This is a genomic window from Paenibacillus etheri (genome assembly GCF_001012825.1).
Taxonomy (GTDB): Bacteria; Bacillota; Bacilli; order Paenibacillales; family Paenibacillaceae; genus Paenibacillus_AQ; species Paenibacillus_AQ etheri.
In genome coordinates this window covers 1-57,671 of the sequence record NZ_LCZJ02000013.1, presented here as the reverse complement: position 1 = coordinate 57,671, position 57,671 = coordinate 1, and the positions used below count along the sequence as shown (strand labels likewise).

The following is a 57,671-nucleotide window of genomic DNA, read 5'->3' as shown; positions in this document are numbered from 1 at the left end:
GGAAACAATTACATCATCCTTTGCAATCGGATCGCCCGGTGGAATTTTAGTCATCAGCATTCTATTTGTCTTTGGATTATAGCTCTCAATCATACCAAAAGACTTCCCCTCTTTATTTAAGGCAGTTGCCGCAATAGGCGGCTGGGAATTAGGATCATTGGTATCCATCATGGTCATAAGCTTCACAGTAGAAGTGAAATTGCTGACCTGGCTTATAACGCCCACCAAACCTTCAACAGAAATTACGGACATATTTGGTCTAACGCCATCTTTTGAACCTAAATCGATTACAATCGTACTATTGCTTGGTTCTGTAGTCTGGCTTATTACCTGCGCTATATGATAATCATATTTATACAATTTCTTCTGTTCTTCAGTAAACTTCCATTTTTCCTCCAACGAATCATTCCGTGCCTGAATGAAGTTATACTGGGCTTTATCACGTGCGTATTGGGCGGCTAGAATCTTCAGCTCCTCATTTTCCTTAGCAAGATCTTTCAGATTTCCGATATCTTCAAACAAGCCCGCTACATATCCAGCGGGCTTGTAGAACATTTTTTGCACGAAACCAGTCGTATCTCTAAGAAAATTCTCCGGCCAGGACAATTTGCTCCTTGATGCCAAACTGAAGCCCATCACCACAATGAACAGCACCAGTGTAATCAACAGAATAAACAAACGTTTATTGCTTAAGAGTTTAAACAGTTTCAACACCCTCTAACAACAGTATTTCTCCCATAACAGGGGTTGACTTACACAAGTGGCAATACATAGGCTTATCTCTTAGAGCGAAGACTGGAACTGCTGCGACTCTTGAACAAATGGATATTATCAAGCGCCTTTCCTGTTCCAATAGCTACACAATCCAGAGGGTTCTCAGCGACAATAACTGGCATTCCAGTTTCACGTGCAAGCAGCTTGTCCAAGTTACGAAGCAAGGCGCCTCCACCTGTCAAGACAATCCCGCGATCCATAATATCTGCTGCGAGCTCCGGTGGACATTTTTCCAAAGTTACTTTAACAGCTTCAATTATTGAACTCACAGTGTCGGACAACGCTTCACAGATCTCATCGGAAGTGATTGTAAGCGTCTTTGGCAAACCTGTTACGAGATCGCGTCCGCGAATTTCCATGGTCTCAGCCTTCTCAAGCGGAAGAGCAGAACCCACATCCATTTTAAGCTGTTCCGAAGTTCGTTCACCAATCATCAGATTGTATTGACGTTTGATGTATTGAATGATGGACTCATCCGCTTCATCACCCGCAACGCGTACGGAACGACTAGTAACAATACCGCCGAGTGAAATTACAGCAACTTCTGTTGTACCTCCGCCGATATCAACAACCATACTTCCTGTAGGCTCCCATACCGGTAGATCTGCACCAATCGCTGCAGCAAAAGGTTCCTCGATAATATAAGCTTCGCGAGCACCAGCTTGTCTAGTAGCATCTTCTACGGCACGTTGCTCTACAGCAGTAATGCCGGATGGTACGCAGACCATTACATTAGGGTGACGCTGGAACATGGAACGCTGTTTCTGTGCTTGACGAATAAAATATTTAATCATCGTAGCCGTTGTATCAAAATCAGCGATAACGCCATCCTTCATCGGACGGATCGCACGGATGTTTCCCGGTGTACGTCCGATCATTTTTTTAGCGGATTCACCCACGGCTTCAATCGTCTTAGTGTCAGTGTTAATGGCTACAACGGAAGGCTCTCTTACGACAATCCCCTTACCGCGTACATAGACAAGCGTATTCGCTGTCCCCAAGTCAATTCCTAAATCTTTCGTAAAACTACCCAACATGCTAATTCTCCTTTTCCTAAGTAAATCTTCACATTTATATTACATGTGTCCTTTTTCTTTCAAGCTAACAAAGCTGCTATCCCCAATAATCAGATGATCTAACACGTCAATCCCGACAATCTCGCCTGCCTGAAGCAGTCTTGAGGTCAAGGAGATATCCTCCGGACTAGGCGTTGGATCACCACTAGGATGATTATGTGCGCATATGATAGAGGCACTACTACATTTTATAGCTGCTCGGAATACCTCGCGAGGATGAACAATCGAAGCGTTTAGACTGCCCATAGACAACGTTTCTTGTCCAATCACGTGATTTTTCGTATTCAGAAACAGGCATACAAAATGCTCCTTCTGCAAATAACGCAATTGCTCGGTCAGAATCTCCGCAGCGTCCTCAGGACAACGGATAATGACCGGCATGTTAAACCTGGAGTTCGCGAGGCGTCTTCCAAGTTCGATGCCTGCTTTTAATTGCACGGCCTTGGCAGGGCCGATACCTTTGATTTCGGTCAGTTCTTCGATGCTAAGATCAACTAGCCCACGCAGGCCACCGATTTTCCCCAGCATCTGCTGTGCAATATGAATAGCCGATTCACGGCGTGTTCCCGTACGCAGCAGAATGGCTAACAACTCCGCTTGACTTAATGATTCCGCCCCATAATGCATCATGCGCTCTCTTGGTCGTTCTTCATGGGGGAGGTCCCGCAGCATAACTGATCGCGACTCCATCCCTATCCCTCTTTCCCAAGCTTCCTACCGGTTCAATACAGTTATACCGAACTCGGACAGCATTTCGCCAAGAAGCGACAGCGGCAATCCGACAACATTGAAATAACAGCCTTCAATTCGTTCCACCAAAGTGGAGCCAAGCCCTTGTATCGCATAAGAGCCAGCCTTATCAGCGGGCTCTCCCGTAGCTATATAAGCAACAATTTCATCCTCAGTCATTGCTCTCATCGTTACGGAAGTAACACGGTGCTCCACTATAGTCTTTCCATGCGGAAGTCCGATACAGGCTATACCCGTGTATACCTTATGATTTCGGCCCTGAAGTCTGGTAAGCATCGATTTGCTGTCCAGCTCATCCACCGGTTTGCCTAGCACAGTGTTATCTAGCACAACAATCGTATCACTACCAACGATTACTGCGTTACGCTCTCCTGCTGCAGCCACTACGGCCTCTGCTTTACGCAAAGCCAAACTGCGCACGATTTGCTCCGGCGTAAAGTCCGGTGGTGTGCTTTCGTCAGCTTCGCTGGTAATGACCTCAAAAGGCAAGCCCAGTAAAGACAAAAGCTCTCGTCGACGCGGTGAACCTGAGGCTAAAATAATGAGTTGTGAGTTGTCCACGTTGTAAACGTCCCTTCTTGATCAGTAACGAGAGTTACAGTCTTCGGTACAGCCATACAGCTGTAATAATACCGATGAGACTTAGCATGCACAATTTCAAATGAATAGTGATGTCATAGGTTATGATGTCCAAATCGGCTCGCGGAGACCACTTAAGCACAGTCGATGTTGTTAGAAAAGAAAGAGCCTTTACCGGCTGCAGTAGCTTGGCGATCCAGGCTCCAGCCAGCCAGCCTAGAATTAGAAATAACAGCAGTGTTCCTACATTTTTCTTCTTCATCTCAGTCTTCCCTCGCCATTTTTTGACACCCTAATTATTATACGGTGAAATTGTGATCAATACAAACGTAAAATCCCCTACGGTAATGTTTACCACCATTTGCACTAAAAGTTGCGGAGTGATACCATCCTCTGTATCCATTATAGTTTATGTTATTTAGGTATATTTTCCTCCATCGCACCAAAACAGCAAGCCCCCAACATCCGGAGGCTTGCTGTCTAAAGAGTCACCAATCTATCGGTTAATTCATTGCAGATAGTAGCTGTTTCTGGCTAGTCAAAAAGCTCAGCATTGATTCTTGCACTTCCCAAAGGAGGCCTTGAGCCTTGTTCTTGTTATATTCACTCCATGCTGATATCCCTTGGCTCATAGATTTCTCTAGCGCTGCGCAAATGCTTTTGGCTTCAGGAGTTACACCTTGCTCCAGCACTTTGACGGCTTCACTCCATTGCAGGTGAAGATCAACCACAGCGGGAGTATTTGCTGTCGTACTTGTTTGGCCAGCGCTAAGTAGAGAAGCTGATTGACTGCTAAGTTCACTGAGCAGCTGTCCACTCACAGAGAAGTAGTTCTTCACTTCCTCTGCATTACCGGTATAGACAAGCTGTTCTGCCCCAGGAAGTGCTACTTCTCTCACATACAGCTCTATGCCCTGATTCTTTAGACCGCTGCTTAGTAGCTTGGCTTGTTCACGATCAGATGATATTCCAGCGTACACACGATTGCCGTCAGCAGGGTCCATCCCAGCGGCCAAACCTGCGGTTAACAGCTCCTGGCGAGCCTCTTCAGCGCCTGTGGGCGTACTGAATACTCCGTACTGCAGCAGATAATAGCTTTGTGCAGCTACTTGAACCGGAATACTATTCTTCCCGGCATTTTCAGTCCCTGTAACCGGCAATCCAGATGTACCTGCACCAGCCGGATCTTTAGCTCCACTAGACTGAGTAGCCGCCATATCTGCTATTCCGTTTCCAGAGCTACTGTCCATATTCCCTCCGTAAAAAAAAGAAAGTGCAGCATAGCCAAGCAGCACCCCTGTGCCGATGGCTCCCGTAACAGAAAGAGCTAACTTCCACCAATACGAAGGACGCCGAGTATGATAGGAGCCTTCATAATTGCCAGTGGATACATTTTCTAATTTATCTCTGTTATCCGATACCATATCTGACAGAAGATACGATTGCTGTGTATATCTAAAATCCTTATCCTGTTCGTCCCATTCTTCCTGACGTGGATCTACAGTACCCGAGTAATAGTCATAGGAATCTTCCGGTGGTGCCTCACGTGTAGAACGAACATCGGGCTCATAAAGCCATGTTTGCTGTGCTGGACCTGCCTCTTGACGCAGTCCCTCAGCGTACTCTTCAGCTGTGCCCAATCCGCCATTTGACCAGCGCTCAACCACTTTAGGCTTTGGTTTAGGCTCGTCCTTGTTCACGTCAAATCGGAATGTCATTCTTCCGTTATTCAACAGTTACACCTCACCTCATCTAATCTATAAGAAAATATATGATAGACAATAGAGAGATATGCTACTTTTAAGCCATTGAAATTATGAAAGATTATGCAGATTCAGTTTACATTACATGTACCTTTTATATACTATATAAAAAGAGCTAAAAGTGTACACTATACTAGGTAAGCTAGAAATGATGCTTTAGTTCACTACTGATTAGGAGGGCTTCTTCTGAAACAAAAAATTCAAGCAGCTATTGTAGGCTACGGAAATTTAGGAAAAGGTGTGCGTAAGGCTATCAACCAAAGTGAAGATATCGAGCTAGTTGCGATCTTTACGCGCAGAGAACCTGGACAACTGGAAGCCGGAGAAGCCGGTGTGAAGTTCGAACACATCTCTGCCGTCGAACAATATAAGGGTAAAGTGGATGTTATGATTCTATGTGGAGGATCGGCTACCGATCTGCCAGAACAAACGCCAGCCATTGCCCGGATGTTTAATACCGTGGACAGCTTTGATACTCATGCCAAAATCCCCGAGTTCTACGAGACCGTTGACGCCGCAGCTAAACAAGGTGGAACACTCAGCGTAATTTCTACTGGCTGGGATCCAGGCTTATTCTCAATGAATCGTCTGCTCGCTGAAGCGATTCTTCCCCAAGGTAAAGAATACACTTTCTGGGGCAAAGGCGTGAGCCAAGGCCACTCCGATGCGATCCGCAGAGTAGATGGAGTTAAAGCTGGTGTACAATATACCGTTCCAGTACAAGAGGTGATTGAGGCCATTCGCGCTGGCGAAACACCAGAACTTACCACTCGCCAAAAGCACCTCAGAGAGTGTTTTGTAGTGGCTGAGGTAGGGGCAGATCAAGAACGCATTCGCGAAGAAATCGTGAATATGCCGAACTATTTTGCAGATTATGATACTACGGTTACTTTCATCACTGAAGAAGAATTGGCAGCTCAGCATAGCGGAATTCCGCACGGCGGGTTTGTTATTCGCAGTGGTGTAACAGGGGAAGGTACGAAGCAGATTGTTGAATTCGGCCTGAAGCTGGAGAGCAATCCAGAATTTACAGCTAGTGTTCTCGTGGCGTATGCCAGAGCCGCTCAGCGTATGAGTCAAGAAGGACAGAGCGGAGCGCGTACAGTATTCGATATTCCACTTGGAATGTTGTCTCCGAAATCTCCGGAAGAATTGCGCCGCAACCTGCTGTAAAATCATACAAGAATAAAAAAACCCGCGTAGGACCCTAAAACGTCCTCGCGGGTTTTTTATATACAGCTGGCACAGCCTTCTCGGGCGTACCTTTTATACAAGACTAAGAATCTTATTCTTCACATAATTCACTTCGTAATCCTTCAACAGTGTGCGATGCGCCCGATCAGCGATAATAGTGGCCATCTCGGGATTCTTTAATAGCGTTATTACACTAGCAACGACATCAACTGAGGTGTTAGCAAGCAAAATATTACGGTTATGCTCACAATTCAATCGCTCACATATCGTAGAACTAGTAACCACCGGCGTTTTGAGTGCCCATGATTCCAGAATGTTTCTGGAGACTTCACAGCCTTCAAGGATAGGCACAAGAACCGCTTTAGCACGACGTATATAATCAGCAGACGGTTTCAAAGGTCCAGTGATAATGACCGATACATCATCTTTTACAAGCGTCAACACTTCCCTATGAACCTCATGACTGGTGATGTAACACTTGATATCAGGCACTTGTTCTTTAATCAAAGGGTAGCTCTTCTTAAAGAAGCTTTGAGTAGCCTTAATTCCCTGTCTGGTGTTCATATTCCAGTGCAGAACCATTGAATTTTCTTTTGCAACAGGCTCGGTAAAAGCGTCGTATTCATTCATTTTTATGAAATGAGGAACGACATGGACCTTACGAGCATCCGCAAAGGATAAAGATTTGAATGAAAGGGCATCCCATTCCGAGGTTGCTAAGAGTACACCCGTTTTATTCATTAGTCTTCGCTTATTCCGCCGAACCAAAGCCTCATTTAGTTTATAATAAGGATTACTGCTGCTTGGTTTCCCAATTTCTTTTCCAACGGCAAGCCCGCTCTCAAAACGATACGTATCTGTAATAACACTGGCCTCAGGAAGTAGATTACGAACCATATCAATGCAATTTCCCAGCAAGCTATGCGATATAAATACATGTCTGTAATTATTCGATCTACAAAGTTCCATGATGGTACTCTTCATGTCTTTATCCGCATGACTCCGATTAGTGAAATTCCGTAATATATGTAAGGGACGCAGCATGGATCTCCATGAGGTAATGCACCCGTTAATGTAATGAACCGTTAGTGCAGCTCCTTCATCTGTAGACATATCCTTGTGCGTACTGGCATAAGTCAGCAAATCAATATCAAATTTCCCAAGCAAAATCTCGAGAATACTCCCTGTTCTCATTTCTCCTTCTAGATCCTCTGCGCTTTGATTCTGGGCTGATAGGAACAGCATTCTTTCTCGCATGACTCTGGCTCCTTGCATTCTTGTATTAATCCTCTCCGCTTATCACTGCAACTTTAGATGCAGTTCAATAGTAACTCATTTCATATGAAAATTTTGTCGATTTATAGGGAGAATATTAAATTTATTATACATTTTCATTCCTTATTCGAAATTCATTGCGATAAAGCTTTATAAATCGCCATTTTTTTGATAATTGAATCCAAAAAACTCTTTTTCCAGTTATACATGAACATGAAGTTTTTATACAAAAAACCTTTGTCTCGTTAGGTATTATGAACTATTCCTTATGCAAGCAAAAAAGTGTCTTCCCCATCTAATGACGAAAGGAAGACACTTTTATATTTTCGTAGCTTCTGACGACACAGTTCCGACCCTTTTTCTTAGCTTGATACAATGCATTATCACAAAGTTTGTAGAGATTATTTAAAGAAAAACGTTCGCCTGATTCTATCGTGATGACTCCTATACTTATCGTGTAATGCAGCGGTACACCATGAATCACTGAACCTATAACGGCTGTGCGCATTCCTTCAGCAATAACATCACTGCTTTTTTCATCGGCTTTGTGCAGGAGCACTGCGAACTCTTCTCCCCCAAATCTTCCGATCAAATCACCATGGCCAAGCTGTTGCTCTATTTTTGACGCCAGATCAGTTAGTACTTGGTCTCCTATATTATGACCGTAAGTATCATTTATGCTCTTAAAGTGATCCACATCCAGCAGTATAAAAGAATAAGGCAGCTTCTTCATCGCTGAAGCAGCTATTAAAGGCTGAGCACGCAGAACGAACGACCTACGGTTCAAAATACCTGTCAACTCATCATAAGTTGCAACCCGCTCCATTTCTGCAAAGGAATCCTCTCTATAAAGCAGCATAATCCCAGCGGTTCCTAAAAATACATACAAATAAATCCCGAGATAAACAATCAAATAAAGGAATTGTGACACTTGTGTATTGATTTCTAACACGGAATACAGCGGTTCCAAAGCTCTCCCCGCCAACGATAAGATAACAATAATATATAGCAATCCCATTATTATTTGTAGCGAAGTCTCCATAACCTTCAAGCATAAAATATAAGCAGGGTAGGCTATAATCAAGGCTCCAGCCATGCAAGCGACGGCTATAACGGATGAATCCTCTTGCCTTAACAAATACATCAGCGCCACAACGATAATTGATACTCCGAATAATAAAAAATAATATTTCTCAACTTTACTTCCGAATACTCTGAGAAGCATCAGAAGCGCCAAGCTTTCGAACGTACCTCCAGCCAAGGCAAGAAGCACTATGATCGGTAGACTAAGTGGCGAATTTATAAAATCCTTCAGCAATAAAAGGATCAAGACTGCTAATTGTAAATATTTCGCTGTGATAAACAATGAATACGTCTGTTCCTGCGCGTAACGTAAACGATATACCACGATAAGCAGCACCGTGAACGATTGCCATAAAAAGAGACATACCAGCAGTGTCTGGAGATCCAGATGCATATGAGTGAAGTTCACCTCCCAAGTATTCCTGACTCTCAGTATATATATCGGTATCTGATGACTCTATTTCTTCCCTCTTGTTTGGCCTGATATAACGCCTTGTCGCTTAGCTTGTACAACTTATTTATCGAGATGTCCTGATCTGGCATGATCGTAATTACACCTATACTAACTGTGTATCCCTGTGGGATCTTAGGAGTGGGAGCATTCATTATCGCCTCGCGAAGCGCTTCAGCTTTCTGGTCGCAGCTTAGTTCATCTAGCCCACAGAGTATGACTGCGAATTCCTCGCCCCCTAGTCTGCCAAACAAATCACCATTTCCGAGATGATCTTTAATCGTTGATGCGAATTCTTCCAGAACATTGTCACCAGTATCATGACCATATGTATCGTTGACCTCTTTAAAATGATCCAAATCCAATAGCAGAAATGAGAAGTACTCCTGCCCTCGAACTGCCTTTTCAAGCTTTATCTCCGCTTCCTGAAGAAATGCCCCACGGTTTAGGATCCCCGTCAAATCATCATAACTGGCTATTCTTTTTAGTTTGACATAGGAATGCTCATTAGAGAGTAGAATAAAACCGGCAGCCCCCACAATAAATAATAAATACATCCCCAGATAATACAAATATTGCGTAAGACTTGTTGAGAACACATTCATCTCGGGCTCCCAAATCAATGCGACAAGTGCCCGCATCAGCATAATCGCTGCAAATACATAAAATAATACGCCCAATATTTTTTGAAGAGGGGTAGCCCTTTTATTCACAGTTAGATGATAAGCTGGATAAACTATAAATAGTATAGACCAAAGTGAATTACAAGCGATGCGCAAGTTGGAATGATTAAAAAATAATGCGATGATACTAAAACTAATGGTGCTCAATACCGAAAGGATGATGTAATATCGCTTTATTCTTGGTCCCAGTACTCCCATCATAAGCAGTAACGCTGTAATTTCCAGACAGCATCCCCCAAGGATCAGAGCATTGCTAAGCGGAATGGACAGTGCGTGAGGAAGATAATCCCACATTAATATCGAACACCAAAAGAGGAGCTGTACCTGCTTCGATCGGATGAATAATGTAGAGGCTATATCTTTAACAGCGGTACTTCGATAATTGGTTATCAACAGCAGCATAAATAAATTGCCAAAAATAAATAGATATATTAGCGTCCTAATGTCAAGCAGGGAGCTCATATGTCACCACCTATGCGAAAATATCCCCACAAAGTGCGGCTTTGCTTCGATGCGTAATCAGGTACTTTGTGGGGACCCCAAATATACGTTGAAAAATCAATCCTCTACTGACAGCACTATAGCACTTTATAACTATATCAGTAAATACGTTAGCAATACCAAAAAACACTTCCCCCTAAGCTCCCTTCAGATAAACAAATAGATGATCTGAACGAAATTAGGGGGAAGTGCTATTGAATAGAGAATATAAATATCCTCGAATTAGCCTCAACTTGTAAACTTAATGCTTCTTCTTTAAACCGTCTGCCAGTGCGTATCCGACCTTCCAGATATCGCCTGCGCCCATCGTAATCACCAGATCACCTGGAGCAATACGAGGTGTAAGATCAGCTAGAACATCTTCTTTGGTTGGCAGATGTCTCGCGCCCGCATTACTGTTCTTAACGATAAGCTCAACCAGCTTCGCAGAAGTAACTCCTTCGATCTGTTTCTCTCCAGCCGGAGAGTAAATATCGGTGATGATGACTTCGTCGGCTTCGCTAAAGGCACGGCTGAAAGCATCTAACAGGAAGAAAGTACGTGTATAGCGCTGAGGCTGGAATACCGCAATAATCCGTTTTCCCGTAGCCTTCGCAGCACTGATCGTTGCCTGAATCTCGGTAGGGTGATGTGCATAATCATCAATGACCAGAATGTCATTGACTTCTCCGAGCACTTGAAAACGGCGCTTCGCACCATGGAATTTCACAATCGCTTCAGCGATTTTCTCGAAAGAAATCCCTGATTTCAAACAAGCGATTACCGCTGCCATTGAATTATAAAGATTGTACTGTCCAGGAACTGAAAGTTCAATATGTCCAAGCACTTCTCCATTATGATTCATCGTGTACGATACCTGACGATCGCCTAGAACAATATCAGTGGCAATATAATCTGCAGTGTTCGACTTGATGCCATAAGTAATCACCTTACCTGTTACTTCAGGTAAAAGAGAAATCACATTCTCATCATCAGCACATACTATAGCAGTTCCATCTTCGCGCGTTTGGTTCATGAACTGCACGTATGCAGCCTTAAGACGGTTAAAATCTCCGTCGTAATTTTCCAAGTGATCCGCTTCAACATTTGTAACGATCCCAAGCCAAGGGTGATAGTGCAGGAAAGAGCCATCACTCTCATCCGCTTCCGCTACTACAAACTCACCTTGTCCCGCCTTTGCATTCGTACCCACATTCATAATCTCTCCACCGATAATATACGTTGGATCAACCTCGCACTCTTCCATCACAAGTGCAATCATGGAGGAGGTGGTAGTTTTTCCGTGTGCTCCAGCAACGGCTACCCCTTTACGTTCATTCAATAAACGGGCTAACATTTGTGAACGATGCAGAATTGGAATCTTAAGACGCTCAGCTTCCACCCATTCCACATTATCACTAGACAAAGCCGTAGAGTATACGACTAGATCCGCGCCTTTTACTTGTTCTGCTGTATGCCCGATATAAATCTTGGCACCTTTAGCAATCAATTTATCCGTTAATTCTTGGGCAGCCACATCGGAGCCCGTAACTGTATATCCCATTTCTAGCATTACCCGGGCAATCGCGCTCATTCCGTAGCCGCCGATCCCTATAAAATGCACACGTTCAGTAGTATCCAACAGTCGTCACCAGCCTTTTTCAGTATCGGGTTGCTGCAAAAGTGTACCGCGTACGTCAGAGATTAAATACAGCGTACCAGATACGACGGCAAGGTCATCCTCCGCTGTAATCGACTTCAGTAGCTGCAGCGCTTTTCCCCAATTATGTTCTACTATGATTGCCAAGTTTTCCTTGGCATATTTCTCCCGCAGACTTTCTGCGATAACTTGCAAATTCTCCGCATCCATTTTGTTCTGGAAATCCGGTTCGGTCAGGATGAGCGTATCCACTATAGGCAGTATATGCTTAAAGTAGGATTCATGATGCTTATTTGACAGCATTCCCATAAGTAAATTTAATTTACCGTATTGATAGAGCTGAGGCAGGCTTTTTGCAAGACTCTCCGCACCTTCCGGATTATGTGCTCCGTCCAGTACAATCCTTGGAGACTTGCTTACCTCTTCCAGCCTTCCAGCCCAGAATGCGTGGCGTAAACCTTCAAGCATATCTTCATCCTCAAGCATAAAGGCCATATACTGACGCAGAACCTCAAGCACCATCATGGCAGCTGCCGCATTGCTAATCTGATGCTCGCCTTTCATTACGATCCCAAGTTCAAGCGAACGAAAGGGACCCTTAAAATGAAAAGTCTGCACATCCTCACGGATTCCATTAGCCTCATAGCTAAAATCTTCTCCGGCAAGATAAAGAGTAGAGCGGCAAGCCGCTGCTTTCTCTTTCAAAACCGCTACGACTTCCGGCTGGGTTACGCAGCTAACAACAGGCACGCCCGTTTTAATAATTCCGGCTTTCTCCATGGCTATCTTCTCTAGCGTATCTCCCAAAATATCCATGTGATCATGACCAACATTAGTAATCACAGAAACAATCGGAGTCACGATATTCGTTACATCCAGCCTTCCCCCAAGCCCGGTCTCCCATACGACAACATCAGGACAAGAGACGCCCGCAAAAAATAGAATAGCCACAGCTGTAGTTACCTCGAACATCGTAGGTGAGCCAAACTCCGTTTCCGAAATTTCTTGGACTAGTGGACGCAATTGGTTAACCAGCTCGACAAGCGTTTCTTCAGAGATGTCCGTATTATTATATTGGAACCGGTTCGTGAACTTTGTAATATACGGAGACGTAAAGGTCCCTACTGAATAGCCGCTTTGTATAAGTGCACTAGTCAAAAAAGCACAAGTTGAACCTTTGCCGTTCGTACCTGCCACATGAATAAATTTCAAACGACGGTGCGGATTTCCTAGCTTGTCCATCAACATCTGAATTCTATCTAAACCAGGTCGAATCCCAAAAGGGATTAAGCTCTTGATCCAATCAACCGCTTCGGTATATGTCGCAAGAGGGGCGGTGCTTCCGCCCCGATTTAGGTCATCCATGTCTCTTATCCTCTCAGCTCTGCGATGCGGGCAAGTACTTTTTCACGTTTAGCAGAATAATCTGCCTGCTTCGCCCGTTCCTCTTCGATAACTTTAGCGGGAGCTTTAGCAACGAAGCCTTGATTGCTCAGCTTTTTCTCCACACGTTCTACTTCGCCGTTCAGCGTCATTACTTCTTTTTCCAGACGAGCGATTTCTTGTTCAATATCAATAAGTCCCGACAATGGCAGAAGCAGCTCTGCTCCTGTTACTACAGCGGACATTACCTTATCCGGTGTTTCTGGATTCAGGCCAGCCTCGAAGGAAGACGTATTACAGAAGCGTCCAATGTAGTTGTCGTTACGGGTGATAATGCTCAGCGTCTCTTCATTACCCGCTTTGATGATCAATTCAACCTTTTTGCTCATCGGTACATTCACTTCAGCGCGAATATTACGAACAGCCCGGATTACATCCATCAGCAGGTTCATTTCCGCTACCGCTTGCGGGTTCTCCAGAGCAGCATCATACTCCGGCCATGCAGCCAGGGTAATTGTCTCCCCTTCATGCGGAAGGTGCTGCCAGATTTCTTCCGAAATAAACGGCATAAACGGATGAATCAGGCGCATTGTGCGGTCTAGTACATAGGCAAGTACAGACTGTGTCTTCGCTTTGGCCGCGGCGTCTGATCCGTAAAGTGACAGCTTCGCGAACTCAATATACCAGTCACATAGATCGTCCCAAATGAAGTTGTACAGCTGGCGACCGGTCTCACCGAACTCGTACGAGTCAATTAGACGCGTAATCTCACGAGAAGTTTCGTTCAGGCGGTGCAAAATCCAGCGATCAGCAGTACTTAGCTCACACGAAATGTCAATATTCTCAAAACTTACGCCTTCCAAATTCATCAACGCGAAGCGTGATGCATTCCAGATCTTATTGGCGAAATTGCGCGCCTGCTCAACCTTTTCCCAACGGAAGCGTAGATCCTGTCCAGCTGTACTTCCGGTAGAAATCATGTAACGCATTGCATCTGCGCCATACTTCTCGATTACTTCAAGGGGATCTACGCCATTTCCGAGTGATTTGGACATTTTTTGACCTTCGGAATCCCGTACCAAACCATGCATTAATACATCTGAGAAAGGTTTTTCTCCGGTAAATTCAAGAGCTGAGAAGATCATCCGCGCTACCCAGAAGTAAATAATATCGTAGCCTGTTACGAGCACATCATTCGGATAGTAGCGTTTGAAATCTGCACTGTTCTCATCTGGCCATCCTAGTGTGGCGAAAGGCCACAGATTAGAGCTAAACCAGGTATCCAGTACATCTTCATCCTGTTTCAAGTCGGTTAGACCGCTGATCCGGCGTGCTTCTTCCTCGTCATTTGCCACAACCAATTCACCAGTAGACTCGGAATACCATGCTGGAATACGATGTCCCCACCACAGCTGACGGGAAATACACCAATCACGTACGTTCTCAATCCAGTTCAGGTAAGTTCTCTCGAAACGGTCCGGTACAAAGTTAACCCCGTTCCCATCCTTCTGTGCATTGATGGCAGCTTCAGCGAGTGGCTGCATCTTCACGAACCATTGTGTGGACAAGTAGGGTTCAACAACGGCTCCAGAGCGTTCACTGTGGCCAACTTGATGCACATGATCTTCGATATTGATCAGCACACCTTGCTCCTTCAGGTCAGCAGTAATGGCCTTACGACATACACTCCGGTCTTGACCTTGGTAAGGTCCTGCTTCTTCATTCATCGTACCGCTCTCATCCATTACGTTAATCTGCGGTAAGTTGTGACGTTGACCCATCTCGAAGTCATTCGGGTCATGTGCTGGTGTAATCTTAACCGCACCACTACCAAACTCTTTGTCTACATAATCATCAGCGATAATCGGAATCTCACGGCCAATAATCGGCAGGATCAACGTTTTGCCGATCAGATCTTTATAACGATCGTCTTCTGGATGAACAGCAACCGCCGTATCGCCTAACATCGTCTCCGGACGTGTGGTCGCTACTGTTATAAATCCGCTACCGTCTTTCAGTGGATAACGAAGGTGATACAAGTGACCGTTAACTTCTTTATATTCAACCTCGATATCCGACAATGCCGTGCGGGCCGCCGGGTCCCAGTTGATAATGCGTTTACCGCGGTAGATCAAGCCTTTATTGTAGAGCTTAACGAATACCTCGCGCACAGCTTTCGACAACCCTTCATCCAGGGTAAACCGTTCGCGGGAATAGTCAAGGGAAAGCCCCATCTTAGCCCACTGCTCATGAATGGTGTTCGCATATTTATCTTTCCACTCCCACACCTGCTCTAGGAACTTCTCGCGGCCGAGATCATGTCTAGAAATTCCCTGCTCACGCAGCTTTTGCTCTACCTTTGTCTGCGTTGCGATACCGGCATGGTCCGTACCTGGCAGCCACAACGTGTCGAATCCCTGCATCCGTTTCGTACGAATCAGGATATCCTGAAGCGTAAAATCAAGCGCATGGCCAATGTGCAGCATTCCCGTTACGTTTGGTGGCGGGATTACAATGCTGTATGCTTTTGCATCCGGACGCCCGCCTGCACGGAAATATCCACCCTCTGTCCAGTAGGAATACCACTTGGTTTCTGCCGATTTCGGATCATACGTTGTTGGCATTTCGTTCTTAGAATCATTTGCAGCGGCAGCGTCTGCCGCTGTATCTTGCAAATTCGGCAACTCTGCCGCTGTTAGATTGTTTTGGTCAGCCATTCTCTGATACCTCCACTTGGTTACTTGTAGTTGGTTTCTAAAAAACAAAAAGACCCCTCGTCTCAAAGGACGAAAGGCCATTCTTTCGCGGTACCACCTTTGTTTCGCGCCAATGAAAAATAAACCTACACTTCTCTCACCCTACGGTTCAGAAGCTTAGCGCGACACTCGTACAGATAACGGCTGCTACCGGCCACATCCTAACTTATCTTTCATACCTATGAAGACAAGCTCAAAAGGGCGACTCCGGGGCGACTTCGGTGGCTGTATCCTACGGAATGTCACAGCACTTGCATTCCGCTCTCTGAAGGGCTGACCGCCTACTCTTCCCGTTCCCAGTCTTTACTTAGATATTGCTTACTCCATAATACATTTTGAGTCATCCCTAGTCAACCTGGATAGGCTTTTACAGCAGGACTTTGGGCGGAATTTCGACTTATAGGATGCATATGTCGAATTTTCATTCGATTCATCACGCTGCGTTGATTAGATGACCCGTATTTAACGTTCTCCGGTCACACAAGAATAAACGCCTTCTACGTCCTTTTACGGACGGTAAGCGTTTATTCGAGAAATATAAGGATAATGTATAACGTGAAACTTATATATTCTTATATTTTGACAAAAATCCCGATCTACAATCAGATCGGGATTCACCTATTCATATGAGTACACATTGTAATTCAATTACGGAATGTACAATACTTGCCCTTCTTCTACATTTTGCCCAGACAATCGATTATACATTCCCAGTTCCCGTGCACTTAGCTGATACTTCTCTGCGATTGTATCCAGCGTTTCTTCACGCTGCACAATGCAAAGGCGAACCTTACGGAACAAGTTAGCGCCATCTGCACTGGTAATGAATCTGCTCTTCCATTCCGTATTATTTCCGGCCTCTGGAATGATGGCTGCAGCAGATACATTTTCTTCAGACAGGAGGGCTTCCTGTTCTTTACGGGAACGACTCGAGCTGAGTAATGAAGAGAAGGTAAGATGTTCTTTTGCTGGAGCCTCTGCTTCTTTCTTACTACCTAGCGCAATCTTAAGATCTTGTTTCTCCTCCAGCTGTGGCACTGTCTCCTGAGAAACAAAAACTTCATTCGCATTCTCATTGATCGGCTGAGCATGCTCTTCTTGTGTATGAAGCTCATTGTTTGATTCGTTTTCTGAAGCGAATACGGCAATGTCCTGATCCACATCAGCATTAGCTGCTGGAACAGCGGTTTCTCTAGAAGCAAAAATATATTCAGCTTCTTGCTCTTGATCCGCTTCACTCGCCTGGCTAACTTGATTCAGCTGAGCTGCCTCAGCTGAATCATTCTGTGACTCAGCTTTAAACCAGTAATCCGCTATTCCTGCTTTGGAATCCTCTGTTTGCGAATCCAGACTATGCGTCCGAGCTTTCGCGCCCTTGTCCTTCTCATGAGCGGATGAGAAATTAACTATAGGGGACGATTGACCAGCTCCACTTGAGACCAGTGAGGGCTCTGATGCGTCTGCATTCGCTTCAGCATGCTCATGTGCTTCCACGGCAACCTCCGATGCATCCTCACCAAAGGTCCACTGTGAATTTTCATAAAGTGCATCAGTTTCGTGTTCTTGGTTCTCTGCAGATGCTTCGATTACCCTGTCATCACTGAGAGGGGAATAGGCAACTGTGTACTCTTCCTGCTGCCAGGCCGGTTGTGGTTGAGGCTCCGCACCTCCGATTCCTCGCAGGGATAATACGCCTGTTATATTCACAGTGCGCATCGTGAGCAGATCAATATCAAAATTCTCGATCTCCACCCCAATATCTTCAATCGAGCTGACGCGTGTAAGCGGAACAGTGATTTCAACTGGAATGGCGTGCTCCAGACGCTGTGTTCGGTCATCTTCACTCCGGTAGAGTCCGGTAAGCAACAGCTGACCATATAACTCGGCACGATCCTCCCGCTGAATCACCTGGATTTCCGGAAGTAGTTCAACCTCCTCCAGCTCAGCTATTCCCGGAAGCTCTTCCGATAGGTGAATGCGTTCATAAATATCAAACCGCAAGCCGTGGGACTGATCAAACACGGGATATGTCCTCCTTCTTGGCATAATCTAACCCTGAGACAGGCCCAGAGCATAAGCCCAAAATGTTACTCCCCACATGTATATGCTTCAAATAGGAAGGCATGACAACTTTGGTAGCACTAACCGGACAGGATGCTAATTAATTTCATAAATTCAAAGGATAATCGAACTCTCTTTGTGCAGATATACCCTGCTCTGCATGAACAAAGTATTATATGCCGATTTTCCTATCAGGACATGGATAAATGTTTCTTTTCTGAAAAAAATAGAAAAAGAACAGCAGAACCAGCTTTTGCTGATTCTACTGTTCCTTTAGTCACTTACCTATCCGTCAGGGCGCTTCAGACAGCAGCTCCCGTAGCTGCAGCATATCCTCCGGCCACGGATCGCTTACTTCCATCTGTTCACCGCTCCAAGGATGGCGGAAAGACAAAGTCTCTCCATGGAGCGCATGGCGGCCAGCTGCGCTGGAAGCCCAAACAGGGCCGCCATATAGCGCATCCCCGTACAAGGGATAACCCATATGGCTGAGATGGACGCGAATCTGATGCGTCCTTCCGGTCTCTAGCTGCACATGCACCAGGCTCCCGCCATGCAGTGTTTCGCGTCCGATGATTCGAGTCACGGCAGACTGTCCGCCGGGCGAGACGCGTCTCCGCGCCGCATGATGACGATCGCGCCCAATCGGCGCGTCGATCACTTTAAGCGCGGGCGGCACTGTGCCTCGGGCGATCGCGGCGTAGAGCCGTGAGATGCTTTTTTCGCGCATATTCTCGTCTAGGACAAGCTGTGCGAACTCATTCTTCGCATACATCACCGGGCCTGTTGTATCCTTGTCCAGTCGGTGAATATGCCTTACAGCTACACCATCACCGGAAGCGACATAATGTGCAGCTACAAGGTGATCCAGCGTTACACCTAAGCCACTGCCATCCGGATGAACCGCCATGCCTGCCGGTTTGTGGGCAACCAAGCAAAAATCATCCTCATACAGCACCTCAAGCTCTTCCCATACCGGTTCAATGCCCGCTTCACGGTAAGGAAAAAGCGCCAGCCGAAGCCGATCGCCTTTCCACTGAATGCCTCCCTCGCGGCGCAGCCGCAGATGAAGCTTCTCAGGCATGCCTACAGTTTCCAGCAGCCACTTATCAATCGCAGCTTCAGAGTCCTCGGCTCCAGTAATGATTCTGCCGGGTGTTACTTCCAGCCACTCTCCACGTCTAGTCCAAGCTCCACCACCGGTTCGTTCTCCGGCTCCGGTACTCAAAGGGCCTTCAGGGCGTTATAATGACCCTCAATGGTATCATCAATATCCTGCTCACTATGCGCAGCAGATACGAACATCCCTTCAAACTGTGAAGGCGGCACGCTAATCCCTTGGCTCAGCATATGACCAAAATAACGACGGAAAAGATCCGTGTTGCTAGTCTTGGCCGTCTCAAAATTCGTTACAGGTCCTTCCGTGAAGAACGGACAGACCATCGAGCCCACGCGGTTAATCGTCAGCGGAACACCAGTCTCGATTGCATTCTTTTTCAAGCCCGCTTCCAGACGCGCACCTAATTGCTCCAGACGATCATAAACTTCCGGTGTCAACAGCTTCAGCGTAGTGAGTCCTGCCGCCATCGCTAATGGATTACCACTAAGTGTGCCAGCCTGATAGATAGGTCCCGTAGGAGCGATTTGTTCCATGATCTCTCTTTTGCCGCCATAAGCGCCTACCGGAAGTCCTCCACCGATGACTTTACCGAAGCAGGTGATATCCGGAGTAATGTTGAACAAGCCTTGAGCACAGCCACGATTGACACGGAATCCTGTCATTACTTCATCGAAAATAAGCAAAGATCCATTGTCTGTAGTTAACTTGCGAAGTCCTTCTAGGAATCCCGGAAGTGGTGGTACAACACCCATGTTGCCGGCAATCGGCTCTACGATCACTGCGGCAATCTCATTGCCAAACCGTTCGAAAGCAATCTGAGTGGACTCCAAATCATTGTATGGAACTGTAATCGTATTTACTGCCACACCTTCGGGAACACCCGGGCTATCCGGCAAACCTAATGTGGCTACACCGGAACCCGCCTTAATAAGCAGACTATCCGCGTGACCATGGTAAGAGCCTTCAAACTTCAAGATTTTGCTGCGTCCAGTGTAACCACGTGCCAAACGAATCGCACTCATCGTAGCTTCCGTACCAGAGTTAACCATACGTACGATATCTACAGAGGCTACACGTTCGACAACCATTTTTGCCATTTCAGTTTCAAGTAAAGTTGGTGCGCCAAAGCTTGTCCCTTTTACCGCCGTTTCCTGCAAGGCCTTTACAACCTCAGGATGCGCATGACCCATAATCAGCGGTCCCCATGAGCATACATAGTCAATAAAACTGTTGCCGTCGATATCATAAATACGCGATCCGATCCCATGATCCACATAAACAGGAGTCAATCCTACGGATTTGAACGCCCGTACAGGACTGTTCACCCCACCGGGAATATATTGTTTTGCTTCATCAAAAGCCTTGCGGGACGCTTCTTCTTTACGCGCCATTGGCTCATTACTCATCTATCTTCACTCCTATTCTGTTCTTGGTCACACGGGTATAAGGCAACTGATCGTTGTGATTGATATTAACCGCGTAGCCAGCGCGCAGCATCTTTTGCAAAATAAGTAATAATAATATCCGCTCCGGCGCGTTTCATGCCAGTCAGCATTTCCAGTACAACGGCTTGCTCGTCGATCCAGCCTTGCTGTGCTGCTGCTTTTACCATGGAGTATTCACCACTCACATTATAAGCCACAAGAGGCAAATTGAACTGGTCGCGGATCGTACGAATCACGTCCAAGTAAGCCAGAGCTGGCTTCACCATTAACATATCTGCGCCTTCCAGCACATCGGATTCTGCTTCACGGAGCGCTTCGCGCAGATTGGCAGGGTCCATTTGATACGTTTTGCGATTTCCGAACTGTGGTGCTGAATCCGCAGCTTCGCGGAAGGGGCCATAAAATGCTGAAGCATATTTGACCGAATACGACATAATTGGCACATGCTCAAAACCATTCTCATCAAGTCCAGCACGAATCGCGTGTACGAATCCATCCATCATATTCGAAGGGGCAATAATATCTGCTCCCGCTTTAGCTTGGGATACCGCCGTACGAGTCAGCAGATCCAGTGAAGCGTCGTTAATGACATCACCGTGCACGACGCCGTTCACCGTATGCGTATGTACCATTCCGCAATGTCCGTGGTCCGTAAATTCACAAAGGCAGGTATCTGCAACGACTAACAGCTCAGGGTACCACTGCTTAATCAAGCGCGTAGCCTCTTGCACAATTCCATCCTCTGCGAAACCGGAAGAACCAATAGCATCCTTCGTTTCAGGAATCCCGAATAACAGCACAGCCGGAATGCCTAGTGCGGCAATCTCATCCACTTCTGCTTTTAAAGTATCCAGCGAAAAATGGTACACGCCCGGCATCGAGCTAATCTCATTCTTCACACCTGTTCCATAAGTCACAAATATAGGCTGTACAAAATCCAGCACATTCAGTACGGTCTCCCGCACCATACCGCGAATTCCAGCAGAACCGCGTAGACGACGGTGACGTGTAATTGGAAAGCTCATTTGTTCATCCTCCTGAAAAATAAAATATATAGACACAACGGACACCTATAGTTTGCCCGTCTAACTGCCAGTTAGTTAACAATCTTACCCCATTGCAGAATGTGCAATAGAAAAGACTTAAAATGCTTCAAAATCACATTCTAATGCACTCTATACAACTGTTTGACTACTAGATGAGCCAATTTGTGCTTATACCAAGCTTTTGAGTGTACAAAGTGCAGTAGAATTGAAATTGATTCTTAATTTACGAGATTCTATTGTACAAACTACAACCAGTCTAAGGTTACTTATATTAATATGACTATTGCTCACTTATCTCTATGAAACTACTTGAGCCGAGTCTCGCATTCCAGCGGCAGAGCTCCTGCACCAGACTAGTAATAGTTGCTTCTTCTGGTAACAGCCCTGGCGTTAGTCCCGCTTCCACCGCAGTCTGCTCGGTTAATGGCCCAATGCAGGCTATTTTCACGTTTGCTAGCAGCGGAAGTGGATCTTCGAGCCCCATTCGTTTTAGAATGTGGATGAAATTGCGCACCGTCGAAGAACTTGTGAAAGTCACCGCGTGAACGCGCCCCTCCTCCAGCAGCTTTAACAGCTCGTCGTCATCCTCACCCGTCACAACCGTCTCATAGGTATCGACGTCTGTGACTTGAAGGCCAAGCTCTCTCAGCTTGGCCGGTAGCCATTCGCGCCCCAGATCGCCGCGCGGCAACAGCACGTTCTGCCCCGGCAGCAGCTGGGGACCGAACGTCTCAATCAGACCTTCCGCCTGAAACTTCGCCGGAAGCTCCTCAGCAATCACCCCGCGCTGCGCCAGCGCGGCTGCTGTGCCCGGCCCCACCGCTGCAATCTTTGCACGGTGAAGCCCTCGAATGTCCGCCCCTTGCTCCGCCAAGTGGTGCCAAAAAAACTCCACGCCGTTAGGGCTAGTGAAGAATACCCAGTCGTACGATTCCAGCGCGCCAAACGCCGCTGCAATCTTCGCCTTCTTCTCTGCACCTTCCGGCATGATCGTCTCGATCACCGGAAACTCGTAGGGTTCCCCGCCGAGTTCCTCAATCATATCCACGAGCTCGCTCGCTTGGCTGCGAGCACGTGTCACCACGATGCGTTTGCCGAATAACGGCATCGCCTCGGCCCACTTCAGCTGTTCGCGCTGAAGTACAACGTCGCCGACGACGATCACGGCCGGCGGCTGAAAATCCGCCGCCTTCACCTTCGCCTCAATATCGGCGAGGGTTCCCGTCAACGTCTCCTGATCTGCGCGGGTGCCCCATCGTACAAGCGCCACTGGAGTTTCTGGAGGCCGTCCGTGCTTGATTAGCTGGGCACTGATATATCCTATTTTAGCTACGCCCATCAGGAACACTAACGTTCCTGTGGCGTTCGTTACTTTATCCCAATGAATGGAATGATCCAGTTTATCTGGACTCTCATGTCCAGTAATAATCGACAGGGAAGAAGCATGATCGCGGTGCGTGACAGGTATACCTGCATAAGCAGGTACGCTGATCGCCGACGTGATGCCCGGTACGATTTCGTAATAGATCCCATTTTTTCGAAGCAATTCCGCTTCTTCACCCACTCGGCCAAAAATCGTAGGGTCCCCGCCCTTCAGCCGCACTACTGTTTTCCCCTGTAAAGCCAGATCAACTAACAATTGATTAATCTCTTCCTGCTTCATCGTGTGGCGATCCGGCAGCTTGCCTACATAAATCTTCTCGCCGCCAGGTTTCATGCATTTCAACAATCTAGGACTTGCCAGCCGATCGTACACCACCACGTCGCATTTTCGAATACACTCGAGGCCTTTTACAGTAATCAGCTTTGCGTCCCCGGGACCTGCACCTACCAAATAAACCTTCCCCGTCAATCCCCTCATCCCCTAACGTCAGACAGTATCTTCTCCGCTCCTCTTGCGATCAGCTTCTTAGCGACTTCTTCGCCGAGCTGTACAGGGTCTACCCCAGTGCAAGTTTCTTTCAAAATCGTTGAACCGTCAGGTGTTCCCACCATTCCGGTTAAGGAGATTATTTGGTGCTCTGTAGTAGCAGCTTCGCCAGCTGTGTCAAGCACCGCATAAGCACCAATTGGCACTTGGCAGCCGCCATTCAGCGCGCCAAGGAACGTGCGCTCCGCCGCCACCGTTAACGCTGTATCGGCGTCGTTGTATAGCGCCAGCAGCTTCCGCAGGTCAGCGTCATCTGCACGGCACTCTATGCCGAGTGCACCCTGCCCTACAGCGGGCAGGCAAACTTCCGGCGGCAGGTAGGCGCTCACGCGATCCTGCCAGCCCATGCGCGACAGCCCCGCTGCCGCAAGCAGGATCGCGTCGAATTCGCCGCTCTCCAGCTTGCCCAGCCGCGAGTCAATGTTGCCACGCACGGGCTCAATGACCAGATCAGGCCGCAGCGCAGCTAGCTGGCTGGAGCGGCGTAGGCTGCTTGTGCCTACGCGTGCGCCCGGAGGCAGCTCGTCCAGCGAGACGCCTCCGTTAGAGATCAGTGCATCGCGCGGATCGACGCGCTTCGGCACAGCACCGTTGATCAGTCCCTCCGGCAGCTCGGAGGGCATGTCCTTCATGCTGTGCACCGCCATGTCGATTTCTTTTTCCAGCATAGCCTGCTCGATTTCCTTCACGAACAACCCTTTTCCGCCTACCTTAGACAAGGTGACATCAAGGATGCGGTCCCCCTTGGTAACAATCTTTTTCACCTCAAAAGTGAATCCAAACCCATGCTCCTCACTCAATCGTTCCAGATCAGCAATCACATGCCCTGTTTGTGTCAACGCAAGCGCACTCTGTCTACTCCCCACAATAATCTTACGCATTGTCCATTCCTCCTGATAACGTCTCCCTCATACTCTTCACTGTAGAACATATATAGTAATTCAAACTAATCAAAGCTACTTCGTACTATTCAAAAGCATAGATGCCTTCCATTTGGCTCCTTCGGCGGTTATTACTCAATTTAGAGGCGTTTTTGCCCTTCTTTCGACCATTCCAGCCACATCAGCCCAATTCCACGGTACTTATACCGCTATCCAACCAGTGGCCTACTTTTTACTCATATCATTAATCTAACCTAATTTTCTAAAATTCACAGTGTCCATGCGCACTTTTACTCCGCCCGATGACTAGCAATCCAAACATCCATATCCTCCGGGCTCCACGCGATAAAGCTACCGTTTCTCATCTCATTCAACACATCGAGCGCCCCAAGCTTCCGCAAAAGCCTTCCACGGACTTCAGCAGAAGATTCTTTCTCCTTAATCCGGGTTCGCATGGTATGTACAAAATCCAAATATGGCTCATACGCCGCATCCAGCGCCTCTTCAAGCACACTTTTAATCTTCGCAGCCGCAAGCGGACCAGCACCCGAAGTAGATACAGCTACCGTCAAATGACCCCTCCGTATAACTCTGGGCGTGATAAAATTCCCCGCTTCCGCATGGCTAGCCACATTCACATGAATGCCAAGTCGCCTAGAATCCAGCGCAACCTCTTCATTAACCGCTCTATCGTTAGTGGCTGCATATACGAGAAAGGCCCCACGGAGATCTCCGGGAGCATAAGGGCGGTCATACCAGGTCACGAGACCCTTTTTCACTAGAGAGGCAAACGTATCTGTCAAAGAAGGACTAATCACCTTAACCACCGCTCCAGCTTCCAGCAGCCCACTCACCTTCCGTTCAGCCACGGCACCACCGCCAATAACAACAATCAGTTGCTCTTCACAATCCAACATTATGGGTAAATACCGAGTCATGCCCTTCACTCCCCGCTCCAACCGTGAAAACCAGACCAAGAATTCAACAAAAAATTCAAGATAGTAAAAGCATATCCTAAAATCGCCCAGCGAGCCATACTTACTCCACTTTTCCGCCCGGATTTCTTAAAGATAATATAGAATATATAAATTCCGAGGCCAATCAATGTCGTTAGTACTTTTAAATCCTTCAATAATAGTGTACGTCCCTCAGATACAATGGATAAGCTAGCCACCACCAGAGAGATTGCCAGCAAAGGAGTCCCCACCAGAATAGCAGTGTAAGAATATTTATCTGTAGTCTCTAAGTTCGGCAAACGACGAATTCGGTCACTCCATTGCTTGCTTTTGAGTCTGGTGTGCAGAAATAAGTACAATATTGCAAATACCGTCCCTAGTGTCAGTGCAGCAAAACTCAAGTTGGCCAAAATCACATGCATTGTCAACCAGCCATACACCGAGCTCCAAGTCTCAAGCGTATGTCCCCCCGCCGTCAGCCACACCCGATTTAAGAGAAAAACACAGAATCCAGCCACACTAAGCAGCAGAATCGTAAACTCGCCTCCACGTGTGAAAGCCACCGCAAGCGAAGTCAGTACAATACTAAATGCAAACCAGAACAAGAAATCATAAGGTGTAAAAATGGGCAGTCCCTTCTCCTGAGAGAAACGAATCCCGAGACCCGCAGCTTGTAAAAGACCCACAACAATAAGAAGCCCCGTGCCTAACCGCTTCCCACTCGGGTTGCGATAAAGGCAATCCGAGAAAACAAACAGCAGGCTCAGGGCATATAGCAGCAGAGCGGCATCATATATTCCGTTCAGCAGTTGCATATCAATCACCTACCCAACAGGCCTGCCGGAGCAAGCACCGTCTTAGGCACAGAAAAATCGCCGCTACCGGCAGTACGTTCTGTGGAACTAGACTGCTTAACCGGGGCGGAATCTCCGCCATCTGAATTGGATTCGAGCTGTTCCTGCAGCGCAAAGATTTTGGAGAAATAATCAAGAGCTTCATTCCCCTGCTTACCACCGGACATCTCTTTAATTACATTGATTGGATCATGCATCATCTGGTTCACAATGCTTTTGGTCAAACGACGAATCACCTTGCGCTGATGCTCGTCCAGCTCAGGTAGCTTATTAAACAGACTCTCCATCGTTTCCTCATGAATCGCATTCGACTTATCCTGAAGCGCCCGGATCACCGGTCTCACGCCAAGCGTCTTAAGCCACAGCTGGAACTCATCCATTTCCTCACCGATCATCACTTCAATCTTCGCAGCTTCACTCCGGCGCATTTCCAGATTACTCTCCACAATGCCCTCCAGATCGTCAATATCATATAAAAAAACATCTGGCACATTAGCCGCCGCAGGATCAATATCACGGGGTACAGCTATATCAATCATAAAAAGCGGCCGCGAAGGGCGACGCTTCATAGCATTCGCAACCTGATCTGCCGAAAGTACATAGCCGTCAGCTCCCGTTGAGCTGATCACGATATCTACCTCATTAAGAGCTTTTAAAGCATCTTCAATCGTGCTCGGCTTACCCGAGAACTTCTCTGCCAGTTCAATCGCACGCGACAGCGTACGGTTAGCAACAATCACTTCAGCCGCACCACTACTATATAGATGCTTTACAGTGAGCTCGCTCATTTTGCCGGCGCCGAGAATCAGCACTCTTTTACCAGTGAACATGCCAAAAATCCGCTTGCCCAGCTCCACTGCCGCATAACTGACAGATACTGCGCTTTCGCCGATTGACGTTTCACTATGTGCTCTCTTGCCGAGTGTCACCGCTTGTTTAAATAACTGATTGAACCAAGTTCCAGTTACACCCTCAGCCTGAGCCGTGAGAAAAGAACTTCGTACCTGTCCCAGGATCTGCGTCTCGCCAATCACCATGGAATCCAGGCCGCAGGTCACGCGGAACAAATGCGCAATCGCCTGCTCGTCTTCATATATATACATATGCTGTGCAAATTGCTCGTTTTTCACTCCAAACCACTGCTCCATAAAGCTGCGGAGGAAATATCCCCCCATATGAAGGCGGTCCATCACCACATAAATTTCCGTACGGTTGCAGGTAGCTACTACGACCCCTTCCAGCACACCCTTCGTCTTCATCAGTTGATGAAGCGCTGCCGGAAGATCACTCTCCGCAAAAGCAAACTGTTCCCTGACCTCCACGGGAGCCGTACGATAATTCAGGCCAACGACGACGATGTGCATCGATAGTTCACCATCCTAGTCTCTATTCATTACTGTGTACAGTTATATTAAAGAATATTTTTACATAATATTCACTTTCACAACATCTCAAAACACTGTGTTAAGTATATCACACGAAAATACGACTTTTTACAGATTTTTTTGAACGCTTTATGAAATCCAGATAATAATTATTATAAATAAAAAACCGCAGGTTCGCTACGGTTAGAATGGGTTATTTTGTGATTAATTATTAGTAGCGACTGAAATGGATTTTAGTAACATTTCAAAAATACCCTAATTCAATTAACAATTTATGGTAAGTGATATTGTGAATTAGCTCCTAAATTCAAAGAATTACGTTGAAGGCAGTCACCTTTCATATAGGTTAAACGATAGATATTCAATCATTAATTTAAAATTCGTAGAAAACTATTCAACCAAACTTCCCTTGATTACTTCAGCGGTCATGTACTGTTCAATAAAGATACAAGATTTTTCTTATATAATTCAATGTGATGCAAAAATTAAAAATATCATAATAGACACAACTGCAACTTCCTGTTTAAGTATTTTATCTATTATGAAATAAAACTCATTTTCTGAATGAGATCCTGTCAGTGTTAAAAAATGAAAAACGAATCAGCAAAGAAAGGATCTACTGTGATTCCTGTAATCATAAGGGTTTCAATGAAAATTTTCTTTTTAAAAATAGAATGCACTTTAGTTGGGTTTGCATAAATGATTTCGCACGATGTTCTAGTCGTTAACTGATTAGAAATATTTAGTTTGATATATGTTTTTTTGTCTGTAACTAATTAGGAGAATAATAGCTATAGAAATTAAAGTCCACGGTGCTGAATAATTCCACCTAAACTCAGTTGCAACCATTTGGTACACCATAAACACTAACAATGAGAAACTCAATATATTAACATTGTGAAGGTAATACTTGTACATAATAGCCATAAATAATCCAAAAACAAATGACAGCACAATAACAAAAGCAATACCACCATCTAGATAAAAGTTCATAAGAGCAGTATAAAAAGCATTAAAAGTTACATTATTACCAATAACTATTTCAGGTGTAGTAAATAAAGATGAAATATTGTTTGCGGTATTGAATGAAAACATGTTTCTGCTTACAAATATAAAAAAAGTGTTTAAAATTTCTTCAAATCCTGATAGGAATGAGCGACCGAAAGTGTATCCAGTAACTTCATAGACTCTTGAATTCAAAAAAACATCCAGCGCCCTGAAAGGGCCAGTGAAGTAAATTACTAATTGTTTTAAAGATACATTTTTAAAAATTTCATAAGAATCCTTGATAGTGGGTGAATTAATTCCGAGTCTTCTTACTGTGTTCAAATTCATGAAATACACTGCGAAAATAAGCATTACTACGTATATTATTTTCGGAATTCTTCTCCCCTTTGAAAAATTCACTTTAACTGATTTATACATGTCATATTTAAATCCGAAGGAAATAATTGCAAAAAATATAATTTCAAAATAAATAAACCGCCCACCACCAATAAGAGAAAAAAGCATACAATTTACCACAGCAATCAATAAAGATAAGTTCTTTTTGCCGTTTAGAATAAGATTTGATATAAGCAAGAGGATAGAGGTTTTAACAATCGGTATTATTATCCAATTATAAAAAACAGTGCTGAAAGAAGAACCAAAAAGCAATCCTTGCTCATACACAATTCTTCTTGAATCGAGTATGCTCATGGAACCCAGCAAAAAATTATACTTTCTATAAAAGTAAATAAGTACTACCGATACAACAAATTGTATAATCATAAATTCTCGAGAAAGCAAAAAATCGTAACCATTTACAACTTTCGGAATTTCGCTCCTTTTTACCATCTTACCTTGATTAAGGATAAGAAATCCGAGCGAGGTAAATATCATATGGAGCCAGATAATTAGGTATGTTCTTGAAGACACCTCATTTAGAGAAAAAGGGTTGCTCATAGATACTATGGACCATATACCCCAAAAAAATATGTAGTAGGTCAAAGGATTGAATTTATTTCCTGTACGGAAAACGCCTGTGAAGAAGACAATAAGAATCGTAAAAATAAATAATATGTAAAGCATACCGGTAATGTCCTCCTGAATTTAACAATATGGTTAATACTTCATAGATTATTAATAGGCATTATATCTTATCAATTAAGCAAACATTTATATATGATACAACTCAAACCAAACGTAAGAAGTAAATTGAAAATCGCCAACTACTTAACTTATTATTGAATTTGTTTTAAGGAATAATAAATCATCTTACTTCTTCGTTTTCAAGAGTCATGAACAATTCTTGAATAACATCTAAAAATTTCACAAGAAATATTTTGAAAATAAATTCATCATGATTCTAATTATAAAATTACTAAACTTATATCTATGGATAAAAAAGATATAAGAAATACCCGACGATTTCTCGCCGAGTGGTGAGGGGAATACATCATTACTCAATATAGAGGATTTATTCCTTTATAGCTCTTACTTTAGAGTGAATATTCATACAATCAAAGTTCTTTTACATCACATGTAAATAGCGTCCATATTCTCCTTAAATAATAAATGAACATATATTAGGTGTCTTTCATAAAGATAATATTTATATGATAATAGAAAGAAGGGTTACACTAGTCGAACCAACTATTAATTTGATTGAGAGTTGATTTCGCCTCAGATCCATTGTAACCAAAAGCATTTCCAATTATTTTAATGTATTCATTTAACGTAGTTACCCTACTCTTCCTATTACTCCACCAGCTCTTAGCATTATATCCTGAGGCAGAACCTACATAACTAAGTTCAATATCCGACTTCTTATAAATACGATCAAAAAGAAGCTTTACGCGCCGCATATGGAAGTCAGAAGAAACAACGATGGCAGATTTATAACTCTGTTTCTTCATGATAGACAGTGAATATTCGGCATTTTGATAGGTACTCTGTGCTTCGTTCTCTGTAAAGATAACATGCCGCGGGATACCAAGCGCAATCGCCGTTTGGTACATGTCACCAGTTGTGCTAGATGACTCTTTAGAGTTGGATAGTAGAATATGAGGAGCATAACCAGCTACATATAATTCAACCCCCTTCTCTACCCGCCCAACACCACCGCTAAGCACAATGATGACATCTGCTTTTGTTAGTGACTCTGTTACGCAGAGAAACCGGCCTGCGGAAAATAAACATAGTATAATCAGACAGAGTATGAACAAAAAAAATCTGTAGGCTTTCTTATTATGTTTATTTAACAATCAATTGAACACTTTTCTTCTGCCAATAGATTCATAGATTAATCCCCTTTTCTCCGCTTCATCAAGTGAATAGCAGTTCCTACCATCTAAAACCAAAGGATTTTTCATCAGCCTTGTAAATTTTTCAAGTTTAAAATTCTTAATTTCCGGCCATTCTGTAAAAATAAAGCAAATATCTGTATCTATAAGTGTTTCCTCTATCGAATTACAATACTTAATTTCATCGGGATATATTTTCCGGAAATTATCCATCCCCACTGGATCCCATGCTTTAACATTAGCTCCATCCTCAATTAATAATGGAATATTAACTAGAGATGGTGCGTCTCTCAGATCATCAGTTCCAGGCTTAAATGTTAAACCTAACACTGCGATATTAAGCCCTTTAAAACTATCAAAGTATTTTTTGGATTTTTTTATAAGTTTTATTTTTTGATTCTCATTCACTTCTATTGCAGCTTTTACGGTTTTTAACTCATAATCATTAAAACTAGCTAACCAATGTAAAGCTTTAGTATCTTTTGGAAAGCATGAACCTCCATAACCAATGCCAGCATTTAGGAAACGATCACCTATTCGAGGATCCATTCCCATCCCTTTGGCAACATCCTCAATGTTAGCCCCGACAATCTCACACAAATTTGCCATTTCATTAATATATGATATCTTCAGTGCAAGAAAATCATTCGCGGCATACTTAATCATTTCAGCACTTCTACGATCTGTAATTACAAATGGTATTTCAAATTGACTGTACATTTGCTTCAAAATACTTTCAGCTTTCTGAGACTCAACACCCAGCACTATTCTTGTAGCATTAAGAGTATCTTGCACGGCTGTACCTTGAGACAAAAACTCCGGATTGGAAACAACTTCTATATTCACCTTACATTTCCTATTTTCTTTAATGATTTGTTCTACCTTATCGTTGGTTCCTACAGGTACTGTAGACTTAACTATTACTATACAATCCCTTTCGACTGTTTCAGCTATCTGTTTTGCAACTTCAAATACATATTTTAAATTTGCAGAACCATCCTTCTTTTCCGGAGTCCCAACACCTATAATTATTACATCAGCATCTCTATAAGCCATTATGTAATCAGAAGTATATACTATGTTATCTCTATTTTTTTGCATGAGTTCTTCTAATTTCGGCTCAAATATTGGAGAAAACCCCTTTTGCATCAGTGCTATTTTCCCCATGTCTATATCCAAACAAGTTACAATGTTTCCTTTCTCTGCTAAGCAAACAGCAGTAACTAAACCTACATAACCTGTTCCGGCTACAGAAATCTTCATTTAATCAAATCCTTAGCATTTTTTTTATGAGTATTTTATTCCATATAATAAAATACTCAAATCGAGTTCCAAATCTATCTTTGAATAATCTTAAAATTATGTCATTTAGCTCTGGATGATCAAACTCACACTTCTTAGTACTTTTATTGAGTGTTGTATCGTATCTAGTACTTATTCCACTATGGGTACCTGAACCATCAAGCCCAATATTTCTTACCCTTGAAACTCTGGGATATACAGTAAACATATCGGATTTAAATTGACTATAACACCATCGAATTGCCCAGGAATCAATCTTCCCAGCAATTTGTGCATCCAACATACCAGACATATCTCTTCCACCACGATTAAACTTATCTCGAAGTCTCTTATCTTTTTTGAAAGTCTTGTAATCAGTAACTTTCCAATCTACAGTATCCCATCTATCTTTCCAAGTTGCCCATCCCCAACTGCATGCTCTATATGATAAGTATATTTCGCTTTTATATTTGTCCGGGAACTCCAAATCAAATGTATAAGCACTTATTGACCAAATTTTTTTATCATTTTCATAAAACTTTAAAGCATCATTCATATAGTTCAGGAAATCTGGAGAAGTTATTAAATCATCTTCAAGAACAATAACTTGTCCATTCAATTTAACAATTTCACTAACACCTGAGATTATTGAATTCGCTAGTCCTTTATTTACTTCTGATTTAATGATTTTGACTGATCTAAATATTTTTTTGTCTGGAATTGTATCAATGTAATCTCGTACAAGCTTCACCATCTCAATAGATTTTTCATTTTTAGGTGCATCTGAAAAAATAAAGAGGTCAGTTTCACTAGCCAGATAATTAGAGGATAATGATTCAATTGTCTGCTTAGTGTGTTCTGGTCTTGCATAAACAAATATCAAAACAGGAGCTAACATACATACACCTCACACCGATATATTTTGAATTAGTAATTTTGATTTTCCTCTCTTTGTTAAAGGTAACACTTCTACAAATTCAAAATATGCCTTTATCTTTGCAATATTATAAAAATTATCATGAAGCTCTATTTGATCTTCTATTGAAAAATCATCATTTTTTATTATTTTAAAAATGATCTCCCCAGGAGTATTCTGTACAATCTGCCATTTTTCTATATGGTTAAAAGCTTTGTAATGCCTACCAAAAACTATAGCAGTTAGTAGAACTTTCTCCATATCATCAGTATAAATATAATCCTGTGTTCTGCCTGAAATTTGCTTAAGTCTAACTATCCCTTTCTCCAAACCGTCGTAAGCAGCCAAATCACCTGTACGATACCGTATGAATGGCATAGCATAGTTATTAAACCCAGTTACTACAACTTCACCAACTTCACCCGGTTGAACATGAATTCCATTTTCACCAATGACTTCTGTATAACCATAAAAAGGCGAACAGTACGTCATTAACGTATCATCGATAGAATATCCGAAAACACTAGCTTCAGCATGACCATATTGATTTATAATTTTAGTATTGAAGGCCCGCTTTATATTTTCCACCTGATAATCATTGAATCTTTCAGAAGTTAATTCGATCCCTTTTATCTCTAAACCTAATTCAATATTATTATCGCTAATATAAGCTGCTATCGAATCGATAAATGATGGGTAACCTCTGATTATACTGGGCTTGAAGTCTAGTATAAACTTTACATATATTTTTTTATTTTCATTAGTAAGATATTGAGATGATAGAGCAAAACTTCCATAAGGAATATCCTCATCACTTTTTCGAACCCAAAATATATTCTTACTTAATAAGTCTTTTGGTATTATTGTACCGTCCATTGCCAAAATTTTATCCCCTGGGGAATACCCAAACATCCTATATAAGAAATATTGGTGTTCTGAATCATAACTCCCTAATGTATAAAACCCTAATGGTTCACCGGTACTTCCTCCAGTGGTTACAAAACTAATATAGTCTTTCGTGTCAGGTATAACCATAATGTCATTTCTCTTTTCTCTGATAGTACTCTTATCAAGAAAAGGAATTCTAAAAAAGTCTTCACGGTTTTTTATATCTATCTGATTCTCAATAAATAACTGTTTGTAGTATAGAGAATTCTTTGATGCATACTTAAGAATTTTGAACAGTTTTTTTCTGTTAATACTTTCGAAATCAAAATCATGACCTAGATGATATGCTTGAAGATCCTTCAATTTGGAATTAATTATTTTCTTACCAAAATAATGACTGAATCCATATTGAATATAACGAGGATCATTTAATCTTTTAATAATCCGAATTAAGCGCCTTTTCCCCATATAAATCACCCTTATTTGTGCTTAATGTCCATAATAAACTTTTTCAAATTAAATGCCCTTAACATCATCATAGATGAAATTCTCGTTGGTTTGAAAAATGCCGGAGCAATAATTGCAACTGTTATTTGTGAGATTAGTGTAGCTACTGCGGCCCCATAACCACCATAAGATGGTATTAAAAAATAATTCAGTGATATATTAATAATACAACCAGCAGCTATATACGCCATAGAATACTTTTGTAAGCCTTCACTTACTAACCAAACTCCTCTAGCAGATCCTAACATCGCAAATATTCCTGCCCATATGCTAACTGACAATATTCTTGCTGATTCTATATAATCAGGTCCATACAATATACCAATGATTATCTTCGAAAATAATAATATGAATAAACCAAATACAATTCCCATCCAAGCTACGATATTATAAAGTAACTGTACCGATTTTATATAATCATCGTTATTAGTCTTCTTTTTACTCATAATCACAGGTCTAAAAGATACGATAATAGCCATTGGGACAAAATACCACATCTCTGCAATTCTAACCGCTGCCGAGAATATACCAAGTTCATCTTTGTTCGGCATTATTGTACCTAGCATAACTTGATCAATTCTCATGTATAAGGACACCATTAATCCTGAAAGAACAAGATACCAGCTCTGCGATAGAATTTCTTTTGCATAACTTATACTGAATTTCCAGCGAGTCTTCTCTTGACGATATTTAAGATATGCAAAGACTAATGCGGCACTTATTATTGCAATATCTATTGTGTAAATTAAAGAAAATAAAATTAGATCGCCTTTTAAATATACTAATAATAATTTCAAAGCAGCAGTTATTAAACTTACAATAATTCTTATTAATGATGATATTTTCGCTTTTTGGTGGGCTTGTATCCAATATTCAATCACTTCGAATGATCTTATCACCATGGAGAAGGACATTATAAGAACAATAAATTGCAAATATTTATCCGATGGTTCTAATATCCACATTACTATGCAGGAGACAACAGTTAATAAAATTCCGCCTAAAACCCTTAACAAAAAACTTGTACAGAGAATTGTTCCTTCTTCTTGGTCTTTGTCTACAATAGTTTTGACTACTAAGATTTCCAAACCTAATGTAGATAAAACTGTAAATAAAGAAACAATAGCTAATGCATAATTAAATTCTCCATAGACCTCAGGACCGAAATAACGTGCAACTATTGCAGTTACAAAGATACTAAGGATCATATTAAAAATTTTATCACTTACCAACCAACTAGAGTTTCCTAAAACTTTTCTGGCTACTTCATTATTTAAAAGTTTATCCTTAGCAAGCCAAAGTATATTCAAGGTATCTTCCCACTTTTTTTAAATACTTCTCGATATTTTATTCTATTATGAACTGAGTTCAACTATATTATTATATATCTGAGTGATCTTTTCTAAATTAGACTCTCTATCATGAGTTCTAAGAGCATGTTCTCTTGCACTAATAGAAAATTTCAATGCTAAATTGTTATCCGTAAAAATTTCACAGACATAATGCGCCAACATATAGGGCGCATCTGATTGATAAAGAAATCCTTCCTGCTTATCAATTAACAAATCACTTACTCCCCCAACAAAAGATGCTACACAAGGAACTCCCAGTATCATTGCTTCTCCAAGAGAATTTGGACTGTTCTCAATTGATGAGGGACAAACAAATACATTGGCCCTTAAATATCTGTTTAACATTTCCTTCTCGTATAAACTACCTGTAAAAAACACTTTATCTTGAAGATTAAATTTCTTGATAAGATGGTTTATATATTTCCCATAAGAATTCTTTTTCAATTTTGCTTTTAAACCTTGATCATTCGAATTATCAATCCCACCAACATAAAGCTTTGCCTTCGGAAACTTCTTTATAATTATTGACATAGCTTCCAGCATATGATGCAATCCTTTTATAGGATATGTCCCCTGACTGATAAATATAGAATGTTCTTCAATATGTTCAATATCCCACTTAGCGTTATAAAAACTTTCCCTCAAAGTTTCATTGCAGTAATGATATGTAATATGAGGGTTAATCTGTAATGTGCAAGCTTTATCCCAAGTAGTTCTACCTAATACATGTTTCACCTTTTTCAAGGCTAATATTTCGAAAATCCCTCTATGTTGAAATTTAAGCTGTTGTTGCACTAAGTTGTCACGTTTTATTAGATCTCTGAATGTAAATTTGTTTTGAACCTTTCTTGGCAAGTTAGCCATATAATGTTGAGCATAAATAGATACTAGTCCTTGTATAGAAATAAGCACTTTAATTTTTCTTTCATTGCAAATATTAACCATTTCAAGCGTATGGATGTATTCTGTTCCAAAAATATGTACAATTTCAGGACGAGATCTATCAACAATTTCTTCAAGAAATCGTTTTACTTCAGATTCCTTTTTTTTCTGAGGAAAAGGATAATATATAATTTTTTCTCCATTTAATACATTAAACTCCCTGAATGAATTACATGGGAAAGTGATTGAAAGTTCTATATTTTCAGAGTTTGCTAAGTATTTAGACGTATTAACGAGCCATCCTCCGAAAGGTAGAGATTTGCTATTCATTAATGTACTAGCTTCTGGTAATGGAATATTCGTAAGCCACAATATTTTCATGAGATAAATCCCTTTCTTCACACTAGCCTTAGATAACTATTCTTTTCCCTGATGATAAATATTTAATCTTACCTATATCAAGTTCCCACGTCATATATTTAAAGAAGTCTTAACATAATCCAAAACACACATTATATCTATAATTAATCGATTCCTATCACCTTATTAAGTTATCTCTTCTGATAGATTCACCCTATTTTTACATATTGTTAATTCTAATAAACATGTTGTTAGTGAACTTATCAAGTTTTAGATCGATTAAATAATTCAATAATTTTACTTGTTTGGATTTCTGGATTTTTATTAGAAATGACGAATTCTCTTGATTTCGCCCCAAAATCAATTAAACTTTCTGGAGTTTGGCTTAATATTTCTTTTATACTTGAAGCAATTGCCTCAGGTCCTATTCCATTTATTGTAAATAAATAATCATAGTATTCATCAGGTATTCCTGCTAGCTTATAAATCAGAGCCGGTGTACCTGATAGCATATACTCGAGTATTTTAGAAGGAAATGAAAATTTAGTATACTCTCCCTCACTATTTCTTGGATTTATAAGCAGGTCTGCTTTATGTTGAAGTTTTGTGGCCTCGGCATGAGAAACTTGTCCAAAATAAATAACTCTTTTGTCTATACTCGCCAAATCCTTAACCTCTGTCTGTGCCTCGCCTGTTCCACAAATCCAAAGTTCTATTGAGTCATCTTTGATAATTTTGAAAGCATCTAATAAATCCATAATTCCATAGGCTTTGTTAAGTGTGCCAGTATATAATATGCATTTATTTTTATTTAGCATTCCATCTTTATAGCTTATATCATCAACTAACTGGTCTGTGTTCACTATTCCTTCCAACACAGTCCACGGTTTGTTTTGTGAATTCACTCTTTCAGCCATGAACTTAGTCAAAAACACAAAAGAATCCACATTTTTCAATAACTCACCCATTACTGACTTATCTACTGACTTAAGAAGTCTAAATAATACACTTCTTTTTTTTCCAATATTCATAAATTCAGGGAGATCAGGGCATATTAAACAAATATGAATATTAGGATTCACTTTTTTCGCTTTCATAGCTGCATAAATAAACGGTGTGTTCATAGAATAAATAATAATTACTTTTAATTTCGATTCTCTTTCTTTAGCCCACAACTTAGTATATTTTGAAATTGATATCGCTCTATAAATTTGTTTTATTCCAAACAAATTCAAAAAACCTACATTAATATCATTTGAGTTATTTGTATGCTCCCATGACCTAGACCCTACAACCATCTGTTTATAATGCTTTGGATATGAACCAACAAAAATTGAATTAACTAACTTAATCGGAGTGTCTAAACACTTTTCTAACCCATTTACTAAATTCCACTGCAATACATTTGCAGCAAATTGGATAACACCTTTACTATTCTCGTATATAAAACTTTCTTCATCCTTTGGAAATAACCCTCCAAGAAAAAGTATATCCATTTGAACAACCCCAATGATTTATTCTTTTCGCCATACCACGCTATTAATTATCTTTGTGTAACTTTGAATGATCTTCACAACTTTAACGGAGACATTTGTATCTACATAATCATGAGCAAGTACAGTTATTTCTTTATTGTCTTTCATTGCTGTAGCAAGTTTCATAGCTTGGTTTAAACTCATGGCGTCTATCCCACCAATTACAACGCTCCCTTTATCAAGTACCTCTGGACGTTCAGTAGAAGTTCTTAACAAGACGCCTGGGAAATCTAGCATTGCACTTTCCTCAGACAAAGTACCACTATCCGAAAGAACGCAATAACTATTTTTTTGCAACTTGTTGTAGTCTAAAAAACCAAATGGTTTGAGATTCTGAACAAGTGGGTGGAACTTAAAATTTCTTTGTTCAATATATTTCACGCTTCTTGGATGAGTAGAGTAAATTACTGGTATTTTATAGCGCTCAGCTATCTTATTAATTGCTGTCATAAGCGACATAAAATTCTGCTCATTATCAATATTTTCTTCACGATGCGCTGAGAGGATAATGTATTTTCCTGCTTTTAAGTTCAACCTCTCAAGTACATTACTCGCATCAATTTTGTCCATGTGAGCCTGAAGCACTTCTTGCATTGGAGAGCCTGTAACAAAAATATGTTCTTTACGGAATCCTTCCGATAGAAGATATCTTCTGGAATGCTCTGTATAAGGCAGATTAATATCAGAGATATGATCAACAATCTTACGATTGATTTCTTCTGGAACATTTTGATCAAAACATCTGTTGCCTGCTTCCATATGGAAAATAGGCACTTTCAGTCTTTTAGCCGCAATAGCACTAAGTGCGCTATTAGTATCACCTAAAATTAGAAGAGCATCAGGTTTTTCTTTCTCTAGCACTTCAAAAGATTTAGCTATAATATTCCCCATGGTTTCACCAAGGCTTGTTCCCACTGCCTCTAGAAAATAATCAGGTTGCCGAAGTTCAAGTTCATTGAAAAACACCTCGTTCAAAGTATAATCCCAGTTCTGTCCAGTATGTACTAAAATATGATTGAAATATCTATCGCAAGCCTTAATACACTCAGATAAGCGAATGATCTCTGGTCTGGTGCCTAAGATTGTCATGACTTTAAGTTTTTCCATTAATTAAACCTCCAAGTAATAAGTATCTGGTTTCTCAGGATTAAACAATTCATTAGCCCAGAAAAGAGTTATCACATCGGTTTCACCAGTATTAGTTATAGAATGCGTGTATCCAGGTGGAATATCAATTACTTTTAATGACTCCCCAATCACCGGATATTCAATAATCTGGTCACCTTCAATTTGTCGGAATTTTACAACAGCTTTCCCTTCAATAACAAGGAATTTTTCCACCTTCGTATGGTGCCAATGATTCCCACGAGTGATACCTGGTTTAGTCCGGGATATAAATACTTGTCCTGATTGTTTAGTCTTAATAAATTCCGCTAGCCAGCCTCTATTATCATGTTTCATTTCTAGATCATAACCAAAATCATCTTCAGCCAAATATGAAAGATAGGTGCTATAAAGAAAACGTTCAAAATCACTTTCTAAATCAGTGATGATGAGAGTATCTCTGCTATCTTTAAAGTTCTTTATACTTGTTTCTAAATCTCCCAGTTTAATTTTGAAAGATCTCGGTGAGACAGTATAATTGTTCTCATTTTTCATTTCACAGTTATCCATTACATTAATGAAGGATTCAATAACTTCATCAATGTAAACCAGAGATATCTCTGCATCTGGATCATTGATTTGGATTGGAATATTCCTACTAATGTTGTAGCACCAAGTAGCGACCACAGAGTTATAGTTTGGTTTACTCCATTTGCCAAACACGTTAGGAAGCCGATATATGTAAGTGTTTACTCCAACAGTTCTCCCATAATGTGAAACTGTTTTTTCTGCTGCAAATTTACTAGTTCCGTATGGATTACTTCGCTCAGCTTGTATCGAAGAAGTTAATACTATTGGTGTTTTTTTAGTGTTTTTATTTAACAGTTTAATCAACTGTTCTGTATAACCTAAATTACCACTCGCAAAATCTTCAATATTCTCAGGACGATTGATTCCTGCCAAATGAAAAATAAAATCCGCTTTAATAGCACACTCTTCTAATTCATTTAATGAATTCTTGGAGCCAATCTTCAATACTTCAATATCTTCTCTTCTACTTAATGTTGCAACTAAATTTCGTCCGATAAATCCGAATGCACCTGTTACCAAGACAGTTTTCATATCAGTGTACTCCTGCCAATAGTTCTTTTTTGATTGATTCTAAACCTAATAGAAGTTCCTTTATCCCTTGAATATCTAATCTCTCTGTATTATGAGAATTATATTCCCACCCCTCAGAGATTTCCTCATCGCCTTCTTCAAAAAACTTATTATAATTCAAATCTCTAGTATCTGCTGAGACGCGATAATAACTTCCCAAATCCTCTGCTTTAGCCATTTCTTCACGTGTTAACAAAGTTTCATATAGCTTCTCACCATGTCTAGTTCCAATGACTCTTGTTTGACTATCTGACTGAAATAATTCCTTCAAAGCAAGAGCTAACTCTCCAATAGTAGATGCAGGAGCTTTTTGAACGAATATATCACCTTGTACTGCTTTGTTGAACGCAAATAGTACAAGTTCCACAGCATCTTCCAATGACATTAGATAACGAGTCATATCTGGATCTGTAATCGTAATATCCTCATAATTTTTAATTTGATCAATAAATAATGGTATTACCGAACCTCGGGAGCACATAACGTTACCATAACGAGTTCCACAAATTAATGTGTTCTCATGAGAAACTGTTCTGGATTTAGCAACCATAACCTTTTCCATCATCGCTTTGGAAATCCCCATTGCATTTATCGGATAAACCGCTTTGTCTGTTGAGAGACAAACTACTTTCTTCACTCCAAAGGCAATCGCAGCATTAAGAACATTCTCGGTTCCGATTACGTTTGTCTTCACAGCTTCCATAGGGAAAAATTCACAGGAAGGCACTTGTTTCAAAGCTGCTGCATGGAATACATAGTCAACATTATGCATAGCCGCTGCAATACTGTTATAGTCTCTCACGTCACCAATAAAAAACTTAACTTTATCGTTTTTTAGTTCCTTTCGCATGTCATCTTGTTTTTTTTCATCGCGTGAAAAAATTCTAATTTCTCCGATTTCAGTATTCAGAAATCTCTTTAATACGGCATTACCAAATGAACCTGTACCACCAGTAATTAAAAGACACTTATCTTTGAACATATTTCATCACCTTTTCGTAAGTTTATTTAATTGATGAATTAAACTATTCATAAAATTTTGTTTACTAAAATTCCTTTCGTAATAGATACGCGATTTTTCACCATACTCTACGATCATAGTAGGTTCCCAAATGAATTCTCTTATAATATCTGCTAGTCCTTTATAGTTCTCAGCTTCACAACATAAGCCACAACCAGACTCTAGAATCACTCGTCTTGTTTCACCGTCTATTGCTCCAATGATGGGTTTCCCAAAGGCCATATACGACTGAACTTTTCCTGGTAAAGTACGTGAAATGTTCTCATTTTTATTTAAAGTTACGAGAAATGCAGAAGCTTTGGAATAAAATCCAGGCATCTCTTCAACAGATCTCTTCCCATAAAAAATAACAATTTCATTTAGCTTTAGCTCGTTTACAAGCTCCTCACATTTTAACTTTGCAGACCCATCTCCAATAATATGCCATTTAATAGTTTTTATATCTCTCAACTCATGTGCAGCTCTTATGATTGTGTCTACACTTTGCATTTCACCAATATTCCCAGCAAACACTAAATTCATTTCTAAATTATTAATGGATTTATCATGTTCAAGATTTCTACTTAAGAACAATTCTTCTGCATATTGCGGTTGATAAATAAGATGGTTATTATCCAAACCAATAACATCAGTTAGGTAATTCATAAATGATTGTGATGTAACAGAAATAACATCTGCGCTTTTATAAATCTTCCTACTTAATTCCAATAGATACCTATACATAAATGAAGAATGATCTATACCCGCTGCTGCAATGCTTTCTGGCCAAATATCAAGGCAATATAATGCTAACTTTGTCTTATTTATTTTTTTATAAAGTATTGCAGGTATAGCCATAGTTACAGGTGATAGTTGATAAACATAGACAACATCGTAATCCTTTTCAAGAAAAATGGCTTTTATAGAAGCCGCAACAATAAAGGATAAATAATTTAATGCCAGTTTTGGATAGTTTTTTCCACGAGTAAAGATAGGTACTCTCTTTACTTTTACACCACCCACTATTTCGGCTCTCTTTCTAAACCAAGAATAACCTCTATATAATTTCCCTTTCGGGTAATTTGGTAATCCAGTTAGAACAGTCACATCATGTCCTTCGGATACCAGTGTTTCACATATATCATTTATTCTGAATTGCTCAGGATAGTAATACTGACACACTACCAGAATTTTCATGATCGTTCACATTTCCTTATTTGATCGAAGTATGCTGTAATTTCAAATTGCATCTGTTTTTATCAGTTAATTAGTTAAATTATTTTCAGTTGTTTTGTCATATAGCTTACCACCTTCAACAATTCCATTAGCTGTTGAAACTTTAAAGATGGTCTTTAAAAAAACCTTAACATCTAAAACCACGCTTTTATTTTTCACATAAAATCCATCATATTCTGCTTTAACAATGTTCGGTAGCTCATCTCTACCATTAATTTGTGCCCACCCCGTCAATCCAGGTTTGATATCATTAGCTCCGTACTTATCACGTTCAGCAATCAAATCATACTGATTCCATAACGCAGGACGAGGTCCAACGATACTCATCTCACCTTTGAGGATATTAATAATCTGAGGAAGTTCGTCCAAGCTTGTTTTTCTTAGAAACTTGCCTATTTTCGTGATAAAGAAATCAGGATCTTCTAGCAGATGAGTTGGCATGTCTTGTGGTGTATCTGTTCGCATCGTCCTAAATTTAAGAATATTGAATTCCAATTTATTTTTGCCTAATCGCTTTTGTTTAAATAGGATAGGACCTTTAGAGCTTGTCTTAATCGCGATCGCAATGATCAAGAAGATAGGCCATAACACAATCATTCCGATTAAAGCCATCAGAAAATCAATGGTTTGTTTCACGTAAACATAAGATCTCATTAGTTCACCTGATCCTTTAAGTTACTATTTTCTATCTATGTACATCATCTCTATGTCAGAGAGACATAGAGATGATCGTCTTATCTTGTTTAGTTTTTCATTGCCTCAGCCGCATTTTTCCCCGACTGAAGCGTCGCTTCAAATTCACTTCTATACTGGCTAATAATCTCCGTACTATATCCGTTACTGTTCAGTTTTTGTTCAGTGTCGGCTATTATACTATTGAAGCTAGCAGTAAATGAGGCTAGTTGTTGTACCCCTTTAGCTTTAATACTTTTCTTACTCGCCTCATCTGTTGCTCCAACATACTCAAACGCAATACTCATTAATGTAGATTGGCTTTGATTTTTAAGCGCCGTAAGCTTGGCTTCTGTTTCACTGGTGATAGTTTCATATGAAACCTTTCCAGTTCCCGCAGAACCACCACCTGTTGCACCTGTTGCACCAGTTGTATCCGTTGGCGCTGGTGTCGTTACTGGAGATGGGCCCTTACCATTGTTACCTGTTGAACCATTATTGGATTGCTCTTGATAAGCCTTGGAAGCTGCAGTAATTGTCTTCGTCCTCTGATCCCAGCTAATGTTATGACCTACAGATTCCGATAAAAAACGTAGGGGCACATATAAGGAGCCATTCAAGATAAAGCTGGATTGCCCCGTAGGTAATGCCTTGGTTGCACCGTTAAATATATAACTTGCCTTAACTTGATTGAGTACAAGATTCTTAGATACTGCTGAGGCACTATTCCCGTTTGTTGCATTCATTAGATACTCTTTAATCACTACTAGCTCTGATTTGCTAGGCTCTGCTACAGTAACTTTAACGTTTTTAGCATCCCAAGTTACACTCTTTTGCAATGCATATGACATAAAGCGTAATGGAACATAAGTTGTATTGTTGTACATGAATACATATTGACCTGCAGGCGTCCCAATACTTGCCCCATCAAAAATCATATTCACGTTCATACTTTGTACTTTGACGGTGGCTGTTGCCGCCTTAGTTGTTGTACTAGGTACCGCCGCTGCTGATACGGAAATAGGCGCGGATGCCGTTAAGGGTGCTAACCCTATTGAAGCTATTAAAGATAGAGCTATGACTGGTAAAGTTGCTTTAGACATACTTATTCACTTCCCTTTTCTTTCGCTTTTAATTGCTCTTCTTCTTTAAGGATTTGATCTCGTGTCTTCCCTTGACTTACGCCATACTTCTTGGCAACCTGTGAAAGCTCATTGTATTGTTCTTCAGAAACTTTACCGAGGATGATACTGCGTGCTTCCCGCTTCTCTTCAATGGTTAAGCCACCTTTTGCCAAATCTTTTAACCGATTAATATCGGATACACTTAGTTGACCGAGCACAATAGCAGCTACGTCTGCTTTATCTTTCATCGTTACATTATCTTGAATTTCTTTAGCTTTATCTGTTGAAACCTGTGCCGTATAGCCATCTGAAGATGTATCTTTTTGATCTGTTGATGGAGCTTTCGTAGGTTCACTAGTAGTAGGTGTTGTTTCTCCACTAGTTTTACCATTATCCTTGCTACTTTGATTACTACTTCCCTCGTCATTTGCAGGTGGAGTAGTAGGTGCCGTAGACGCTACAGGCTCAACATTACTATCATCAACTGGCTCAGTTGGTACAGTTCCTTGATCTTGACCACCACTAACTTGATCCTCAGACTCCAGATCAAAGCCATCTGCCATTGAATTCATCAGCTTGTCCACAGCATAATTCGCAGCGAACAAACCCCCAACACCCAGCACTACAATAACTGACAGCGTCCATAAAAGGATCTTTTTCCATCGTTTGTTGAACACTTATGTATCCCCCTTTATGAATGAATTAGCTGATAGCAACTTGGGCAACGGGCTGCATCGGTACAATCTGATTAATCACTTCACGTATAACTTCTGGTTCTTCAGCAAGGACACGATCCAATCGTTTGAATTCCAGTTCTAGCTGATTCAGACTTATCACATTAGGTCTACCGATAAAGATTCTTCCGTGATCTGTAGAGCCTAAATTTTCTTCATCCGTCAACAACTCTTCATATAACTTCTCGCCCTCACGAATACCGGAGAACTGAATATCAATATCCCTATAAGGTTCATAACCAGAGAGAGTAATCAAATCTTCCGCTAACGTTAGAATCTTTACGGGTTCTCCCATATCCAGAATGAACACTTCGCCACCTTTGGCAAAAGAACCCGACTGAATTACAAGCTGAACAGCTTCTGGAATCGTCATAAAATAACGGACCATTTCTGGATGAGTAACCGTGACTGGTCCACCAGCAGCAATCTGCTCTTTAAAAGCCGGGATTACACTTCCACGACTGCCAAGCACGTTCCCAAAACGCACGGCTGAGAACTTTGTTCTACTTGTGGTATGCAGACTTTGCACATACATTTCAGCAATACGCTTAGTTGCGCCCATTACACTCGTTGGGTTAACTGCTTTATCCGAAGAGATCATTACAAATCTCTCCGCACCATATTTATCAGCACAATCCGCAACATTCCTTGTTCCAAAGACATTATTCTTAATGGCTTCGGAAGGGTTCCGCTCCATCAATGGGACGTGTTTATGTGCTGCCGCATGAAAGACAACATGTGGCTTATGGCTACTGAATATGTCCATCATCCGACTGCGGTCCTGTACATCCGCGATTACGGTAACAATATTCAGATCCGGAAACTTCTTACGAAGCTCCATTTCAATCGTATAAATGCTGTTCTCTCCGTGTCCAAGCAGCATTAGCTTGTCGGGACCAAATGGGGAAATCTGCCGACATAGCTCTGAACCAATCGATCCGCCAGCCCCCGTAACTAACACAGTCTTGTGGTGTACATAACCTAGAATACTGTTCAAATCTGCTATTATCGGCTCACGACCTAGTAAATCCTCAACGCTAACATCTCGCAATTTCTTCACTGATATTTTTCCCGCGATCAGATCGTTAAGCGCCGGTATAATCTTAAGTTTGGCCCCTGTCTTCTTCGCAAGATTAATAATTTCAGAGATTTCAGTACGTGAAACGGAAGGCATAGCGATAATAATTTCATGAATTTCCCGATCTTTCACAACAGCAGGAATCGCGTAACGATTACCTAACACTGGCACACCCAGTATAGACATATGATATTTATTGATACTATCATCAATGAAACCTACTAGCTTGGTATGAGCAAAAGAAGGTCCCATCATTTCCCTGGCAATTAGTATTCCACAATCGCCTGCACCTACAATAAGTGTATGGGTCTGAGTTTCTTTATAATTGATTCGATCATTATGGAGCACTCTCCACAAGAATCGAACCCCACCTACTAACACAAGAACAGTCTCCATAGTCCGAACTTCAATTGCTAAGGGCACTCGTTCTGGCAATATAAAATATGCTGCTGTAAATGAGAGCAATGACCCTACTACAATCGCCTTTGAAACGGATATGATCTCACCAATGCTGGCATATTGCCACATTCTTCGATATAAACCGAAATAGATTAGACTTCCACCGAATGCAACCGTTGCAATCACACCAAATTGTAGCATCTGTACAACGTAATCCTGGATAGGTTGATTAGGATACCGAAACAAATAGGATGTTATAATGCTGAACCAGATGATTGCAAGGTCAATAAAGAATAAAAGAACTACTCTAGATTTCGCTGTCATTTTCAGTGCCTCCAAAAACAACATTATTGTTAAAGAACAAATCAATTTCCATAGTAGTAGTAATAGTAACCTTCGCTGGCTTTACGTTTTACATTATTAAGAACCACGCCAAGCATTTTTGCACCTACACGATCGAGGTTAGCTTTAGCTTTTACAGCAATATCCCGCTTTACCTTGCCATAGCTGACAACCATAATGACTCCATCACTCTTGGAAGCCATGATCTGCGCATCTGTAACCGCCAATAACGGTGGAGTATCAATAAGAATGACATCATAACGCTGGCGCAAGTCCTGCAAAAGAGTACTCATCCGATTAGAAGCCATCATTTCTGCTGGATTTGGAGGAATCGGTCCTGAAGTCATGATGGATAGGTTGGAAACACCAGAATCTTGGACTGTATCCTCAAGAACCGCCTGCTGCGACAGTAGTGAAGATAGCCCAAAACGGTTACTAAGCGAAAAAGTCTTATGTGCTGTCGGTTTCCGCAAATCCGCGTCAATTAACAATACCTTCTTATCTGCCTGTGCATAAGCCGCAGCTAGATTAGCAGAAACTGTTGATTTACCTTCCTCCGGTCCAGACGAAGTTACCATGATTACTTGAATAGTCTCATCCACAGAGGAAAAATCAATATTCGTACGTAGCGCGCGAAATGCTTCAGATACAGGGGAGCGAGGGTTCGTAACGGTAATCAGATGACGTTGTTTATTTGGCAGCTGTGACATGTTCGAGTTCGCCCGCCTTTCTGGATGTTTGCGTCTGTGCCTGTGTTGCGCCTTGTTTGCTTTCTTCGGAACCCAATCTTGTAATCATAGCTATCGTTGGTAGACCCAGATATTTCTCAATATCGGCTTCAGTCTTCAGCGTGTCGTCCATGTATTCCAGCAAGAAAGCAATCCCTAAACCAATCATCAAGGACACGATGAAAGCTATAGCCATATTCATTAAGACATTCGGTTCTACGGGTCCTGGCTCGTTAAGTGGATTCACTTTGGCCTCATTCAGAATCGATACGTTCTCCACGTTAAATAGGTTAGGAATCTCATCCTTGAATACAAGTGAAATGGCATTCACGATTTCAGCGGCTCGCTGATACGAATTATCTCGAACGACAAGTGTCATCACCTGCGTATTATTGACGGAGCTCACATTAACCTTCTTCAACAACTCTTCTGCAGTAATATTGAACTGCGGATAATCCCTCGTAACAATATCAAGGATGGCCGGAGTCTTAATAATTTCCTTATACGTATTAATCAATTGAATATTAGTATTAATCTGGTTCAAATCAAGCTGTGCTGCTGCTGACTGAGTCGGTGTCTGGTTAACGATAATCTTAGTGGATGCTTCATACACCGGATTCTTAATATACAGACTGTACACACCAGCAACACCGCACACCAAAACAACTATGCTAACAATCAGCCATAGTCTCTTCCTGACGATCTGAAAATAATCGCGAAGATCCAATTCTTGTGATGACAAGTGTAATTACCTCCAAGCTATTTCTGAAATATTTCGTTACTATATTACAGCACTTCCCTATTGGCAAAAAATTGCCTCCTCTCACCTACATGAGAGGAGGCTGTATACTATACTTTTTTATTTACTTACTTGAAGTTAATGGTACGGTAGATAATTACTGCTGCTTCAGCACGAGTTGCCGTATCGTTCGGGTTGAACTTACCAGCATTTCCGATAACCAAGTTATGATCTGCTGCGAATGCTACGCCATCTCTCAAAGATGCGCTGATCTTAGCAGCATCGGAGAATTGGCTAATTGCCGTTACATTCGTTGTTGCAGCTGGATTCATAGATTTCACTGCGCGAGAGATCATCGTTGCCATCTCTGCACGTGTGATGGTTGCATTAGGATCGAACTTAGCCGCACTGCGTCCAGTAATGATTCCTTTTTCTGCTGCAACTGCTACATACGGTGCATACCAAGCAGTTGAACTTACATCGCTAAAGCTTTGTACAGCTGAATTGTTCTCTAGGTTAAGCGCACGAATCAGCATTTTAGCGAACTCTGCACGAGTTACATTGCTCTTCGGTGCGAATTTACCTTCGCCTACGCCTTCAATCGCGCCTTTTGCAGCTACGACTTGAATTTGTTTGCCAGCCCATGCTTGTACACTAGCAATATCCGTAAAGTTTACTTTATTCTCAAGCACTGCATAGGATGAGAAAGTATCACGTGGTTCTACGATGAACTCTCCATCAAGCACACCACCTTGGAATTGCAGGTTGCCGTATACAAGCTTCGCTACGGACAGCAATTCTTTATCAAGACCATCTGTATTCTTGAGTGGTAATTTGATTGTAATTGGTTGTTTAAATGTGCTAGTTGCTACACCGTTCACACTAAGTGCGAATTCGTACACATCCGAAGCCAATTTCAATTTGGTAACGGAAGTTACAACTTCTGGTTTAGCAGTAGTTACTGTCAATGCGATAGCTGTGCTAAATTGGCTTACAGGGATCGTTACGGTTACTCCATTAAAGGTTACTGCGATATTGGCGATACCTTTAGTCTTAGCTGCTTCAACAATAGCTTTGGACAACGGAACTTCAACAGTTGGCGCAGTGATCGTACCAAGATTCAATGTCAGCGTAAGGGCAGTACCTTCTTTACCGGCAGCTTTAGCTGCAGCAGCAAGATTTGCCAATGCATTGATTGTATCAGTGTCTACCAATTTCACAGTTGCTTTACCATCTACTACTTGTACCAGTTTAGATACATCATAAGTAGCTGCAGCTGCCAATTTCTGATCCACAGTTAGTGGTTTTGTTGTAAAATCTGAACCGGAGTTGGAGTTTCCAGAAGTGCTAGGATTAGTCGGTGTAGTTGTAGATGATTTAAGATAGGCATTATAGTAAGCTTTCGCCAGCACTAGAGCGGCTGCTTTTTCATTAGTAAGTCTAGATTCAACATTATTCTTGGTCGCTGCAATCATATCTTTAGTAATCTTAAGTTCTGCTAGAGACGCTCTCAAGGAATAGTTCGCAGTACCAATGGTGCTGTCGAGAACAATAGCCTTCACTTTATTCGCGAGTTCACTGTTCGGATGAGCAATAAGATCAATTAGATCCGATTCTGATTTTCCTTTTAGCAGGTTGATTAGTTTCTGTTCAACACCGTTTGAACCAAAGATGAAGCTGTAAACTTCTTCAACGGAAAGATCAGTTATACCAGCTTGTTTACCGATCTCCTTAAGTAGTGCTTGATAAGCCTCATAATTTGGGGACTTCAGAATATCTGTCACTGCGGATAAATCCGGAGTATAGATAGACGATACTACTTCTAAGTAGAGATCAAACAATGTAGTTTTTTCTGCATCGCTAAGCTCAAGTTGAGCCAAAACAGGTGCGAAATCTTTTTCCAGTTGTTCACGTGAAAGACTTTGAAGCTCAGTACGGAAATCACGAAGCGTCTGCTTATCAGCATCAGTAAGCGAGCTGTAAAGCTTCGTTGCACGCTCCTTCAAGCTTGCAAAATCCACGCTAGTCGCAGCGGATGCTGTTCCAACGATTCCAAACTGAGCTGCCAATCCTTTGCTGCTAAGCGGAAGTCCTGCTACTGCAACCGCTGCCATGCTAACTGCCAATGTTGATACTACTAGTTTCTTTTTCAAAGTCACTAAATATGCACCTCTTTATATGTATTTGATTTCTCGTGTTACTATAGTCCTAGACTATTCGCCCATGCTTACACTATTACGTATAGCATCGATTCACCCAATAAAACCCATTCTACCACTATTAGGTAGAATAGTCAGCCCTTTCGGGAAAAAATGCCAAACAATTTGTGTCGATTCCTCCTAATTTGTACGTGATTACCACGATTAACCTCACCATTTGCCACAATTTGCTGAGCATTCTCGCGCATATAGTCGCGCATCTCAGGACCTAATTCTTTCTCTAAAACCACATAAGCAGCATTTAATCCGAAAGGACGATGAACACTGTCATGTGCATCAGAGGCCAACACATGTACTGCATTTCTACGACATAACTCCAGGGATAGCTTCTGAAGTTTATTCCCGAAGACGCCTGCAAGACTTTGTGCGGTTACCTGACCCAGTGATCCCAGCTCTATCAATCTTTCTAACTTAGAAGGATCGGCAGCTACCTCAGCATTACGCTCCGGATGGGCGATGACCGGAACGAAACCTTGAATGATCAACTCGTGGCAGATTTCTTCCATATTGCGCGGGACTCGTGAAGAAGGCATTTCCAGCAAAATATACCGCGAGTCTGCAAGACTTAGCAGTTGCCCCCGTTCCAGATCATCTAGTAAATCTCCGTAGACTCTAATTTCCTGACCTGGAAGAACAAGCAGTGGATTTCCATGCTGACGAAGTTTTTCATTCATCAGATCCACTGCTTCTCTTATACTGGGGGCGTTATTCATATATTGACCGTTGGCATGATGTGGTGTGGCAATGACGGCAGTTATCCCGTCCCTATAGGCGTCATGCGCCATGGCGAGAGCGGATTCCCAGTCAGCGGCTCCGTCATCTATAAAGGGTAAGATGTGGCAATGGATATCTTTCATATGTTATCTATCGGTCCCTTCCCATGAAAAATGTAGATTTAACGACAAAAAAAATACAACCATTCCCAAAAGAAATGGTTGCTTGATTGAAAATGAGTTCTTGTCTTATGCTTCAGTAGGTCCCACTTGCTGAGATTCATTTGCATCTATTTCAGCATCCTCAGTATCTGGAGTTTCATTCTCCGAGGAGAGAACATACCCATCGATTAATCCCCAAAGCTCTTCTTTACCAAGGCCAATCTCCGAAGAGAATGGGATGAAATTATCCCCTGACAGCACGCCAAGCTCCTGCTTCATGATCTTGATATGCTTTTGCCAGCGAGTCTTCGGAATCTTATCCGCCTTTGTCGCAACCACACACATAGGTAGATCATAATGCTTCAACCAGTCGAACATCATCTTATCATTGCTGGTCGGCGGATGACGTAGATCCACGATGAGCAGAACAAGCTTCAATGTATCGCGCTCAGAGAGATATTTTTCCACCATCTTGCCCCATGTTGCACGTTGGGTCTTCGATACTTTAGCATATCCATAACCCGGAAAGTCAACAAAATACATGCTGTCTTCATTGATGCGGTAATAGTTCATATGCTGGGTCTTACCTGGGGTGGAGCTTGTCCGAGCCAGATTCTTACGATTAATCATTCGGTTAATGAGGGATGACTTCCCTACATTGGAGCGCCCTGCCAGAGCAACCTCTGGCAAAGCATCATCAGGGTATTGATCAGGGCCAACGGCACTGATTATAAATTCGGCAATATTAACTTTCATAGGACTTCCTTTCTAATGCACACTACTCGGTGGCTCACTGCTAATTTCATTATGATGCTCTACTAACGCATGATGCAAGACCTGATCCATGTTAGATACTGGTATGAACTCCACATCATTACGTACGCTCTCTGGAATTTCTTTCAGATCACGTTCATTATCTTTGGGAAGAAGGATCTTTTTATATCCAGCACGGTGTGCGGCTAAAGATTTCTCTTTCAGTCCACCGATCGGCAATACACGTCCACGTAGGGTGATCTCACCAGTCATAGCCACATCCTTCGAAACATAACGCTTCGTAAGTGCTGAGATCAAAGCGGTAGCAATCGTAATCCCTGCAGATGGGCCATCCTTCGGAATCGCACCTTCAGGAATGTGGATATGAATATCAATCTTCTCATAAAAATCAGGCTGGAGCCCCAGCTCCTCCGCCTTCGAACGTGTATAACTGAAAGCAGCCTGCGCCGACTCCTTCATTACATCGCCCAGTTGTCCAGTAAGTGTTAGCTTGCCCGTTCCCTGCACAACAGTCACTTCGATCAGCAGTGTATCGCCACCAACCTCAGTCCAGGCCAACCCTGTTACTGTACCAATCTGGTCTTCAAGCTCCGCCATACCATAACGGTATTTCGATGCACCTAGGTATTCCTTGATGTCATCAGGCAGAATGACTACACTTTCTTTTTCCTTGGACACAATCTGTTTCGCGGCTTTGCGGCATAACGCTGCAATCTGCTGTTCCAAATTACGCACACCGGATTCACGCGTATATTCACGCACGATACGTAATAAACTGTCGTCTTCAATGATCAGTTGATCTTCTGCAAGACCGTGGTTCTTCTTCTGCTTCGGCAAAAGATAACGGCTACCGATCTGCAATTTCTCCAGTTCCGTATAACCCGGAATGAACAGCATTTCCATCCGATCGAGTAGCGGACGCGGAATGTTATGCACTACGTTCGCTGTTGTAACAAACATAACGTTTGATAAATCAAACGGTAACTCTACGAAATGGTCACTGAACGTATTGTTCTGTTCTGGGTCCAGTACCTCAAGCAATGCGGAGGATGGATCGCCACGGAAATCTGCAGCCATTTTATCAATTTCATCTAGCAGGATAACTGGATTAATCGTGCCTGCCGTCTTCATTCCTTGAATGATTCGGCCTGGCATCGCACCCACATAAGTCCGGCGATGACCACGGATCTCCGCTTCATCACGCACACCCCCAAGCGAAATGCGAACGAACTTACGATTGAGTGAACGGGCGATGGAACGAGCCAGTGAGGTTTTGCCCACTCCTGGAGGCCCTACAAGACATAAAATCGGACCTTTTAGCTTCTTCACCAACTGCTGAACGGCTAAATATTCCAATACCCGTTCCTTTGGTTTTTCCAAACCATAGTGGTCCTCATCTAGTACCTGTTCTGCCTTCTTAATATCGAGGTCATCTTCTGTCTGTTCATTCCAAGGAAGACCCAGCAGCCAATCCACATAATTGCGAATTACGCCACCTTCCGCTGAGCTCACTGGCATTTTTTCCAGACGATCGATTTCCTTCTCCATCTTCTCTTTTACACGTTCCGGTAAATTCTTTTCTTCCATTAGAGTCCGCAGCTCTTCCGCTTCTCCCACCCGACCTTCCTTCTCGCCGAGTTCTTTCTGGATCGCTTTCATTTGCTCGCGCAAATAATATTCCTTCTGCGTCTTCTCCATCTGTTTCTTCACACGTTGATTGATCTTGCGTTCAAGCTCCAGCACTTCACGCTCATTATTAAGAATATCAAGAAGCTTCTCTAGCCGTTTACTAACATCAATCGTCTCTAGAATTTCTTGCTTATCCTTAATCTTCAGCGATAAATGACTCGTAATGACATCTGCAAGACGACCCGGCTCCTCAATATCGGATACAGCAGCCAGTGTCTCTGGTGTCACTTTTTTGGATAACGTTATATAGTGTTCGAACTGATTAAGTACTGTACGCATCAGCGCATCACACTCTTGATCGCCGTCTTCCTCTTCTGGTAGCTCGCGCGCCATAACCTCATAATACTCATCATTATCGATATAATTAATAATCTCGGCTCGTTCTACACCCTCAACCAGTACACGAATCGTACCGTTTGGCAGCTTCAGCATTTGCCGCACATTCGCGACAGTACCGACCCGAAAAATATCGTCCTGACCAGGCTCTTCAATATTCACTTCCGACTGTGAACACAGAAGAATTAAATTATCTTCAACCATAGCTTTTTCTAGTGCCCGAACTGACTTCTCACGGCCCACATCCAAGTGAAGAACCATGCTTGGGTACACAAGAAGACCTCTTAGCGGTAATAAAGGAAAACGACGACCTTTTGTTTTATTTGTCATCATCGCTTTCGCACCTCCCATGGCTCTCAATTAATCTCATATGAATTCATTCTAACAAAAGCAGCCCCAAAACACCAACAAAGTACTTTCAATTTAAGAATAAACAACCTTATTATCCTAAAAAAACGACAACGTTTCTCAAAGAAATGTAAGGATTATGGAAAGTGTGAAGCTATATTTTAAAAAAGGAAGCAGCAGACACGCCTGCAGCCCCCTTTATTTTACATGCGGTAAGTCTCGATTTACTCATAAAAACCATAAAATAACCTAGCTCAAATTTAAGGTCATTTCTAGCTCAACCCTTTGCAGATTCGCCAGCGGCATCGGCCTTTAGGAGTGAAGGTGCTGCGGAGAAAAGCTCGCCAGCCACTGCAGGAAGCCTTACATCTGCTGTATCGGCACCAAATAGATGACGGAACACTTCTTCCACCGTCTCCATAGGAATGACGCGTAGCGGGGCGAGGTCAGCGAATAGGGTCTGCCAGTTTTCTTTTGGAATAAGCACCGTAGTAGCTCCCGCTTGAAAAGCAGCCTCCACCTTCGCAATTACACCACCAACAGGCTTCACTCGCCCATGTATGCCTATCTCACCAGTGATCGCTACGGTATTATCCACGGGAAGACCACGAATGGCGGAGACGATAGCAACTGCCATCGCAACCCCTGCTGATGGTCCGTCAATGGGTGTTCCACCTGGAAAGTTCACATGCAGATCATAACGGTCTGGCTCCAGATTCATGGTGCGCAGTACGGTCAATACGTTCTCAACCGAGCCTTTGGCCATGCTCTTTCTCCGAATCGTGCGAGAACCTCCACCAATCTCTTCCTCATCTACCACTCCGGTTACGTTCAGTCTGCCTTGACCGTTCTGCGCAGGCGCTGCAGATACTTCGATCTCGAGCAAGGTGCCCATTCCCGGTCCATACACTGCAAGTCCGTTAACCAAACCAATCTGCGGCGCCGAAGGAATCTTGCGCTCGGTGCGAAGTGGAAGCTGGCTGCTGCCTGCTACCCATTCTACATCAGCAGCACTTAGCGTATCTCTTTGCTCCGTTAGTGCTAATCCAGCAGCGAGCTGAATCATATTGACTGCCTCCCGGCCATTTGTTGCATATTGCTGCACAACAGTGACAGCTTCCGGGCTTGGCTTCAGTCCGATCTTCTGTATCGCGTCACGTCCGATGACCGCAATCTCATCCGGCAATAGCGGACGGAAATAAATCTCCATGCAGCGTGAACGAAGCGCGGGAGAGATCTCATCCGGGGAACGCGTAGTAGCTCCAACTAACCGGAAATCAGCGGGTAAGCCATTTTGAAAAATATCATGAATATAAGCCGGAGTATTATTGTCCTCCGAATTATAATACGCGCTCTCTAGTAGAACCTTACGGTCCTCCAGCACCTTTAGCAGCTTATTCATCTGAATGGGGTGAAGCTCACCTATCTCATCCAAAAATAGAATCCCGCCATGCGCCTTCGTCACCGCTCCCGGCTTTGGCTGCGGCACACCTGCCACACCCATGGCTCCGGCGCCCTGATAGATAGGATCATGCACCGATCCAATTAATGGGTCGGCAATACCACGCTCATCAAAACGAGCGGTCGTAGCGTCAATCTCTGTGAATTTGGCATCACTTTTAAAAGGGGAAAGGACATTTTTTTTCGCCTCTTCCATAACAACGCGCGCCGCTGCAGTTTTGCCGACTCCCGGCGGACCATAAATAATCACATGCTGCGGATTAGCACTGCACAGTGCGGCCTTCAGGGCGCGGAGCCCGTCTTTTTGTCCGACAATATCTCCAATTGAAGCCGGCCTAGTTTTCTCCGACAATGGTTTGGTCAGTGAAATCATTCGCATTTTCCGTAGTTTATCCAATTCCTTGCGCGACTCTCGTTCTACCGCCGTCTTGTTTGTCTTTTGACCCCGCAGCAGATTCCAAAAGTATACGCCGATAACCAGCGCGAAAAAGAGCTGCACGATCATCACAACTATACTTAATTCCATAGGTCATCCTCCTGTTTCGTTCAGTCTACCTTTCCACCTTTGGCTACTATTAGGTAGTATAGCCGTTTCGGTAATTAGTAAACGCACAATTGAGGATTTGTTGAATTGTTGGTGTGGGACGACAGTGCGGTTCTGGAATTTACTATGTACACCGAGTTTACAACTCGTGTTCACAACGTGCGCAGTGTAAACTTATTAACCCTGCTCACAACTTGCGCTGAGTGGTACTTTAGCCGCTTGGAGGCTACGATTAATTCAATTTAGTAACCTCCATGTTTAAAGGGATGAAGTAACTTGATTATACTCGGCTCATCGGTAATGGGAATTACCTTTATACGCTGAATTTACTAGGTACGCCAAGTAACCTGTTTAAGATATTTCTCTAAATAACTATTCATCTGCTCAATTACGATACAATCACAATAAATTATAGGGAAAAATGAAGCTAGAATTAAAAGTGGACACCTCGTTAAGAGATTAAGATAATGAAGATATCTAAGGAGGTGTTCACATGGGTGAACAGCGGCAACGGTATG

The 57,671-nt window shown here is 42.2% G+C and carries 45 protein-coding genes and 1 other annotated feature (1 of these 46 running past the window's edge); of the genes, 1 reads left to right on the top strand and 44 read right to left on the bottom strand.

Translation table 11 applies throughout. The annotated features are described in order from the left end of the window. The 6 genes from mreC to UQ64_RS01930 all read right to left on the bottom strand — a co-directional run. Positions 1 to 714, bottom strand: partial view of a rod shape-determining protein MreC gene (gene mreC, locus UQ64_RS01955; protein WP_060621869.1) — the 5' portion only. It extends 165 nt beyond the left edge of the window; only the first 714 of its 879 coding nucleotides appear in the window; its start codon is at positions 712 to 714; its stop codon lies off the left edge, out of view. Between the two features lie 62 nt (positions 715 to 776). Next, positions 777 to 1,811, bottom strand: a complete 1,035-nt coding sequence (locus tag UQ64_RS01950; protein WP_042191174.1) for a rod shape-determining protein — start codon at positions 1,809 to 1,811, stop codon at positions 777 to 779. A gap of 39 nt (positions 1,812 to 1,850) precedes the next feature. Next, entirely contained in the window at positions 1,851 to 2,540 is a 690-nt protein-coding gene (gene radC / locus UQ64_RS01945) for a RadC family protein (protein ID WP_060621868.1), read from the bottom strand. A 24-nt stretch (positions 2,541 to 2,564) separates the two neighbouring features. Beyond that, complete coding sequence (locus UQ64_RS01940) at positions 2,565 to 3,161, bottom strand: Maf family protein (RefSeq protein WP_060621867.1); 597 nt, start codon at positions 3,159 to 3,161, stop codon at positions 2,565 to 2,567. A 34-nt stretch (positions 3,162 to 3,195) separates the two neighbouring features. Beyond that, positions 3,196 to 3,441: a DUF4321 domain-containing protein gene (locus tag UQ64_RS01935; protein ID WP_060621866.1), complete on the bottom strand. Its 246-nt coding sequence runs from the start codon at positions 3,439 to 3,441 to the stop codon at positions 3,196 to 3,198. A 241-nt stretch (positions 3,442 to 3,682) separates the two neighbouring features. Beyond that, positions 3,683 to 4,912: an SPOR domain-containing protein gene (locus tag UQ64_RS01930; protein WP_060621865.1), complete on the bottom strand. Its 1,230-nt coding sequence runs from the start codon at positions 4,910 to 4,912 to the stop codon at positions 3,683 to 3,685. 216 nt (positions 4,913 to 5,128) lie between these two features. Here UQ64_RS01930 and UQ64_RS01925 point away from each other — a divergent pair, with 216 nt between their 5' ends. Next, positions 5,129 to 6,115, top strand: coding sequence for a diaminopimelate dehydrogenase (locus tag UQ64_RS01925; RefSeq protein WP_060621864.1), 987 nt, complete (start codon positions 5,129 to 5,131; stop codon positions 6,113 to 6,115). A gap of 93 nt (positions 6,116 to 6,208) precedes the next feature. Here UQ64_RS01925 and UQ64_RS01920 read toward each other — a convergent pair whose 3' ends face one another. The 38 genes from UQ64_RS01920 to lonB all read right to left on the bottom strand — a co-directional run bounded on the left by UQ64_RS01920 (position 6,209) and on the right by lonB (position 57,135). Further along, complete coding sequence (locus UQ64_RS01920) at positions 6,209 to 7,393, bottom strand: glycosyltransferase (RefSeq protein WP_060621863.1); 1,185 nt, start codon at positions 7,391 to 7,393, stop codon at positions 6,209 to 6,211. A gap of 313 nt (positions 7,394 to 7,706) precedes the next feature. Further along, complete coding sequence (locus UQ64_RS01915; protein ID WP_060621862.1) at positions 7,707 to 8,888, bottom strand: GGDEF domain-containing protein; 1,182 nt, start codon at positions 8,886 to 8,888, stop codon at positions 7,707 to 7,709. A 35-nt stretch (positions 8,889 to 8,923) separates the two neighbouring features. Then, positions 8,924 to 10,090, bottom strand: a complete 1,167-nt coding sequence (locus UQ64_RS01910; protein WP_060621861.1) for a GGDEF domain-containing protein — start codon at positions 10,088 to 10,090, stop codon at positions 8,924 to 8,926. Between the two features lie 280 nt (positions 10,091 to 10,370). Beyond that, complete coding sequence (gene murC, locus UQ64_RS01905; RefSeq protein ID WP_060621860.1) at positions 10,371 to 11,750, bottom strand: UDP-N-acetylmuramate--L-alanine ligase; 1,380 nt, start codon at positions 11,748 to 11,750, stop codon at positions 10,371 to 10,373. A gap of 6 nt (positions 11,751 to 11,756) precedes the next feature. Continuing rightward, positions 11,757 to 13,133: a bifunctional folylpolyglutamate synthase/dihydrofolate synthase gene (locus UQ64_RS01900; protein ID WP_060621859.1), complete on the bottom strand. Its 1,377-nt coding sequence runs from the start codon at positions 13,131 to 13,133 to the stop codon at positions 11,757 to 11,759. 5 nt (positions 13,134 to 13,138) lie between these two features. Continuing rightward, a complete protein-coding gene (locus tag UQ64_RS01895) occupies positions 13,139 to 15,775 on the bottom strand; it encodes a valine--tRNA ligase (RefSeq protein WP_060621888.1) in 2,637 nt (878 codons plus the stop codon). Between the two features lie 155 nt (positions 15,776 to 15,930). Then, positions 15,931 to 16,214: a binding site (T-box leader), on the bottom strand. 341 nt (positions 16,215 to 16,555) lie between these two features. After that, the gene (locus UQ64_RS01890) at positions 16,556 to 17,929 is read right to left on the bottom strand and encodes a LysM peptidoglycan-binding domain-containing protein (protein WP_060621858.1); all 1,374 of its coding nucleotides are present in this window, start codon (positions 17,927 to 17,929) and stop codon (positions 16,556 to 16,558) included. A gap of 331 nt (positions 17,930 to 18,260) precedes the next feature. Beyond that, the gene (locus UQ64_RS01885) at positions 18,261 to 19,196 is read right to left on the bottom strand and encodes an RluA family pseudouridine synthase (protein WP_060621857.1); all 936 of its coding nucleotides are present in this window, start codon (positions 19,194 to 19,196) and stop codon (positions 18,261 to 18,263) included. Continuing rightward, a complete protein-coding gene (hemL, locus tag UQ64_RS01880) occupies positions 19,193 to 20,494 on the bottom strand; it encodes a glutamate-1-semialdehyde 2,1-aminomutase (RefSeq protein ID WP_060621856.1) in 1,302 nt (433 codons plus the stop codon). Before hemL ends, UQ64_RS01885 begins: the two co-directional genes overlap by 4 nt. 65 nt (positions 20,495 to 20,559) lie before the next feature. Beyond that, complete coding sequence (hemB, locus tag UQ64_RS01875) at positions 20,560 to 21,558, bottom strand: porphobilinogen synthase (protein ID WP_060621855.1); 999 nt, start codon at positions 21,556 to 21,558, stop codon at positions 20,560 to 20,562. A 301-nt stretch (positions 21,559 to 21,859) separates the two neighbouring features. Beyond that, positions 21,860 to 23,431, bottom strand: coding sequence for a uroporphyrinogen-III C-methyltransferase (gene cobA / locus UQ64_RS01870; protein WP_060621854.1), 1,572 nt, complete (start codon positions 23,429 to 23,431; stop codon positions 21,860 to 21,862). Positions 23,432 to 23,436: 5 nt separating this feature from the next. After that, positions 23,437 to 24,390 (bottom strand): hydroxymethylbilane synthase, encoded by a 954-nt coding sequence (hemC, locus tag UQ64_RS01865; RefSeq protein WP_060621853.1) that lies wholly within the window; start codon positions 24,388 to 24,390, stop codon positions 23,437 to 23,439. Positions 24,391 to 24,680: 290 nt separating this feature from the next. Beyond that, positions 24,681 to 25,307: a precorrin-2 dehydrogenase/sirohydrochlorin ferrochelatase family protein gene (locus UQ64_RS01860; protein WP_245237831.1), complete on the bottom strand. Its 627-nt coding sequence runs from the start codon at positions 25,305 to 25,307 to the stop codon at positions 24,681 to 24,683. A gap of 26 nt (positions 25,308 to 25,333) precedes the next feature. Continuing rightward, positions 25,334 to 26,161, bottom strand: a complete 828-nt coding sequence (gene ccsA / locus UQ64_RS01855; RefSeq protein ID WP_060621851.1) for a cytochrome c biogenesis protein CcsA — start codon at positions 26,159 to 26,161, stop codon at positions 25,334 to 25,336. A gap of 5 nt (positions 26,162 to 26,166) precedes the next feature. Continuing rightward, positions 26,167 to 27,564: a glutamyl-tRNA reductase gene (hemA, locus tag UQ64_RS01850; protein ID WP_060621850.1), complete on the bottom strand. Its 1,398-nt coding sequence runs from the start codon at positions 27,562 to 27,564 to the stop codon at positions 26,167 to 26,169. A gap of 753 nt (positions 27,565 to 28,317) precedes the next feature. Continuing rightward, the gene (locus tag UQ64_RS01845; protein ID WP_060621849.1) at positions 28,318 to 29,655 is read right to left on the bottom strand and encodes an O-antigen polymerase; all 1,338 of its coding nucleotides are present in this window, start codon (positions 29,653 to 29,655) and stop codon (positions 28,318 to 28,320) included. Between the two features lie 551 nt (positions 29,656 to 30,206). Further along, complete coding sequence (locus UQ64_RS01840; RefSeq protein WP_209445697.1) at positions 30,207 to 30,698, bottom strand: YdcF family protein; 492 nt, start codon at positions 30,696 to 30,698, stop codon at positions 30,207 to 30,209. 132 nt (positions 30,699 to 30,830) lie between these two features. Then, positions 30,831 to 32,132: a UDP-glucose dehydrogenase family protein gene (locus UQ64_RS01835; RefSeq protein WP_060621847.1), complete on the bottom strand. Its 1,302-nt coding sequence runs from the start codon at positions 32,130 to 32,132 to the stop codon at positions 30,831 to 30,833. 4 nt (positions 32,133 to 32,136) lie between these two features. Then, a complete protein-coding gene (locus UQ64_RS01830) occupies positions 32,137 to 33,048 on the bottom strand; it encodes a glycosyltransferase family protein (protein ID WP_060621846.1) in 912 nt (303 codons plus the stop codon). A gap of 9 nt (positions 33,049 to 33,057) precedes the next feature. Beyond that, the gene (locus UQ64_RS01825; RefSeq protein ID WP_060621845.1) at positions 33,058 to 34,422 is read right to left on the bottom strand and encodes a phenylacetate--CoA ligase family protein; all 1,365 of its coding nucleotides are present in this window, start codon (positions 34,420 to 34,422) and stop codon (positions 33,058 to 33,060) included. 11 nt (positions 34,423 to 34,433) lie between these two features. After that, positions 34,434 to 35,771 carry a flippase gene (locus UQ64_RS01820; protein WP_060621844.1) on the bottom strand — a complete coding sequence of 446 codons (1,338 nt, stop codon included), beginning with the start codon at positions 35,769 to 35,771 and terminating at the stop codon, positions 34,434 to 34,436. 45 nt (positions 35,772 to 35,816) lie between these two features. Continuing rightward, positions 35,817 to 37,076, bottom strand: a complete 1,260-nt coding sequence (locus tag UQ64_RS01815; protein WP_060621843.1) for a glycosyltransferase family 4 protein — start codon at positions 37,074 to 37,076, stop codon at positions 35,817 to 35,819. A 242-nt stretch (positions 37,077 to 37,318) separates the two neighbouring features. Further along, positions 37,319 to 38,551: a glycosyltransferase gene (locus UQ64_RS01810; protein ID WP_060621842.1), complete on the bottom strand. Its 1,233-nt coding sequence runs from the start codon at positions 38,549 to 38,551 to the stop codon at positions 37,319 to 37,321. A gap of 18 nt (positions 38,552 to 38,569) precedes the next feature. Further along, entirely contained in the window at positions 38,570 to 39,697 is a 1,128-nt protein-coding gene (gene wecB / locus UQ64_RS01805; protein ID WP_060621841.1) for a non-hydrolyzing UDP-N-acetylglucosamine 2-epimerase, read from the bottom strand. A 3-nt stretch (positions 39,698 to 39,700) separates the two neighbouring features. Beyond that, positions 39,701 to 40,816, bottom strand: coding sequence for a polysaccharide biosynthesis C-terminal domain-containing protein (locus UQ64_RS01800; protein WP_060621840.1), 1,116 nt, complete (start codon positions 40,814 to 40,816; stop codon positions 39,701 to 39,703). 1 nt (position 40,817) lies between these two features. After that, positions 40,818 to 41,837, bottom strand: a complete 1,020-nt coding sequence (locus UQ64_RS01795) for a polysaccharide biosynthesis protein (RefSeq protein WP_060621839.1) — start codon at positions 41,835 to 41,837, stop codon at positions 40,818 to 40,820. A 6-nt stretch (positions 41,838 to 41,843) separates the two neighbouring features. Beyond that, on the bottom strand, positions 41,844 to 43,052 hold the full coding sequence (locus UQ64_RS01790; RefSeq protein ID WP_060621838.1) for a glycosyltransferase family 4 protein: 1,209 nt from the start codon (positions 43,050 to 43,052) through the stop codon (positions 41,844 to 41,846). A gap of 66 nt (positions 43,053 to 43,118) precedes the next feature. Then, a complete protein-coding gene (locus UQ64_RS01785) occupies positions 43,119 to 43,745 on the bottom strand; it encodes a sugar transferase (RefSeq protein ID WP_060621837.1) in 627 nt (208 codons plus the stop codon). Positions 43,746 to 43,834: 89 nt separating this feature from the next. Next, a complete protein-coding gene (locus UQ64_RS01780; RefSeq protein ID WP_060621836.1) occupies positions 43,835 to 44,866 on the bottom strand; it encodes a copper amine oxidase N-terminal domain-containing protein in 1,032 nt (343 codons plus the stop codon). Between the two features lie 2 nt (positions 44,867 to 44,868). Then, positions 44,869 to 45,564: a hypothetical protein gene (locus UQ64_RS01775; RefSeq protein WP_060621835.1), complete on the bottom strand. Its 696-nt coding sequence runs from the start codon at positions 45,562 to 45,564 to the stop codon at positions 44,869 to 44,871. A gap of 25 nt (positions 45,565 to 45,589) precedes the next feature. Beyond that, positions 45,590 to 47,422 carry a polysaccharide biosynthesis protein gene (locus tag UQ64_RS01770; protein WP_060621834.1) on the bottom strand — a complete coding sequence of 611 codons (1,833 nt, stop codon included), beginning with the start codon at positions 47,420 to 47,422 and terminating at the stop codon, positions 45,590 to 45,592. Between the two features lie 41 nt (positions 47,423 to 47,463). Continuing rightward, a complete protein-coding gene (locus UQ64_RS01765) occupies positions 47,464 to 48,150 on the bottom strand; it encodes a CpsD/CapB family tyrosine-protein kinase (protein WP_060621833.1) in 687 nt (228 codons plus the stop codon). Beyond that, on the bottom strand, positions 48,131 to 48,910 hold the full coding sequence (locus UQ64_RS01760; protein ID WP_042130634.1) for a YveK family protein: 780 nt from the start codon (positions 48,908 to 48,910) through the stop codon (positions 48,131 to 48,133). The genes UQ64_RS01765 and UQ64_RS01760 overlap by 20 nt, the downstream gene beginning before the upstream one ends. A gap of 125 nt (positions 48,911 to 49,035) precedes the next feature. Further along, positions 49,036 to 51,060, bottom strand: coding sequence for an S-layer homology domain-containing protein (locus UQ64_RS01755; protein WP_209445696.1), 2,025 nt, complete (start codon positions 51,058 to 51,060; stop codon positions 49,036 to 49,038). Between the two features lie 140 nt (positions 51,061 to 51,200). Continuing rightward, positions 51,201 to 51,983, bottom strand: coding sequence for a tyrosine-protein phosphatase (locus tag UQ64_RS01750; RefSeq protein WP_060621831.1), 783 nt, complete (start codon positions 51,981 to 51,983; stop codon positions 51,201 to 51,203). A 105-nt stretch (positions 51,984 to 52,088) separates the two neighbouring features. Continuing rightward, on the bottom strand, positions 52,089 to 52,757 hold the full coding sequence (gene yihA, locus UQ64_RS01745; protein WP_060621830.1) for a ribosome biogenesis GTP-binding protein YihA/YsxC: 669 nt from the start codon (positions 52,755 to 52,757) through the stop codon (positions 52,089 to 52,091). 12 nt (positions 52,758 to 52,769) lie between these two features. Beyond that, a complete protein-coding gene (gene lon, locus UQ64_RS01740; protein WP_060621829.1) occupies positions 52,770 to 55,133 on the bottom strand; it encodes an endopeptidase La in 2,364 nt (787 codons plus the stop codon). A gap of 292 nt (positions 55,134 to 55,425) precedes the next feature. Then, entirely contained in the window at positions 55,426 to 57,135 is a 1,710-nt protein-coding gene (gene lonB, locus UQ64_RS01735) for an ATP-dependent protease LonB (protein ID WP_060621828.1), read from the bottom strand. Positions 57,136 to 57,671: the final 536 nt, after the last annotated feature.

Coding starts and splice junctions, on each gene's coding strand:
- UQ64_RS01950 (WP_042191174.1), bottom strand. CDS start 1,811: ATGTTGGGTAGTTTTACGAAAGATTTAGGAATTGACTTGGGGACAGCG.
- radC (WP_060621868.1), bottom strand. CDS start 2,540: ATGGAGTCGCGATCAGTTATGCTGCGGGACCTCCCCCATGAAGAACGA.
- UQ64_RS01935 (WP_060621866.1), bottom strand. CDS start 3,441: ATGAAGAAGAAAAATGTAGGAACACTGCTGTTATTTCTAATTCTAGGC.
- UQ64_RS01920 (WP_060621863.1), bottom strand. CDS start 7,393: ATGCGAGAAAGAATGCTGTTCCTATCAGCCCAGAATCAAAGCGCAGAG.
- UQ64_RS01915 (WP_060621862.1), bottom strand. CDS start 8,888: ATGCATCTGGATCTCCAGACACTGCTGGTATGTCTCTTTTTATGGCAA.
- UQ64_RS01910 (WP_060621861.1), bottom strand. CDS start 10,090: ATGAGCTCCCTGCTTGACATTAGGACGCTAATATATCTATTTATTTTT.
- UQ64_RS01900 (WP_060621859.1), bottom strand. CDS start 13,133: ATGGATGACCTAAATCGGGGCGGAAGCACCGCCCCTCTTGCGACATAT.
- UQ64_RS01895 (WP_060621888.1), bottom strand. CDS start 15,775: ATGCCAACAACGTATGATCCGAAATCGGCAGAAACCAAGTGGTATTCC.
- hemL (WP_060621856.1), bottom strand. CDS start 20,494: ATGAGTAATGAGCCAATGGCGCGTAAAGAAGAAGCGTCCCGCAAGGCT.
- hemB (WP_060621855.1), bottom strand. CDS start 21,558: ATGAGCTTTCCAATTACACGTCACCGTCGTCTACGCGGTTCTGCTGGA.
- hemC (WP_060621853.1), bottom strand. CDS start 24,390: ATGCGTAAGATTATTGTGGGGAGTAGACAGAGTGCGCTTGCGTTGACA.
- UQ64_RS01860 (WP_245237831.1), bottom strand. CDS start 25,307: ATGTTGGATTGTGAAGAGCAACTGATTGTTGTTATTGGCGGTGGTGCC.
- ccsA (WP_060621851.1), bottom strand. CDS start 26,161: ATGCAACTGCTGAACGGAATATATGATGCCGCTCTGCTGCTATATGCC.
- hemA (WP_060621850.1), bottom strand. CDS start 27,564: ATGCACATCGTCGTCGTTGGCCTGAATTATCGTACGGCTCCCGTGGAG.
- UQ64_RS01845 (WP_060621849.1), bottom strand. CDS start 29,655: ATGCTTTACATATTATTTATTTTTACGATTCTTATTGTCTTCTTCACA.
- UQ64_RS01835 (WP_060621847.1), bottom strand. CDS start 32,132: ATGAAGATTTCTGTAGCCGGAACAGGTTATGTAGGTTTAGTTACTGCT.
- UQ64_RS01830 (WP_060621846.1), bottom strand. CDS start 33,048: ATGTTAGCTCCTGTTTTGATATTTGTTTATGCAAGACCAGAACACACT.
- UQ64_RS01825 (WP_060621845.1), bottom strand. CDS start 34,422: ATGGGGAAAAGGCGCTTAATTCGGATTATTAAAAGATTAAATGATCCT.
- UQ64_RS01815 (WP_060621843.1), bottom strand. CDS start 37,076: ATGAAAATATTGTGGCTTACGAATATTCCATTACCAGAAGCTAGTACA.
- UQ64_RS01810 (WP_060621842.1), bottom strand. CDS start 38,551: ATGGATATACTTTTTCTTGGAGGGTTATTTCCAAAGGATGAAGAAAGT.
- wecB (WP_060621841.1), bottom strand. CDS start 39,697: ATGGAAAAACTTAAAGTCATGACAATCTTAGGCACCAGACCAGAGATC.
- UQ64_RS01800 (WP_060621840.1), bottom strand. CDS start 40,816: ATGAAAACTGTCTTGGTAACAGGTGCATTCGGATTTATCGGACGAAAT.
- UQ64_RS01795 (WP_060621839.1), bottom strand. CDS start 41,837: ATGTTCAAAGATAAGTGTCTTTTAATTACTGGTGGTACAGGTTCATTT.
- UQ64_RS01790 (WP_060621838.1), bottom strand. CDS start 43,052: ATGAAAATTCTGGTAGTGTGTCAGTATTACTATCCTGAGCAATTCAGA.
- UQ64_RS01785 (WP_060621837.1), bottom strand. CDS start 43,745: ATGAGATCTTATGTTTACGTGAAACAAACCATTGATTTTCTGATGGCT.
- UQ64_RS01780 (WP_060621836.1), bottom strand. CDS start 44,866: ATGTCTAAAGCAACTTTACCAGTCATAGCTCTATCTTTAATAGCTTCA.
- UQ64_RS01770 (WP_060621834.1), bottom strand. CDS start 47,422: ATGACAGCGAAATCTAGAGTAGTTCTTTTATTCTTTATTGACCTTGCA.
- UQ64_RS01765 (WP_060621833.1), bottom strand. CDS start 48,150: ATGTCACAGCTGCCAAATAAACAACGTCATCTGATTACCGTTACGAAC.
- UQ64_RS01750 (WP_060621831.1), bottom strand. CDS start 51,983: ATGAAAGATATCCATTGCCACATCTTACCCTTTATAGATGACGGAGCC.
- yihA (WP_060621830.1), bottom strand. CDS start 52,757: ATGAAAGTTAATATTGCCGAATTTATAATCAGTGCCGTTGGCCCTGAT.
- lon (WP_060621829.1), bottom strand. CDS start 55,133: ATGATGACAAATAAAACAAAAGGTCGTCGTTTTCCTTTATTACCGCTA.
- lonB (WP_060621828.1), bottom strand. CDS start 57,135: ATGGAATTAAGTATAGTTGTGATGATCGTGCAGCTCTTTTTCGCGCTG.